Origin of the sequence: Porphyromonas sp. COT-290 OH860 (assembly GCF_000768935.1) — a bacterium.
Classification (GTDB): domain Bacteria; phylum Bacteroidota; class Bacteroidia; order Bacteroidales; family Porphyromonadaceae; genus Porphyromonas.
The window spans coordinates 1-57,671 of record NZ_JRAR01000007.1 but is presented as its reverse complement, the minus strand read 5'-3'; the positions used below and the strand labels follow the sequence as shown (position 1 = coordinate 57,671).

39 protein-coding genes, 3 tRNA genes and 2 rRNA genes (1 of these 44 running past the window's edge) are annotated in these 57,671 nt (G+C 50.3%); 31 read left to right on the top strand and 13 right to left on the bottom strand.

The window, feature by feature from the left end:
* On the bottom strand, positions 1–657 hold the 5' end (the start) of the coding sequence (locus tag HQ41_RS01245; protein WP_044186810.1) for an arylsulfatase. The gene continues 756 nt to the left of window position 1, outside the view; 657 of the gene's 1,413 nt are visible here — the first part of the coding sequence; it begins with the start codon at positions 655–657; its stop codon lies beyond the left edge, outside the window.
* Positions 658–1,539: 882 nt separating this feature from the next.
* On the opposite strand from HQ41_RS01245, the gene gyrA reads away from it, so the two are divergent.
* The 12 genes from gyrA (at position 1,540) to tilS (ending at position 15,632) form a co-directional block, all read left to right on the top strand.
* Positions 1,540–4,119: a DNA gyrase subunit A gene (gyrA, locus tag HQ41_RS01240; RefSeq protein ID WP_044186805.1), complete on the top strand. Its 2,580-nt coding sequence runs from the start codon at positions 1,540–1,542 to the stop codon at positions 4,117–4,119.
* Between the two features lie 42 nt (positions 4,120–4,161).
* Positions 4,162–5,343 carry a lipopolysaccharide assembly protein LapB gene (locus HQ41_RS01235; protein ID WP_052405205.1) on the top strand — a complete coding sequence of 394 codons (1,182 nt, stop codon included), beginning with the start codon at positions 4,162–4,164 and terminating at the stop codon, positions 5,341–5,343.
* Positions 5,344–5,451: 108 nt separating this feature from the next.
* On the top strand, positions 5,452–6,156 hold the full coding sequence (locus HQ41_RS01230; protein ID WP_044186802.1) for a ComF family protein: 705 nt from the start codon (positions 5,452–5,454) through the stop codon (positions 6,154–6,156).
* A gap of 135 nt (positions 6,157–6,291) precedes the next feature.
* Positions 6,292–6,456, top strand: coding sequence for a DUF362 domain-containing protein (locus HQ41_RS09440; protein ID WP_081964709.1), 165 nt, complete (start codon positions 6,292–6,294; stop codon positions 6,454–6,456).
* A gap of 215 nt (positions 6,457–6,671) precedes the next feature.
* The gene (locus HQ41_RS01225; RefSeq protein WP_044186800.1) at positions 6,672–7,445 is read left to right on the top strand and encodes a lipoate--protein ligase family protein; all 774 of its coding nucleotides are present in this window, start codon (positions 6,672–6,674) and stop codon (positions 7,443–7,445) included.
* Between the two features lie 4 nt (positions 7,446–7,449).
* The gene (locus HQ41_RS01220; RefSeq protein WP_044186798.1) at positions 7,450–8,370 is read left to right on the top strand and encodes a TIGR01212 family radical SAM protein; all 921 of its coding nucleotides are present in this window, start codon (positions 7,450–7,452) and stop codon (positions 8,368–8,370) included.
* Positions 8,367–9,026: a hypothetical protein gene (locus HQ41_RS01215; RefSeq protein WP_044186795.1), complete on the top strand. Its 660-nt coding sequence runs from the start codon at positions 8,367–8,369 to the stop codon at positions 9,024–9,026. Before HQ41_RS01220 ends, HQ41_RS01215 begins: the two co-directional genes overlap by 4 nt.
* An 80-nt stretch (positions 9,027–9,106) precedes the next feature.
* On the top strand, positions 9,107–9,679 hold the full coding sequence (locus tag HQ41_RS01210; RefSeq protein ID WP_044186793.1) for a cob(I)yrinic acid a,c-diamide adenosyltransferase: 573 nt from the start codon (positions 9,107–9,109) through the stop codon (positions 9,677–9,679).
* Positions 9,680–10,310: 631 nt separating this feature from the next.
* Positions 10,311–12,071, top strand: a complete 1,761-nt coding sequence (gene aspS / locus HQ41_RS01205; protein WP_044186790.1) for an aspartate--tRNA ligase — start codon at positions 10,311–10,313, stop codon at positions 12,069–12,071.
* 320 nt (positions 12,072–12,391) lie between these two features.
* Entirely contained in the window at positions 12,392–13,492 is a 1,101-nt protein-coding gene (locus tag HQ41_RS01200) for a Nif3-like dinuclear metal center hexameric protein (RefSeq protein WP_044186788.1), read from the top strand.
* 8 nt (positions 13,493–13,500) lie between these two features.
* Positions 13,501–14,259 carry a zinc ribbon domain-containing protein gene (locus tag HQ41_RS01195; RefSeq protein ID WP_044186785.1) on the top strand — a complete coding sequence of 253 codons (759 nt, stop codon included), beginning with the start codon at positions 13,501–13,503 and terminating at the stop codon, positions 14,257–14,259.
* Between the two features lie 17 nt (positions 14,260–14,276).
* Positions 14,277–15,632 (top strand): tRNA lysidine(34) synthetase TilS, encoded by a 1,356-nt coding sequence (gene tilS, locus HQ41_RS01190; RefSeq protein ID WP_044186783.1) that lies wholly within the window; start codon positions 14,277–14,279, stop codon positions 15,630–15,632.
* Here tilS and HQ41_RS01185 read toward each other — a convergent pair.
* From HQ41_RS01185 to HQ41_RS01175, 3 genes are read right to left on the bottom strand one after another with little or no spacing between them, the layout of a single operon-like run.
* On the bottom strand, positions 15,629–16,354 hold the full coding sequence (locus HQ41_RS01185) for a tRNA1(Val) (adenine(37)-N6)-methyltransferase (RefSeq protein ID WP_052405204.1): 726 nt from the start codon (positions 16,352–16,354) through the stop codon (positions 15,629–15,631). The genes tilS and HQ41_RS01185 overlap by 4 nt on opposite strands.
* A gap of 9 nt (positions 16,355–16,363) precedes the next feature.
* Positions 16,364–17,797 (bottom strand): hypothetical protein, encoded by a 1,434-nt coding sequence (locus tag HQ41_RS01180; protein WP_081964708.1) that lies wholly within the window; start codon positions 17,795–17,797, stop codon positions 16,364–16,366.
* On the bottom strand, positions 17,794–18,957 hold the full coding sequence (locus HQ41_RS01175; RefSeq protein ID WP_044186781.1) for an AI-2E family transporter: 1,164 nt from the start codon (positions 18,955–18,957) through the stop codon (positions 17,794–17,796). Before HQ41_RS01175 ends, HQ41_RS01180 begins: the two co-directional genes overlap by 4 nt.
* Before the next feature lie 769 nt (positions 18,958–19,726).
* Between HQ41_RS01175 and HQ41_RS01165 the strand changes: the two genes are divergently transcribed.
* The 13 genes from HQ41_RS01165 (at position 19,727) to nagB (ending at position 30,519) form a co-directional block, all read left to right on the top strand.
* A complete protein-coding gene (locus tag HQ41_RS01165) occupies positions 19,727–20,857 on the top strand; it encodes a DUF2027 domain-containing protein (RefSeq protein ID WP_044186775.1) in 1,131 nt (376 codons plus the stop codon).
* A 10-nt stretch (positions 20,858–20,867) separates the two neighbouring features.
* Positions 20,868–21,323, top strand: coding sequence for a CYTH domain-containing protein (locus HQ41_RS01160; protein ID WP_044186773.1), 456 nt, complete (start codon positions 20,868–20,870; stop codon positions 21,321–21,323).
* 149 nt (positions 21,324–21,472) lie between these two features.
* Complete coding sequence (locus HQ41_RS01155) at positions 21,473–22,846, top strand: alpha/beta fold hydrolase (protein ID WP_044186770.1); 1,374 nt, start codon at positions 21,473–21,475, stop codon at positions 22,844–22,846.
* A 183-nt stretch (positions 22,847–23,029) separates the two neighbouring features.
* Positions 23,030–23,719 carry a tetratricopeptide repeat protein gene (locus HQ41_RS01150; protein ID WP_044186767.1) on the top strand — a complete coding sequence of 230 codons (690 nt, stop codon included), beginning with the start codon at positions 23,030–23,032 and terminating at the stop codon, positions 23,717–23,719.
* 104 nt (positions 23,720–23,823) lie between these two features.
* On the top strand, positions 23,824–24,333 hold the full coding sequence (ribH, locus tag HQ41_RS01145; RefSeq protein WP_044186764.1) for a 6,7-dimethyl-8-ribityllumazine synthase: 510 nt from the start codon (positions 23,824–23,826) through the stop codon (positions 24,331–24,333).
* Between the two features lie 34 nt (positions 24,334–24,367).
* Positions 24,368–24,450: transfer RNA gene (locus HQ41_RS01140), tRNA-Tyr, on the top strand.
* A 22-nt stretch (positions 24,451–24,472) separates the two neighbouring features.
* A tRNA-Gly gene (locus tag HQ41_RS01135) sits at positions 24,473–24,545 on the top strand.
* A 135-nt stretch (positions 24,546–24,680) separates the two neighbouring features.
* On the top strand, positions 24,681–25,031 hold the full coding sequence (panD, locus tag HQ41_RS01130; protein ID WP_044186762.1) for an aspartate 1-decarboxylase: 351 nt from the start codon (positions 24,681–24,683) through the stop codon (positions 25,029–25,031).
* Positions 25,032–25,095: 64 nt separating this feature from the next.
* Positions 25,096–26,451, top strand: a complete 1,356-nt coding sequence (gene ffh, locus HQ41_RS01125) for a signal recognition particle protein (protein ID WP_044186834.1) — start codon at positions 25,096–25,098, stop codon at positions 26,449–26,451.
* Positions 26,452–26,615: 164 nt separating this feature from the next.
* Positions 26,616–27,521: a diaminopimelate dehydrogenase gene (locus tag HQ41_RS01120; RefSeq protein ID WP_044186758.1), complete on the top strand. Its 906-nt coding sequence runs from the start codon at positions 26,616–26,618 to the stop codon at positions 27,519–27,521.
* 27 nt (positions 27,522–27,548) lie between these two features.
* On the top strand, positions 27,549–28,439 hold the full coding sequence (gene lgt / locus HQ41_RS01115) for a prolipoprotein diacylglyceryl transferase (RefSeq protein ID WP_044186755.1): 891 nt from the start codon (positions 27,549–27,551) through the stop codon (positions 28,437–28,439).
* Positions 28,440–28,464: 25 nt separating this feature from the next.
* Positions 28,465–29,685: an FprA family A-type flavoprotein gene (locus HQ41_RS01110; RefSeq protein ID WP_044186753.1), complete on the top strand. Its 1,221-nt coding sequence runs from the start codon at positions 28,465–28,467 to the stop codon at positions 29,683–29,685.
* Positions 29,686–29,724: 39 nt separating this feature from the next.
* On the top strand, positions 29,725–30,519 hold the full coding sequence (nagB, locus tag HQ41_RS01105) for a glucosamine-6-phosphate deaminase (RefSeq protein WP_044186750.1): 795 nt from the start codon (positions 29,725–29,727) through the stop codon (positions 30,517–30,519).
* A 394-nt stretch (positions 30,520–30,913) separates the two neighbouring features.
* On the opposite strand, the gene HQ41_RS09210 is transcribed toward nagB, so the two are convergent.
* The 3 genes from HQ41_RS09210 to clpB form a co-directional block, all read right to left on the bottom strand.
* Positions 30,914–34,513, bottom strand: a complete 3,600-nt coding sequence (locus HQ41_RS09210) for a C10 family peptidase (RefSeq protein ID WP_052405203.1) — start codon at positions 34,511–34,513, stop codon at positions 30,914–30,916.
* Positions 34,514–35,056: 543 nt separating this feature from the next.
* A complete protein-coding gene (locus HQ41_RS01095; RefSeq protein ID WP_044186747.1) occupies positions 35,057–36,082 on the bottom strand; it encodes an NAD(P)-dependent oxidoreductase in 1,026 nt (341 codons plus the stop codon).
* A gap of 170 nt (positions 36,083–36,252) precedes the next feature.
* A complete protein-coding gene (gene clpB, locus HQ41_RS01090) occupies positions 36,253–38,850 on the bottom strand; it encodes an ATP-dependent chaperone ClpB (protein ID WP_044186745.1) in 2,598 nt (865 codons plus the stop codon).
* A gap of 292 nt (positions 38,851–39,142) precedes the next feature.
* On the opposite strand from clpB, the gene HQ41_RS01085 reads away from it, so the two are divergent.
* Positions 39,143–39,216, top strand: a tRNA-Asn gene (locus HQ41_RS01085).
* Positions 39,217–40,162: 946 nt separating this feature from the next.
* Here HQ41_RS01085 and HQ41_RS01080 read toward each other — a convergent pair.
* From HQ41_RS01080 to HQ41_RS01055, 6 genes are all read right to left on the bottom strand, one after another.
* Positions 40,163–41,017, bottom strand: a complete 855-nt coding sequence (locus HQ41_RS01080; RefSeq protein ID WP_044186742.1) for a S1 RNA-binding domain-containing protein — start codon at positions 41,015–41,017, stop codon at positions 40,163–40,165.
* Positions 41,018–41,019: 2 nt separating this feature from the next.
* On the bottom strand, positions 41,020–42,429 hold the full coding sequence (locus HQ41_RS01075; protein ID WP_044186738.1) for a PDZ domain-containing protein: 1,410 nt from the start codon (positions 42,427–42,429) through the stop codon (positions 41,020–41,022).
* 186 nt (positions 42,430–42,615) lie between these two features.
* Positions 42,616–46,173 (bottom strand): pyruvate:ferredoxin (flavodoxin) oxidoreductase, encoded by a 3,558-nt coding sequence (nifJ, locus tag HQ41_RS01070; protein WP_044186735.1) that lies wholly within the window; start codon positions 46,171–46,173, stop codon positions 42,616–42,618.
* 493 nt (positions 46,174–46,666) lie between these two features.
* Positions 46,667–47,005 (bottom strand): hypothetical protein, encoded by a 339-nt coding sequence (locus HQ41_RS09755; protein ID WP_044186734.1) that lies wholly within the window; start codon positions 47,003–47,005, stop codon positions 46,667–46,669.
* Between the two features lie 326 nt (positions 47,006–47,331).
* Complete coding sequence (locus HQ41_RS09205; protein ID WP_052405202.1) at positions 47,332–49,605, bottom strand: exo-alpha-sialidase; 2,274 nt, start codon at positions 49,603–49,605, stop codon at positions 47,332–47,334.
* A gap of 38 nt (positions 49,606–49,643) precedes the next feature.
* The gene (locus HQ41_RS01055; protein WP_081964706.1) at positions 49,644–50,378 is read right to left on the bottom strand and encodes a porin family protein; all 735 of its coding nucleotides are present in this window, start codon (positions 50,376–50,378) and stop codon (positions 49,644–49,646) included.
* Between the two features lie 747 nt (positions 50,379–51,125).
* On the opposite strand from HQ41_RS01055, the gene HQ41_RS01050 reads away from it, so the two are divergent.
* The 5 genes from HQ41_RS01050 to rrf all read left to right on the top strand — a co-directional run bounded on the left by HQ41_RS01050 (position 51,126) and on the right by rrf (position 57,640).
* Positions 51,126–52,034: an ABC transporter ATP-binding protein gene (locus tag HQ41_RS01050; RefSeq protein WP_044186731.1), complete on the top strand. Its 909-nt coding sequence runs from the start codon at positions 51,126–51,128 to the stop codon at positions 52,032–52,034.
* Positions 51,997–53,346 (top strand): ABC transporter permease, encoded by a 1,350-nt coding sequence (locus HQ41_RS01045; RefSeq protein WP_235316872.1) that lies wholly within the window; start codon positions 51,997–51,999, stop codon positions 53,344–53,346. The genes HQ41_RS01050 and HQ41_RS01045 overlap by 38 nt, the downstream gene beginning before the upstream one ends.
* A gap of 10 nt (positions 53,347–53,356) precedes the next feature.
* The gene (locus tag HQ41_RS01040) at positions 53,357–53,836 is read left to right on the top strand and encodes a low molecular weight protein-tyrosine-phosphatase (RefSeq protein WP_044186726.1); all 480 of its coding nucleotides are present in this window, start codon (positions 53,357–53,359) and stop codon (positions 53,834–53,836) included.
* A gap of 734 nt (positions 53,837–54,570) precedes the next feature.
* Positions 54,571–57,456, top strand: a 23S ribosomal RNA gene (locus HQ41_RS01035).
* Between the two features lie 74 nt (positions 57,457–57,530).
* Positions 57,531–57,640: ribosomal RNA gene (rrf, locus tag HQ41_RS01030) — 5S ribosomal RNA — on the top strand.
* Positions 57,641–57,671: the final 31 nt, after the last annotated feature.

Genomic DNA, 57,671 nt, shown 5'->3' with positions numbered 1-57,671 from the left:
TGCGTGTGGGAGCGTGTAGGTCATCATCGCCATGAAGGGTTTACCTCTATGCACAGACTGGCGAATGAAGTATTTGGCATCTTGCTGAATGAGATCTGGGGCGTAGGTAGACTGGCGCTTACCAGAGTTCTCGGGGAGGGTAACTCGAGAGCGATCCGCCCAGAGATGCTCGGGGTAGTAGTGGTGTGAGATGCGCTGGCAGTTGTAGCCGTAGAAGCGATCGAACCCTCTGTCTTGTGGTTCGGCTCCCGAGGCAGGTGCTCCCAAGCCCCACTTGCCGAATAAGCCCGTAGCATATCCCGCAGAGCGAAAGAGTGTGGCTAGTGTGGGGACATCAGCCATAGGCATCTGCCCCTCGGGTTTGATCTCCTTATTGCCTCTTATTTTGGTATGCCCAGTGTGCAACCCTGTCATCAATGAGGCACGAGAGGGTGCACTCACGGTACACCCAGCATAGAAGTCTGTGAAGCGCATACCACGGTCTGCCAAAGCATCTATGTGTGGTGTCTCGATGATTTTCTGCCCATAGCAGCCGATATCTCCGTAGCCTAAGTCGTCGGCTAGAATGAAGATGACATTTGGGCGCTCGCCTCCCTCGGCGAGCAATGGACTAATTGACCCAATGAGGCAGAGGGGCAGAGCTATTGTTCTAGTCATAGGCTTGTATTGCTGTCATGATTGATTGTTTGTGAGCCCTAAAATTGCCCAAATTCTGTCAACCGACCAAACGCCTCTTTTGCGTTTGAAGAAATTAACATTTTTGTATGATGCTTGGCGAGGTTTGCGACAGGCCTTTTCTTTCTTGCCTAGAAAATGCCAAACCTCGTATTTGCCCTCTAGGAGGCTCTCTGCCGCATCCGATGCTGCTCCCGCACTGCATACCCAGTCAACCCCAGATATGCGTCTAAAATGCGCTCTTTATAATTTCTTGATAGTCATTTGTTTGTGGTCTTTCTTGGGGGCGATTAATAAGCCTGATGCTCATTTTTCGTCTTTTCTTCCCACCAATCTTTGTAGATTGACGGACACGTCGCAGAGGATTGGTCCACCGATGTCCAAAAATCTTCCCACCAATCCTCTGAGTCCATTCTGCTAGTTCTTATGAATTGCTTATTTATTCCTCAATAATTGAACCTAATGTCTTAACATACCTTAACGAAAGAGTAGAGGAATGAGCGTGTAAAATTAGATCTGTCTGTCCTCATGCATGGCTAGAGCTAGGCGAGGGCTGAGAGTTGATGAGTCGTTTTGTTTGCACACACAACCACAGATTTTGATGCTCGGTGTGCATGAGTGAACCCTCGCATGATAGCAGATCGGCTGGCAAAGAGCTTCGATGTAGTAGGGGCGAAATCTAGCTTTGTGATGATTGGCCGAATGTAGGGTTCTAGAGTCTATTGACTTTTGTCTAATCTTTACATATACATAATGCCCAACCTCTACGTTATATAGAGAAAATAAGGGCGATATTCGGCAAAAAAATCGTACCTTAGCTTCCCAAATATATAGAATAACGAAAATCATTGATCCAGTATAAAAATGGTTGATGCAGAAGATAGAATAATAGATATCAAGATCGAGGAGGCCATGAAGACGGCCTACATCGACTACTCTATGTCGGTGATCGTCTCTCGTGCTCTCCCCGATGTGCGTGATGGTTTCAAGCCCGTGCATCGTCGTGTCTTGTATGCGATGAACGAAATCGGCAACACGCACGATAAGCCTACTCGTAAGTGTGCCAATGCCGTTGGGGAAGTGCTCGGTAAGTACCACCCACACGGCGACTCATCTGTCTATGGGACGCTTGTGCGTATGGCTCAGCCTTGGAGTCTTCGCTATCCGCTGATAGAGGGGCAGGGGAACTTTGGTTCGGTCGATGGTGACTCGCCTGCGGCGATGCGTTATACCGAGAGCCGTCTGAGCCGCTTGGCTGCAGAGATGCTCCGCGATATAGAGAAGGAGACGGTAGACTTCCAGAACAACTTCGACGATACGCGTCAGGAGCCAACGGTGCTACCTACCCGTTTCCCAAATCTTCTGGTCAATGGCTCTGCAGGTATCGCTGTGGGGATGGCCACGAATATGCCCCCACACAACCTCTCGGAGTGTATCGACGGCTGTGTGGCCTATATCGATAGCGCAGAGACGATCGATGTGGAGGGCTTGATGAAGTACGTCAAGGCTCCAGACTTCCCCACTGGGGGCTTTATCTACGGCTATGCTGGCGTGAAGGAGGCTTTCGAGACGGGGCGTGGACGTGTCGTGATCCGCAGTCGTGCCGAGATTGAGCAGCACAATAACCATGAGCGTATCATCATCTCCGAGATTCCCTATCAGGTGAATAAGGCTGAGCTGGTGCGTGGTATCGCAGACCTTATCGGGGAGAAGCGCATCGAGGGTATATCCAATATCTCGGACGAGTCCAACCGTAAGGGTATGCGCATCGTCATCGACATCAAGCGTGATGCCAATGCCTCGGTAGTCCTCAATAAACTATACAAAATGACGGCGCTACAGAGTTCCTTTAGCGTCAATAATATAGCCCTCGTCAAGGGGCGTCCGCAGCTACTCAACCTCAGAGATCTGATTGCACACTTCGTGGATCATCGCTTAGATGTCGTGACACGCAGATCTGTCTATGAGCTGCGTAAGGCTCGTGAGCGTGCACATCTGCTCGAGGGCTTGATCATCGCAGTAGACAATATAGACGAGGTAGTGAGCATCATTCGCTCTTCTAGCGAGCCGCAGGAGGCTATCTCTCGTCTGATGGAGCGCTTCAATCTAAGCCTCATTCAGGCTCGTGCTATCGTAGACATGCGTCTAAGAGCCCTCACGGGGCTCGAGCGAGATAAGCTCAAGGCAGAGTATTCCGAGATTATGGCCACGATTGAGTACCTAGAGGGGCTGCTCGCCGATCGTGCGCTGCGTATGGGCGTAGTGCGTGACGAGCTGATCGAGATCAAGGAGAAGTTTGGCGATGAGCGTCGTAGCGAGATTGTCTATGCCGCCGAGGAGTTCAATCCAGAGGATTTCTATGCCGACGACGAAATGGTCATCACCATTTCTCATCTAGGATATATCAAACGTACGCCGCTATCTGAGTTCCGCACGCAGAGCCGTGGAGGGGTAGGTAGCAAGGGTAGTGATACTCGAGATGAAGACTTCATCGAGTACATCTATTCGGCTTCGATGCATGCCACGATGCTCCTCTTCACTCAGATGGGGCGCTGCTACTGGCTCAAGGTGTACGAGATCCCAGAGGGGGCCAAGAATGCTAAGGGACGTGCCATACAGAACCTGCTCAATATCGAGCCGGGCGATCGTGTAACGGCTTTCATTCGCATCAAGAATCTGACCAAGGATGTTGAGTTTACCAAGTCGCACTACCTCTTCTTTGCCACCAAGCGTGGTGTCGTCAAGAAGACACTGCTAGAGGCATACTCTCGTCCCCGCACTACGGGTATCATTGCCATCAACCTGCTCGAGGGTGATGAGTTAGTAGGCGTGGCTTTGACCAATGGACGTAGCGAGATTGTGTTGGCTAACCGCAATGGCCGTGCCGTGCGCTTCAACGAGAGCGCTGTACGCCATACAGGGCGTACAGCCACTGGTGTGCGTGGCATGATCCTCGATGACGACGGCAAGGACGAGGTGATCGGTATGCTAGCTGTCAAGGACGCAACCAAGGAGTCGATCCTAGTGGTTAGTGAGCATGGCTTCGGTAAGCGCAGCAATGTCGAGGACTACCGCATTACCAACCGTGGTACCAAGGGAGTCAAGACTCTTAATATTACTGATAGGACGGGTGTGCTGGTGGCGATTCGCAGTGTAACGGACGAGCACGACCTAATGATCATCAACCGCAGCGGTGTGACGATCCGTGTACATGCCCGAGATCTGTCTATCATCGGACGCAACACGCAGGGCGTGCGCATCATCAATCTAGATAAGCGTGGCGACGAGATTGCTTCCGTGTGCCGAGTAATGGCCGAGGACGAGCTCTCCGATGCCGATGCGATAGAAGTAGACCCAATGGCTCAGCCATCTGCCGATATGGTTGAGGGAGGAGAGATGCAGCAGGGCGATGCCGATGCAACGGAGCCAACAGACGAAGTGTAATAATAGAAGCAATAGATTATCAACTTCAAACAATACAAACCGATGAAGAAACTGATTTATGTAGCAGCACTAGGCCTCGTGGCCACAGGTGCTTTTGCTCAGAAGGCTAATGTGAAAGCAGCCGAGAAAGTAGCAGACAGCAACGTGACCGAAGCTCGCAGCTTGGCCAAGGCTGCTCGTGAGCACGAGGAAACTAAGGCAGACCCCTATGCATGGTATGTATCTGGTCTGATCGAGCAGAAGGAGTTTCGAGGCGAGCTCGTCAAGGCTCAGCTACAGCAGCCACACAACGAAGCTGTGATGTATGGTGCTCTGATGGGCGAGGTGCCTTACCTGCTCGAGACTTATCGTCTAGAGAGTATCCCCAACGAGAAGGGCAAGGTTAAGCTCAAGTATGCCAAGAAGGCTAAGGATATGCTCCGTGAGGACCACCCACTGCTCGTAAATGCTGGCTACTTCTACATTCAGAATAAGGAGTATGACAAGAGTGCAGAGGCTTTCGACCACTATATCAAGGTAAGAAAGCACCCTCTATTCGCCGACGATAAGGCTATCGCTACCGTTGATACTGCGATGCTAGATGCCTCTTATCTACTTGTGGCTGCCTGCTACGAGGGTAAGCTCTACGACAAGGCTGTAGCTTATGGTCAGCAATTCAAGGATCAGGACTATAAGGGCGACGATATTCATCAGCTCATCTCAGCCTCTCTGCTGGCTAAGGCTGACACGGTCGCTGCTATGAAGGTACTTGAAGAAGGTGCTGCCAAGTTCCCCAAACAGCCCTACTACTTCGGCAATATCATCAATATCTATGCGATCCAAGGCAACAACGATGGAGCTATCGACTACCTAAACAAGGCTATCAGCCAAGATCCTACCAATACTAACTACCTCATCGCTATGGGTGGTCTGTATGAACGCAAGGAAGACTGGACTGCTGCAGCCGACTGGTACAAGAAGGCGCTTGAAATCAAGGGTGATGACTTCGATGCTAACCACAACCTCGGTCGTTCATACTACAATCAGGCTGTTACTCTGCTCAACGCTGCAGAGCTAGACAAGCTCACCGAGGATAAGGCTAAGGCTCTATTCGAGAAGGCTTATCCATACCTAGAGAATGCCTACAAGCAGAAGCCTGACGAGGTGTACTACGTACTTGCCAACGTTTGTGACCGTCTAGGCAAGAAGCAGCGCTACGACGAGATCATGGCTGCGCACAAGTAATACTTATATGGGCTTTGCCTCTAGTATAACGTAATATATTAGCCCTAGGCGTGTGGAGAGTAACTCCGCAGTCTAGGGCTAATCTTTTGGAGCTGTGAAATCACTATTATGTCTATACCTATACGCACCATCGGGCGATATGCTCTCTCTCGACTGCTAGACTTCGTCTATCCGCCTCTGTGTGCCGTTTGTCGCGCTCGCCTGCACACCGAGGAGCTGGCGATCTGTACGCTCTGTGCCCTTGAGCTTAGGCACTACGAACCCTCCACCATGGTAGCACACGAGCGCCTATATAGCTCTGCCGTTTTTCGAGATCTGTACGCTCTTTATGCCTACGAGAGAGGGACGCAGGTTCAGAAGCTGATTCATAGCCTCAAGTATCGAGGGCATGCCGATGTAGCCCAGCTGATTGGCAGTACTGCTCTTGAGCTATATCCCCAATGGATGGGAGCCTATGATTTAGTCATTGCTGTCCCCGTAGAGCAGAACCGCCTTATGGAGCGTGGCTACAATCAGGCGCTCTCCGTGGCTCGTGTCATCGCCAAGGGTTTGGGTGTTGAGGCAAGCGATACGCATATTCGACGGCATCGAGGCAGTCATTCGCAAACTCAGCTGACCCGTCAGGAGCGAATGGATAATACCGCAGACGCATTCTACCTACCCAATGAGGAGAAAAAATACCTAATAGGTAAGCGAGTGCTACTTGTCGATGATGTGCTGACCACTGGATCCACTATTTTGGGTATATGCGTTCATTTAGAGTGTGTTGGAGTCGCTTCTGTTGATGTTTTCGTAGCCTCTGTTGCCGTTTAGGGATACCTAAAAAGTATTAGAAGCCCAGTTGGGTAGAAAATAAAATACCTATAAGTAGGTATATATTTCGGAAACTTTACTACCTTTGCTCTCAGAATAAGAATTTGATTTATCACTTAAACGGTTTTTACGACAATGGCACATGTTATTACTGATAGCTGCGTAGCTTGCGGCACTTGCATCGACGAATGTCCAGTATCAGCTATCTCAGAAGGCGCTATCTATGTGATTGATGCAGACACTTGCATCGACTGTGGTGCTTGCGCTAGCGTTTGTCCTACAGAAGCAATCCACGCATAAGTAAGCCCTACCAAGAGTGCCACAGCTCCACAGGTGAGTTTCGGGTACTTTAGGGCAAAGGTCAAAGCGACTATTCTTAGTATAGGAGCATTTTTTGAAGTTTGAGAGATGTCGGGGTTTGGCTCTAGAGTTCTAGAGTCAAACCTCGGCTTTTTTAGTTTTGGGCAAACAGATTATCGTATAGCAGTGTTCTTGATACAAACGTTATCATCATAATGACAGAGCATAAGCAGGCCTATTACTATATCAGTCCGTTGAGCGATCCTTTCTACAACATTGCCCTAGAGGATTATCTCTACACTCAGATGCGAGATGTAGGGTGCATCTATTTTTTTTGGGTCAATAGCCCCTCCGTGTTTATGGGGCGCTACCAGTGTGCCGAGGCGGAGAGCGATGTGCAGTATCTCATCGAGCAAGGCATACCAGTGCTGCGTCGAGCCTCTGGTGGTGGCACGGTCTATCACGACGCTGGCAATCTTAACTACACTTGTATCCAGAATGATCTGGCAGGGAGAGGATTTGATCTGCGTGCTTTCCCTAGACCGATCGTCGAGGCGATGCAGAGGCAGGGTGTGGAGCTTGAGATCAGCCCTAGAGGAGATTTGAGGCTTGAGGGGTATAAGGTGGGCGGCTCGGCCGAAGCGACCAGATCGGGGCGTATGCTCTACCATATGTCGCTACTATTCGATGCCGATCTCGACCAGCTAGAGCGGGTCCTACAGGTTGGTCACGATGTGCAGGTTCGCTCACGAGTGCCGTCTGTGCGCTCACGGGTAAGGAACCTCAAGACAGTATTGCCCAGTGTGGCGACGATTGATAGCTTTCGAGATCTGATTCTCTCGGCTATTGCTCAGAGATATGAGGCGCTACTCCCGCTGGAGCTTCCGCTAGAAGCCGAGGCCTATGTCGCAGCAATACAAGTCGAACGCTACGCCAATCCAGAGTGGATACACTCGAGTGTAGGGCGTATGACCAAAAGGGGAGGGTAGTGAGATGAACGAATGGATTGATTTTGGCTCATACCTCAGAGAGCGCTTTGGCGGGCGGTGTGTGCAGAAGATCACACTGAGTGCAGGCTTTACTTGCCCTACACGTGATGGGACCCATGGCCGAGGTGGGTGTACCTATTGCAATGTCAAGAGCTTTAGCCCTGCTTTTGCCATTAGGCAGAAAAGTGTGAGTGAGCAGCTGCGTGAAGGGATTGCCTTCTTCGCACACAAGTACCCCGATATGGAGTACATCGCCTACTTCCAGTCCTACACCAATACGTACGGAGAGGTAGAGGAGTGCATTCGTAAGTACGAAGAGGCCCTTACCTATCCCGGCGTCGTCGGGCTGATTATCGGTACCCGTCCAGACTGTATGCCCGACGAATTGTTGAGCTATCTGTCGGATCTGGCCAAGAGGCACTTCGTCATCGTCGAGTATGGTGTGGAGAGCACGCTTGATAGAACCCTCGATAGAGTGCAGCGTGGCCATAGCTGGGCTACGAGTGTGGCGACTATTGAGCGCACGCACCGAGCTGGTATTATCGTTGGGGCACATCTAATTTTAGGCTTACCCGGAGAGAGCCGAGAGGAGCAGCTCGCTCATGCCGATCGGCTCTCCGCTCTCCCCATCACGACGCTCAAGATACATCAGTTGCAGATCATCAAAGGTACGATCATGGCAGCCGAATATCTCGAAGATCCCTCCGACTATCATCTCTATACAGAGGAGGAGTATATCGAGCTATGCCTAGACTTCCTAGAGCGTCTAAGACCGGACATCGTTATCGAACGCTTCGTGTCGCAGTCCCCTATGGAGCTATTGCTTGCGCCCCGCTGGGGGTGGAAGAATTATCAGTTTACCGAGAAAATACGCAGTGGCCTACGTGCGCGTCAGGCTCTAGCCAATTCCAGTACTAAGCAATGAAACAGAAGCTGCGTAATTCTCTCAAATATAGTACCTATCGACGGCTATCTCGGGCCAAACGCTTCGTGCTCAATAGGCGTGGCGATGGAGTACACTCTCCGTATGCTTTTCGACTAATTAGTAAGGTTATCCGCAACCCTTACCCCTACACGTGCTTCGAACCTCTGGCTCGGGCAGGTAGAGAGCGAGCTGAGGCCCTACGTAGTGAATATGGCGATAGGTGTATCTATCGCCGTCGTGTCTTGGAGTTGGTCTTTCGTTTGGTCATGGATCATCGCCCAGATCGAGTTTTTGTTTTGGCTCCCCATGAGAGCCTTTTGCCTCTCTACGTACAGGCTATCTCTCCTGCTCTACAAATGACCCACATCTCTAGGCTAGATAATCCAGCGGCTGCACATATCGCTACGGCTGACTTCATTATCGTAGAGGATATGATGGAGGAGGAGTTTGTGCTACTAGAGCAGATGCTCCTAGCTGCTTGCGAAGTGGGCGAGCTCAAGCAGGTGCTGATTAATCGAAGTAACCCTATGCTTCGTCGATATAGCCAGCACCTTAGGTCAGTTCTAAGGCCAGATGTGGCGTTTGACTTGCTCCATTTGGAGCTATGGGTCTGGAGAGAGGCTATTACTCCCGGGCGATACAAGGTCTATTATTAGCCCAGTTTCATGGTCTAATAGCGTGTTTATCCGATTTTTAAGACTTATTTTTGCTGTGTAATCACTAATAAACTCTATCGATGAATACAGAAAAATATAAACTCTACACCAAGGGTGGGGATAAAGGTATGACCTCCTTGGTCGGGGGGCAGCGTGTCCCTAAGTATGACTTACGCATCGAGAGCTATGGCACTATTGATGAGCTGAACTCATTCATTGGCCATCTGCTATCTTTTGATTTAGAAGAAGCCGATCGTAAGACTCTCACATGGATGCAACATAAGCTCTTCTCTGTCGGCTCTTATCTGGCTACCGACCCTAATGATGGCTCATTCCACATGGAGAGTCGTGTCACGGATGAGGCAATCGAGCGAGTAGAGCGAGAGATCGACCGTTTGGACGATTTGGTGCCTCCCATTAAGGCTTTTATCTTGCCCGCAGGTGGGGCTATTCCAGCGGCTGCACATATCTGCCGTACGGTGTGTCGTCGAGCCGAGCGTTGCATCTACAAGTTAGATGCCGACCAAGGAAAAGTTGAGGCTCAGGTGCTTCGCTACGTCAATCGTCTGAGTGACTACTTCTTTGCTCTAGCGCGTAAGGAAAGCTATCGCCTCAACGGGGAGGAGATCACTTGGCTCTACGAGCACGATTAGCCTATCGAGGGCTGCTCTTCGGCCAAGAATAGGAAGGCAAGAGCCGTAATATCTCTGCCCTTAGTGGGCGTAAATACATCGAGGGGCTGTGTCAAAATTTATTTTTGGCGCAGCCCCTCTTGTATGAGGTCAAGTGAATAAAGACCATGATACACGCCTCCATATTAGGAAGCCTCACGATACATGACTACTGGAGCCCCGTACTTTAAGATTGCTGGGGGCTCCAAAGAATTGGTGAGCCAAACATATCCCTATCAGGCCTTAATCACGGTAAATGTCGGACGCTCCATAATGTCCCTTCCTCCTCCTAAGGTTACAATACTTTCTCAACCTTGAATGTTTCGTTCTTTGGGAGCATTATACCCTGGGCATTGTCTCTCGTTTAGCTAGGGGTTGAAAGTTCAGAGCCTAGCCCTGAAAACTTATTGATCTGTGTGCAATTCTTTAGAGCAAGCTTAGCTCTATATGGATCAAGGTTATCTCTACATAGAGCAAGACTATCTCTACATAGAGCCAAGCTTGCTCTAGACTGATCCTTCGCTGCTTTTTTGATCTAACTAATGAGCATTGATGGAAATTCTGTACTTTTGTAACCTATAACTGATTACAAAGACTACAGGCTACATATAATATGTATAGGACGAGAACTTGTGGCGAACTTCGCCTCAATCACGTAGGAGAGATCGTTACACTTGCAGGTTGGGTACAGAGAGCTCGCCGTATGGGTGGCATGACATTTGTTGATCTGCGCGACCGCTATGGCATCACTCAGTTGGCTTTCAACGAAGAGCATACTGGGAGTGAGCTTGCTGCTCAGGCTCAGGAACTGGGGCGTGAGTATGTGATCCAAGTGGTGGGTGTGGTGTCTGAGCGCTCAAGCAAGAATGCCAATCTGCCTACTGGAGATATCGAGATTGAAGTTAAGGAACTGAAGATCCTTAATGCCTCCGAGACCCCTCCTTTCACGATTGAGGACGCTACCGACGGTGGCGATGATCTGCGTATGAAGTATCGCTATCTCGACCTGCGTAGAAATGCAGTGCGTGCCAATCTTGAGCTAAGACACCGCTGTGCTCTAGAGGTTCGTCGCTATCTAGACGGTGAAGGCTTCCTAGAGGTAGAAACTCCTGTGCTCATCAAGTCTACTCCAGAGGGGGCAAGAGATTTCGTAGTGCCTAGCCGTATGAACCCCAACCAGTTCTACGCTCTCCCTCAGAGCCCGCAGACCTTCAAGCAGTTGCTGATGGTCAGTGGCTTCGACCGCTACTTCCAGATCGTTAAGTGTTTCCGTGACGAAGACCTCAGAGCTGACCGACAGCCAGAGTTCACTCAGATAGACTGCGAGATGAGTTTCGTAGAGCAGGAAGATGTACTTACGGTCTTCGAGGGCATGACCGCTCACCTCTTCAAGGAGCTTAGAGGTGTAGATATTCCACTCCCACTGCCACGCATGAGCTTCGCCGATGCAATGCGTTTGTATGGCTCGGATAAGCCTGACACACGTTTCGAGATGAAGTTTGTGGAGTTGATGGACGTGATGCAGGGCAAGGGCTTCCCAGTCTTCGACTCGGCCGAATATGTTGGTGGGATTTGTGCTAAGGGAGCTGCTAGCTACACACGCAAGCAGATTGATGCGCTAGTGGACTTCGTTAAGCGTCCGCAGATTGGAGCCACAGGCCTAGTTTATGCCCGTGTAGAGGCCGATGGATCTGTCAAAAGTAGCGTAGATAAGTTCTATACTCAAGACGACTTGCAGGCGCTCAAGTCCAAGATGCAGGCAGAGGTAGGCGACCTGATGCTCATCATGTGTGGCGAAACTAATAAGACACGTAAGCAACTCTGTGAACTGCGCCTAGAGGTTGGCTCTCAGCTTGGCCTAAGAGATAAGAATCAATTTAGCTGTCTGTGGGTAGTAGACTTCCCACTGGTGGAGTGGGACGAAGAGACGCAGCGCTACTATGCTATGCACCACCCCTTTACCTCTCCTAAGCCAGAGGACATTGAGCTACTGAAGACCAACCCTGCACTTGTACGTGCCAATGCCTATGACATGGTCATCAACGGCGTCGAGGTAGGCGGAGGGTCTATCCGTATACACGACAGCCATCTGCAAGCAGAGATGTTCCAAGTATTAGGCTTCACGCCAGAGAAGGCGCAGGATCAGTTTGGCTTCTTGATGAACGCCTTCAAGTATGGTGCTCCTCCTCATGGAGGTATTGCCTATGGTCTAGACCGATTGGTGTCGCTCTTTGCTGGGCTGGATAGTATCCGTGATTGCATTGCCTTCCCAAAGAACAACGCTGGGCGTGATGTGATGATAGATGCGCCATCTGTCATTGACCAAGAGCAGCTCGACGAGCTGTACCTAGATATTCGTCCGTTCAATAAGTAGGACGATTCTAGACCCCACTATACGTGGGCTTATTATAGCGATGCCAATGTTAGCCTTGAGCAGTGTTTGAGGTGGCTGGGGCGTCGGGGACTATTCAAAAAGTAAGCGTTTACGCAGAAATAAAAGGATAGGGGCTGTGTCGAAATCTGATTTTGGCACAGCCCCTTTAGGTGTCTTGCAGAGCACTCGTGTGGCAGCCTAGAGTAGAGTTGGATAAGGAGTGTGTGTAGGCTGCATACAAGGTAGAGATCGTCAAGTGATGTTGCTCGCAACGGATACTTGTGGTCGTTTACCTATTTGATAAATTAATGAATGACTGTATGAAGATCAAAGATATTATACTAGCCCTAGAGGCGGAGCTACCACTATGGCTACAGGAGAGCTACGACAATTGTGGCTTGCAGGTTGGTGATCCCGACCTCGAGGCTACGGGAGCTCTGCTCTGTGTAGACCTAACCGAGCAGGTTGTCGAGGAGGCTATTGAGCGAGGTTGCAACCTCATTGTTGCTCATCACCCGCTTCTATTCAAAGGCCTCAAGACCATCGGTACGGGTAGCTACATCGAGCGGGTGGTTATGCGAGCCATTAAGGCGGATGTTGCGATCTACGCAGCCCACACCAATGCAGACAATGCCCCTGTCGGACTGAATGCTCTATTGGCTCGGGATTTGGGCTTGAAGAATCTCCGCCCTTTGCAGCCTCTCTCTGGTAAGATGAGCGAGCTCATTACGTTTGTTCCCCAAGATTATCTGGAGCCAGTGCAAGAGGTACTCTGGGCGGCAGGTGCTGGTCGTATAGGTGCCTACGACAAGTGCAGTTTCTCTAGCTCTGGGCAGGGAACTTTCCGTGCGCTAGAGGGGGCTAACCCATTCGTGGGAGAGCAGGGGGAGCTACATCATGAGTCGGAGGTTCGCCTCTCCGTCGTGCTTGCCTCGGCGGATAGCTCGGCTGTGATCAAGGCTCTACACGAGGCTCATCCATACGAAGTCCCAGCTTACAGCCTTGTGCCTCTGGCCAACGACTACCCAATGGCTGGTAGTGGTATTGTGGGCGATTTGGCAGAGCAGGAGCTTTTATCCGACTTTCTAGATCGGGTTAAAGCGTATTTTGCTACGGAGAAACTTAGCTATAGCGCCTGCGATGCTTCAGCCCATGAGGTGAGCCGTGTAGCAATCTGTTCGGGTGCTGGTGCTTTCCTTTGGAGGGCAGCCCGCAGAGCTTCTGCAGATGTACTCATAACTGGCGAAGCGAAGTACAACGATTACTTCGATGTGGAGTGCCGCCCAGTGCTAGCGACTGTCGGGCACTACGAGAGTGAGTGCATTGCCACTAGGGTTTTCGGAGAAATCATCTCACGCAAATTCCCTAACTTTATGTTGTTTACAAGTCAATTAAATAGTAATCCAATAAAATCTATCTAACATAAATTATGAAGCAAGAACTAACAAATCCGCAGGAGAAGACTGTCGAAGAGAAGTTGATCGACCTGCGCAATCTGCAGAATGCCTATTCGGAGATTGATCGCATCAAGACATTACGTGGCGAACTACCTCTTGAGGTGCAAGATCTCGAGGACGAGCTAGCAGGTATGCAGACCCGACAAGGTAATCTGGAGGAAGAAATCAAGCGTTATAGCCAACTAACAAGCGCTGAGAAATCCAAGATCACGCATGCCGAAGGCCTGATTGAGAAGTATAAGACTCAGCTAGAGAGTGTGAAGAACAACCGTGAGTACGACAACCTCTCCAAGGAAATTGAATTCCAAGGCCTCGAGATTGAGCTATCTCGCAAGCGCATTGCCGAGCACTCAACCGAGATCCAGACACGCAAGGAGCGCATAGCTAGCCTCAAGACGAGCATTGACGAGCGTGGGATTGACCTGAAGGCTAAGCAAGAAGAGCTAGATCGCATCAAGGCCGAAACCAAGGCTGAGGAGGAAACGCTACGCAAGCATGCTCTCAAGATCGAGGAAGGAATCGAGGAGCGTCTGCTCAAGGCTTTTCACCGTATACGAGAGGGCGCTCGCAATGGTCTGGCTGTCGTAAGTGTAGATCGTGACGCTTGTGGCGGTTGCTTCAACAAGATCCCCCCTCAGCGTCAGCTCGATATTAAGCTCCACAAGAAAGTCCTCGTGTGTGAGTACTGCGGGCGCATCATGGTAGACCCAGAGCTAGGCCAAGAGGACTAGGACGAAATGCCTAAACTATGTTGCCACTAGAAGAAACTGTAGCCCGAACCATCGCTCGCTACCGACTAGCTAGTCTTGGGCAACCCATATATATAGCCCTAAGTGGAGGTACAGACTCTGTAGCTCTGCTTAGGGCTATGTCTGCTCTAGGCTATGAGCTCAGAGCGCTACACTGCAATTTCTCGCTGCGTGGGGAGGAGAGCGATGCCGATGAGCAGTTCGTCCGCTCGCTTTGCCATACGCACGCCATACCGCTAGAGGTAGAGCGCTACCAGACCGAGGCATACGCACAGAAGCACGGTATCTCCATTGAGATGGCTGCTCGGGAGTTGCGCTATGCGTGGTTTGCGCGTATCCTCTCGGCGCAGCCAGAGGCTCATGTGGCCGTAGCGCACAATGCCGACGATCAGATCGAGACGATGCTCCTGAACCTCTCGATGGGGACGGGTATTAGAGGGCTTAGTGGTATGCCGTATAGGCGCACAGATCGGATCGTCCGCCCATTGATGGATTGCTCACGCAGGGATATCGAGGCATATATGCACGCACTTGGCCAGCCGAGCCGTGAGGATAGCTCCAACAGCGACGAGGTCTATCGTCGCAACTACATCCGTCATAAGCTAATTCCTGCTTTCGAGCAGCTCAATCCTTCTTTCCGACAGTCCTCTGGGCGTACCATAGAGCATCTGCGCGGAGTAGAGGCAATTTATCTAGATGCCATAGAGCTGCTCAAGCGTGCTGTGATGCCTACTGCAGGGCAAATCGACATCGCTCGGTTAATGAGTACTCCACACCCACAGACAGTGCTCTATGAGTTGCTCAGACCCTACGGCTTCGGTAGTGAGCAGTGCCATGCCATTGCACAGAGTTTGCCCGACCTGCCCTCTGGGCGTCGGTTTTTCTCTGCTAGCCATTGCCTTATTCGCTCAAGAGGAGTGTTGGAGCTGGGCGAGATAGAGCAGGAGCGACTAGAGATCACGGTGCTTGATATCTTGGGGAGTAGATACATTGACTTGCCTATTGGCCGCCTCTCATGGGAGGTCGGTAGTGTCAAGATGCTGAGCTCCCTGCGCTGTGGCAAGCACGAGGCTATCTTCTCGCTCGACAAACTTGGCGATATGCCACAGCTTAATATCCGCACACGCCGAGAGGGTGATAGCTTGGCTCCCTACGGCATGCAGGGACGCAAGAAGCTAAGGCGTATCTTCATCGATGGGCATTTCTCGCACGAGGAGCGTCGGCGTGCCCTGCTGCTCTGCCTCGGCGATCAACCAATCTGGCTGATTGGCCACATTGCAGATCGTACATATGCCATAGACACACGGCAGGGGCAGTACATCAAATTTCGGCTGTTGCCTCTAGACCAGATCTAGTCTAGGAGATAGTCTTTCGTTAGATTTCTAAATTCGAGTGTTTCCTTGGAGGCTTCGTCCCTGAGGGTGAGCGTGTCGTACCTGCACCTCTGGTATGAGCCGTGCAGATCTAGCCGACGCCATAGGCTAAGTAATCTGATAGGCTTACCCTTGCTCGCATAGACCCGAACTAGCGTATCGGGGCGAAGGAGATACTCTGCGCCGTAGAGGCGCAGATCGTGCTCTCTGTACCAAGGTGTGATGAGGGCAAGTACGCCAGATGGAGCGAGTAGGCCCGACGCATGTTGCATCAGACTGCGCAGGTTGAGCCCACTGCTCAACTCGTGGCGTGCCATCTGTCGCTTATGCTCTGAGCTACGAATGCCGTCTTCCTCGAAGTAGGGCGGATTGCTGACGATGAGGTCGTATGGGCCAGAAGTCCAATCGAGGAAGTCGGCTTGCTCTACTTGTAGGCGTGAGGCGAAGGGCGAAGCTGCGATATTGTCCCGAGCATCAAGCACGGCATTGGGCTCTAGATCGAGGGCGATGCCTCTAGCCTTGGGGTAGGCCTGCGCTAGCATTAGAGCGATGATACCTGTCCCCGTCCCCACATCTAGGAAGCTCTGCGGGTTGAACCCTAGGGAGCCAAGCCAGCTCCCCAAAACAATAGCATCGGTGCCGACCTTCATTGCGGCACGCTGCTGTCTGATGCTGAACTGTTTGAGATGGAAATCGCGCGACATACCTCCCTACTACCAGTATTCTTCTTGCTCGGCTTGCAGACGCTCTACCTGCTCACGATGGCGGATACGCCAGTGCGTCGGGTAAAGATTGTTGGTGCGGTTGCCAAGATGCTTGGCGAAGCCTAGTGGTATGCCCCCATAGCAAATGAGCTTAATGCCGGTGGACAGGCTAGAGGGGAGGGTGATAGCCTCTCGAGAGAGGTAGGGAATGATCTGATCGTCTGGGAGCTCCACACGCTCGAAGGCATCGCCAGCCAGCAGGTTGCTTAGGGCTAGAGGTGCTAGCGGGAGCACAGACTTACCTTTGACCTCAGCCACAGGAATGCCGTAGCTCATAGGAGATACCTTGCCCCCTCTGAGTAGCTCTAGCATCGGAGCGAGCGCCTCGGGGTAGGCGACTATGCGCCCTTGATCTGTCTCCCATAGCAGTTTGGTTTTCGTCCCATCTACCCAGCCCTTTGCCTCTTGTGGCACGTCTTTGCTGGTTCGCCCCTGCTTGTCTTTGCCTTTTTTACTTTTCGACCTATCGCCTCTGATAGCGCACTCGCCCCCCTTGCGCAAGACTGCCATAAATAGCCCCTCTCCCTTGGCCCGATGTGGTAGCATACGGTAGCACGGGTAGTCAGATAGGGTAGAGCGCCACACACCATGGCCTATCTCGCCTAAATCTATTGGTTCGGCCTCTAGTTCATCAACTAGATAGGCCACTATGTCTTCGTTCTCTTGTCTATTCATCGTGCAGGTGCTGTACACGAGTAGACCGCCGTCCTCTAGAGCTGGCCAGATATCTGCCAGTATGGTGCGCTGACGCTCGGCGCACACTTTGGGGCTGGAGGGCTGCCACTGGTTGCGTGCCCCTAGGTCTTTGCGAAACATGCCCTCTCCCGAGCATGGCGCATCGACGAGTATTAGGTCGAAGGCGCCTCGGAGCTTGCCGAGCCGCTCGGGTAGAGTGGACGTCGTGATGTACATCGGGTTGCCCCACTTCTGGAGGTTCTCCACCAAGATATGCGCACGCTGAGGGACGACCTCGTTGGCGACCAAGAGGCTCCCCTCGGGCAGCAGATCTAGCAGTAGGGTGCTTTTACCCCCCGGGGCTGCACAGAGGTCTAGGGCAACGAGAGGGGCGGAGGAGTCCAAGAGTTGGCCTATCTGATAGAGTAGCATCGATGAGGCTTCTTGTACATAGTACACTCCGCCGTGGAAGGCAGCGTCGCCCGTGAAGGTTGGTCGCTCTGGTATATAGTAGCCCCACGAGCACCAAGGTACCTGCTCGAGGTCGCTGGGGACTATCTTGGCTGGTATGTATTTGTGCCGATTGAGGCGAATAGAGGTTGGGGCAGGCTGCTCTAGGCAAGCGCATAGAGATTGAGCCTCTTCTGTCCCCAGTAGCTGGCTCATCTGCTGGCAGAAGGCCTCTGGTAGTACGGTCGCGTGGCTCACTTCTTACGTTTTTTGCGTGGCTTTCGTCGGATGTTAGCTTCCTCTAGGAGCTTCTTATCGACCTCTTCTATGTATTGCTCATCTCTGAGTACATAGCGCATATAGAGCGAGTAGATAGACATCGTCATCGGTAGGGCAATGAGCATACCAAAGAAGCCGAGTAGATAGCCCCATACTGCTAGAGAGAGCAAGATGATAGAGGGGCGCATACCCATGCTCTCGCCCATGATGCGAGGGATAATCAGCGTGTCTTGTAGCACTTGCACGATCAGTAGTACACCGTATGCCAGCAGTAGGCAGAAGAAGACCCCTTGCCCCGTCTGGGCCGCCATAAGGAGTGCCATTAGACCGAGGGGGATAACTCCCAAGGCTTGCATATAGGGGATTAGGTTGAGTAGCCCAATGAAAATCGCCATGGCTGTGGCCATCGGTAGCCCAATGATGTTGAAGCCAATGGCTAGGAGCACCGTCACGCTTAGGGCTATGAGGCCTTGGCCACGGAAGTAGCTATTCATGTAGAAATCTACCTCCTTGAGGGCTGCTTTGGCTGGAGATTGGAGGCTATGTGGTATGAGCGAGATGAGGCCATGAGCTAGATCCTCGAAGTCGATCATGATGAAGATGAAGTAGAGTAGCCCCATGAAGAAGACCAAGCCCCATGAGAAAACGGATAGCGTGCCGTTGACAATGCCATTAATCTGTCCCCAAATCGTTTTGCTAGTCTCGACGATGCTCTCGGGGCTTAGGTGTGAGCTGAGCTCTTGGAAGTTGAGAGATTCCTTGAGTGTAGACATCAGCCAGTCGGGTATGAGCATATCTAGGATACTCTGCCCTTGGCTGTATGCCGATAGGGCCTCCAAAGTTTTGCTTACCTCGCTCTCTAGAGCCGGTATGAGGTAGATGACAGCCAGCGTGATTACCAGAGCTATAAGGGCAAAAACGAGCAGAACTGCCAGCCCTCTGATGCGAATACGTAGCTTGTACTGGAAGAAGCGTACGAGTGGCATCATCACATAGGCGAATATCCCTGCTAGCAAGAACGGGAGTAGCACCTCCCAAATGGCGGAGATAGCCCATATAAAGATGATGCCTACTAGCGTGGTAAAAATGATACGTACCGTTCGGTCTAGGTCGAATGGCTTTCGTAAAAAATGATCCATATTTGAGTACTAAAATGCTTAAAAGTTGCCCTCCAAAGTTCGTCATTTGCTAGCAACTAGCCAAAGTTCGTCGTGCAACTGCAGAATTTATATTTTAGACCAATTTTCAGAATGTTGGTGGGGAAACCTCTGTTTGCGCCGAGCGAAAATACATAGGCCTCGCATTTGCCCTCTAGGAGGCTCTACACGGCACTCTGCTTCGTTAGGGCACCTGCCCTCCAGCAGATTGAAAATGCCCCCTTAAAAGCGGTTTTTGTAATTGTTTGATAATCATTGGTATATTCGGTTTTGTTGGTCTGTTTTATGTGATCTAGCCGTACTTCTAGGCATTTCCTCCCATCAATCTTATCGGATTGGTGGACATATCTTGGCCAATGAGCCCACCGATTGGTTAGAGTCTTCCCATCAATTTTCTTAGGTTGCTTCGCTGCTCTCGGCAAGTTTCAGCCCCGTTCGCCAAAATACTCAATAAATCCTTTGCATTTTTTAACCAAAGAGGAGGAGAAATGGCTGAGGGGCGCTTCTTTTAGCTCAGTGCAGCATGATGTGTCCTGTTGCTGGATAGAACTGGGTCAGTTGGCTAGCTTGTAGTATTGATGCTGCCCTGCTGCTATCATCGCTAGTAGGCACAAGGTGTGTATGGGGCTAGATGGATCAGCCACGATGCATAGGGAACCTGATGAACCAGTGGCAGAGCCGTCGTGTGGGTGTAGATGCGCCGCCGAAAAGTTGTAACTTTGGCTATCAACAAAATAAACAATACAAGATTATGTCAGCAAAAAAAATAGAAGTTGGTGCTCAGGTTCGCTTCCTCAATGCTGTGGGTGGTGGACGTGTCGCCCGAGTAGTTGGCGATACCGCTTGGGTAGAGGATCCCGACGGGTTTGAGATCCCTACACTCCTACGCGAGTGCGTCGTCGTGGAGCAGGGAGATACATTCATGCCAGCCTATAAACCACCTACCTTCGAGAAGAAGCCCGTAGAGGTGGAGGGTAGGCCTCAGGCTAGAAGCGTCGCTGCTGCTCAGCCCAAAGCTCCCGAGCTACAGGTCGAGCGCCCTATCAAGGCAGCGCACACCTTCCTTCCTGCCACGGGCGAGGTGAGTGCCTATCTAGCCTATCTGCCCATCGACGAGAAGCGTCTAGGGCAGACCAACTACGAGGCCTACCTCATCAACGACTGCAACTATAGTCTATATTATGTATATAGTAGCCAGCAGCATCGGGGCTGGAAGCTCAGGGCGCACGGCATCATCGAGCCAAATACCAAACTTTTCGTCGAGGAGTTTGCCGCCACAGACATCAACGATCTGGAGCGCATCAACATTCAGCTCGTGGCCATTGCCGAGAACCCCGGGATCTACAAGGGGACTTATGGTGTGGAGTTTAGGCTGGACGGGCGCAAGTTCTTTAAGCTCCATACCTTCGAGGAGAATGATTTCTTCGACGAGGGGGCTTGGGTAGAGCCGCTCGTGTGTGCAGGTGTCGTGCGTGGCGTAGAGGCCAAACCAAATATCGAGGCACTCGCCGAGGCGATGACGCAGCGTACCAGCAAGAGCGAGCCTGCACGCAAGCAGTCGGTGTCTCAGCCTGCCCCTAAGCTGGACGAACCTCTTGTCGTAGATCTGCATATCGATGAGCTACTCGACGATACCACTGGCATGGGCAATGCCGAAATCCTGCGCTATCAGCTAGACAAATTCAACGAAGTGATGCAGCAGCACCTCAAGCACCCGGGGCGTAAGATCGTCTTCATTCATGGCAAAGGCGAGGGCGTACTGCGCAATAAGATAGAGGGTGAGCTCAGGTATCGCTACAAGCACTGTCGCTATCAGGACGCTTCCTTCAAGGAGTATAGCTATGGGGCTACGCAGGTTACCATAGGCAATCAGCCCAAATAGGTTATATACGATGGAGATCGAGCACAAATACCTCGTTGTAGGCGAGAGCTTCAGAGCCCAAGCCACCAAGGTCTATCACATCGAGCAGGGGTATCTCTCTACTCGGCCTACGGTGCGTGTGCGCATCAGAGATGATGAAGCCTTCTTGACTATTAAGGGAGCTTCGGATTCGTCTGGTTTGATGCGTGATGAATGGGAGTACGAGATTCCCGTGGCCGAGGCACGTGAGTTGATGAAGCTATGCTCTGGCCGCACCCTCGTCAAGGATCGCTACCTCGTACCCTACGCAGGGCATACGTGGGAGGTAGATGTATTTCTCGGTCGCCACGAGGGGCTGACTCTAGCGGAGCTGGAGGTGGAGCGCGCCGATGAGACCTACGAGCTCCCGCCTTGGGCCGGGCTGGAGGTAACGGGCGATCGTCGCTACTACAACGCCACTATGGCGCTTAGCCAGTCTAATCTCTGACGAGCGTAGAGGAGCGAATAAAATAAGGCAGGGGGCGCATGCGCTTGGGCATAGCCTCCCTATAGGTGGGCATACGATATAGCTCCGAACTCTTTAGTTTTGTGACACTAGACTAGATACGACTGGTATACTCCTATAATAACGATATAATGAAGAAGTACATATTTGCCTTGGCTCTCATTGGGCTGTTTAGCCTTGCCGCCGTAGCTCAGAGTCCTATGATAGGCTCATGGCGAGGCGCCCTACAGACGCCTATGGGCAAGCTACAGCTTGTGCTACACCTCAAACACAATCAGGACAGATGGACTGCTACTCTCGATAGTCCTACCCAAGGGGCATACGGTATCCCAGTTGATGCTCTCAGTGTTCGTGGAGATAGCCTCTCTCTTGGTGTCAGCCCTTTGGGGTTGAAGTACGAGGCTGTACGCTCGGGAGATGAGCTTCTCGGGCAGTTCGCCCAAGGTGGATTCTCTACCCAGCTACAGTTCGCTCGAGAGGTCAAAGCACCAGCTCCCGTCGTAGCCAGTCTGCCCTATATCGAGCGAGAGCTGACCATTGGAGGCCACCCTCAGGGGATTAGTCTTGTTGGCACGCTTACCTTACCTAAGCAGAGAGTGGGTAGGCTCCCCATTGTGGTCTTGATTACGGGTAGTGGCCCACAGAATAGAGATGAGGAGCTCTTCGGGCATAAGCCCTTTGCCGTGCTTGCCGATGCTCTAGCACGAGCAGGCTATGCTGTCTTTCGCTACGACGATCGTGGGGTAGGCAAGAGCACGGGTAAGTATGTAGAGGCACTGCTCGACGACCTAATCCTAGATGCTGAGAGCGTCTACAAAGGGATTGCCGAGGTTGAGGAGGTAGACCCTGGGCGTATCGTCCTACTTGGCCATAGCGAGGGTGGCTATCTAGCAGCTTCGGTGGCTAGCCGAAACCCCATGGTTTCCGGCGTCGTTAGCCTTGCCGCTCCCACAGAACCATTTGGGGAACTTCTGCTCAAACAGATGGATCGAGCCTCGGAGCTCATGGGGCTAACCGCAGAGCAGCAAGCGCAGAATAGAGCGGTCAATGAGCAGGTCTACGCCCTAGCCGCGGACGATAAGCTCTCCATGCAGGATTTGTCTGTGCGTGTCGAAGAGCTTGTGCGTCAGCAGGCAGGCAGATCGGGCTTGCTCCAGCCTAGCCAAATTGATGCGTTTGTCAAGCAGACCGTGGGTCAGGTAGCCACGCCTTGGTTCCGTCAGTTCGTCAAGACCGATCCTGCTGCCACATGGCAGGCGGTTCGATGCCCGATCATCGGGATATATGGCTCTCTAGATATGCAGGTCTTCCCTAGTAATGCCAGTAGGCTAGAGGAGCTTGTCCCCAGTGCTCGGGTGCGCGTGTTTGAGGGGTTGAATCATTTGATGCAGAGAGCTAAGACTGGGTCGCCTATGGAGTACGGACAAATCAAAACAACCATAGAGCCAGAGGTCATAGCTTGGCTCATCGATCGGCTGCAAGAGATCTCTCCGATACAGATGTAGTGGGCGAGAGAGCTCCAAACCTCTGGTATTAGGCTCAGGCTCGTCAGGCTTAGGTATGCCAAGGGGTACTATTCCTCCCCTTATTTGGCCTAAAAGGCTTTTGGTTTATAATGACTTATTCTTAACTTTGCAGGGGTAATAATTAGGATTATAAACAAATTAAATAATACAAGCTAGTTAAGTATGTCTAAAAAACATCTTCAAAATTCTGAACTAGAGACACAGGTAGAGGAAGCTATGGTGCAGGGAGAGCAGTTCCTAGAGAAAAATCTGAAGAAGATCCTCATCGCCCTCGGTGCCCTTATCCTGATTGGTGTTGGTGCTTTCGTGTACGTCAATAAGGTGAGTAAGCCTGCCGCAGAGAAGGCTTCTGCTGCGATGTATGTAGCTGAGGACCGATTCCTCATGGGACAGGACAGCACAGCCCTCAAGGGTGAAGGCATAGCCAATATGGGCTTCGAGGCTATCCAGAAGGAATACTCGGGCTCTGCTGCAGCCAACCTCTCGTATGCCTATGCAGGTATCTGCCTTTACGACGCAGGTAAGTATCAGGAAGCACTCGATGCACTTAAGCAGTTTGCGGCTAAGGACGCTTATGTAGCTCCATCTATCCAGCGCCTCATCGGTGATTGTTATGCTCAGCTTGGTCAGATCAAGGACGCTGCCAGCGCCTACGAGAAGGCTGCTTCTATGGCAGATAACGATGCTATCGCCCCTAGCTGTCTCATCAAGGCAGGCCATGCCTACGAGAAGTTGGGAGATCCTAAGAAAGCTCTAGAGCTATACCAAAGCATCAAGACTAAGTACTATACTGCACCAGAGGCTCAGACTGTAGAGGCCGACATTATCCGCGCTACAGCTGCTGTCAAGTAAGTCAGTCTTGTCGATGATATCACTTGTCGCATGGTGGTGCTCACTGGGTGGGTTGCATCATGCGACATTTTCATTACACCATATATAAATACGTATAGTAGGATATGTCTACAATCGAATACATTCAGTCTAGAGAGCATCAAGCCCCAGTGATCCTAGATGGTAAGGGACTCAACATCGCCATCGCGGTGGCTGAGTGGAATAGCAATATCACAGAAGCCCTGCTCGAGGGTGCAATCAAGGTGCTCAAGCAGTCGGAGGTGAAGAGGATTAAGGTGATGCGTGTGCCGGGGACTTTTGAGCTAACCAATGCCGCAGCACGCCTAAGAGCAGAGATGAATGTAGATGCCGTGATTGTCATTGGCTGCGTCGTGCGTGGGGATACGCCTCACTTCGACTACATTTGCCAAGGCGTTAGCTACGGTATCAGCTATCTCAATGCGACGCAACCGTATCATTCTGGCGAGATCAAACCAATTATTTTTTGCGTGCTGACGACAGAGAATATGGCTCAGGCAGAGGAACGTGCAGGAGGCAAGCTAGGTAATAAGGGAGAGGAAGCGGCCGAGGCTGCGATAAAAATGTGCCGCCCGATTTGCACAGTTGAAAAATAGTGTCTATCTTTGCAGTGCAAAACAAAACAAGGAAGGGCAGTTACCAGAGTGGCCAAATGGGGCTGACTGTAACTCAGCTGGCTTACGCCTTCGGTGGTTCGAATCCATCACTGCCCACCCTTTTGTTTCCTTAGGGAATGCGGAAGTAGCTCAGTTGATAGAGCATTAGCCTTCCAAGCTAAGGGTCGCGGGTTTGAGCCCCGTCTTCCGCTCTATCAAAGACTCCAGTAGGCAATAGCTTACTGGATTTTTGTTTTTATGGCTAGATAGTATCTCTCCTATGCCAATCCATAGTTTTGAGAATTAGAGTATCTTTGCCCCCGTTATAAGGTATAACAACAGAAATAATGTTAGTAGAACTTGTTAAGTCCAAGATACATCGGGTAACCGTCACAGAGGCCAACCTTAGCTACATTGGTAGCATCACCATAGACGAGGCACTGATGGAGGCTGCCAATATCCTCCCCGGAGAGAAAGTGCAGATTGTCAATAATAACAATGGGGCTCGCCTAGAAACCTATACCATAGCTGGCGAGCGTGGCTCTGGGGTCGTTTGCCTCAATGGTGCAGCTGCTCGTCTCGTACAGCCGGGTGACATCGTCATCATCATGGCGTACGCTTGGATGACCTATGAGGAAGCGCAAGGCTTCAAGCCCGCAGTCGTGTTCCCAGACACGGCTACCAATCAGATTGTATAATATAAGTAGTATGATGCCTGCTCTCGGAATGGCTGGGAGGATCGGGCGTAAGAGATAGATGCTCATGTTCGAAAATTTAAGCGAAAGACTCGAGAGATCGTTTAAGATCCTCAAAGGTGAAGGTAAAATCACCGAGATAAATGTAGCCGAAACGCTCAAGGATGTACGTCGAGCCTTGCTAGAGGCCGACGTAAACTATAACGTAGCAAAGCAATTTACCGAGCAAATCAAGATCAAGGCTCTAGGGCAGAATGTGCTTACCTCAGTTCGCCCCGGCGAGTTGATGGTCAAGATCGTCCATGACGAGCTGGCCGAGCTCATGGGTGGTAAGGCTATGGATATTAATCTCTCAGGCCAGCCAGCCATTATCTTGATGTCCGGCCTTCAGGGCTCTGGTAAGACTACGATGAGTGGTAAGTTAGCCAACCTGCTCAAGACTAAGCAGAGTCGCAAACCCCTGCTTGTCGCTGCCGACGTCTATCGTCCTGCTGCTATCGAGCAGCTCAGAGTACTGGCCGAGCAGATCGGTGTGCCAGTTTTCTTCGATCTAGAGAGCAAAGATCCCGTAGGTATTGCTCGTCGTGGAGTAGCTGAGGCTATGGCTCAGGGATGCGACACCGTGATCGTCGATACTGCTGGTCGTCTGGCTATCGATGAGGAGATGATGCGTGAGATCGAGGCCATTAAGGCAGCCGTCAAGCCCTCAGAAACGCTCTTCGTCGTAGACTCAATGACGGGTCAGGACGCCGTGAATACCGCCAAGGAGTTTAATCAGCGCCTAGACTTCGATGGCGTTGTCTTGACGAAGCTCGATGGAGATACGCGTGGTGGTGCAGCCCTCTCTATTCGATCTGTCGTAGATAAGCCAATTAAGTTTGTCGGTACGGGAGAGAAAATGGACGCTCTAGATGTTTTCCACCCCGACCGTATGGCCGACCGTATCCTCGGTATGGGTGATATCATCTCCCTCGTGGAGCGTGCTCAGCAGCAGTATGATGAGCGTGAGGCACGTAGGCTTGAGGAGCGCATCGCTAAGGATCAGTTTGACTTCAATGACTTTTTGGCACAGGTACAGCAGATCAAGAAGATGGGTAGCCTCAAAGACCTTGCTTCGATGATTCCCGGGCTGAGCAAGATCATGAAGGACAATAAGGATGTAGAGCTCGACGACAATGCCTTCAAGAGCGTAGAGGCAATCATCTACTCCATGACCCCAGAGGAACGTAAGCGTCCGTCCATTATTGACGGTCGACGTCGTAAGCGTATCGCCGATGGTAGTGGAACGAGCGTGCAGGAGGTAAACAAGCTGATCAATCAGTTTACCCAAATGCGTAAGATGATGAAGCAGTTGCAAGGCTTTGGGGGTAAGATGCCCAAGCTCCCTAAGATGCCCAAGTTCCCCGGTAAGTTTGGGTTCTAGTCCATCGGTATAGAGCGATATATCAAAGGCAGGAGATGGTAGGTGTGGCTATCCATCTCCTGCCTTTCGCTTGCCTTTGAGCGTGGCCGCAGGTTTGGTTATAAATGATTACCTTTGTCTTGCTAAATTATATAACAGAAAGAAATAGGATTAGAAACGAAAAAATGTCGAGGACAAGGACTATTAGAGCGGCTATCGTAGGCTATGGCAATATCGGCCGCTATGCAGTAGAAGCACTTCGAGCCGCAGACGATTTTGAGATTGCTGGTGTTGTGCGTCGAGACCCCACACAGATCCCCCATGAACTCTCGCCTTATCCAGTGGTTGGGCATATCTCGGAGCTTGGGCAAGTGGACGTGGCGATCATTTGCTCGCCAACTCGTTTGGTGGAGCCTACTGCGCTAGAGATTTTGGGCCTTGGCATCAATACCGTTGATAGCTACGATATCCACACGGGGATCGTGGCGCTACGCCGAAGCCTTGGAGATAAGGCGCTGCAACATAATGCCGTGGCGATCATTGCCTCTGGTTGGGATCCCGGTAGCGACTCCATTGTTCGCACGCTTATGGAGGCGATTGTCCCCAAGGGGGTAACGTACACCAACTTTGGCCCGGGTATGAGTATGGGGCATACAGTAGCGGTTAAAGCTATTGCGGGCGTTCGCAAAGCCCTATCTATGACAATCCCAACGGGAACTGGTATTCACAGACGTATGGTTTATGTCGAGCTAGAGGACGGGTATGAGGCAGATCAAGTCAAAGCGGCCATTAAGGCGGACGAATACTTTGTCCACGACGAAACGCATGTACAGGTCGTAGACTCGGTTGATGCGCTCATTGATATGGGCCATGGGGTTAATATGGTACGTAAGGGCGTGTCGGGGCAAACGCACAATCAGCTCCTCGAGTTCAATATGCGCATCAACAATCCAGCTCTTACGGCGCAGATCCTCGTTGCCGTGGCTCGAGCTTCTATGCGTCAGAGCAGTGGTTGCTATACGATGCAGGAGATTCCACTCATTGATTTGCTTCCCGGTGAGCGTGAGCAGTGGATCGCCAAACTTTGTTAATCTATCTAATTTACATCCCCACACAGTATGCTTAGTGTCATTAATTGGAATGTAGACCCTGCTATCTTCGAGATTTTCGGTAGAGAAGTCCGCTGGTATGGTTTGCTCTTTGCTCTAGGGCTTTTGATTTTGGGCCCCGCTATCGAGGAGAAGATCTGGAAGCGTGAGAAACTCAATCCGGAGTGGATGAGCTCGCTCTATATATACGTTGTACTAGGTACCGTGATTGGTGCTAGGCTCGGGCATGTGCTTTTCTACGACCCCATGTACTATTTGGCCAATCCGCTCAAGATTTTCGCCGTTTGGGAGGGAGGTCTTGCTAGCCATGGCGGTACGCTGGGCATCATCATCGCTGTGTGGATTTATTCCCGTCGGGTGGTTAAGAAGCCTATTGTCTGGACTCTAGATCGCTTGGCGGTACCAGTAGGTTTAGCGGCTGCGCTTATTCGACTAGGCAATCTGATGAATAGTGAAATCTTTGGTCGCCCCACGGATTTGCCTTGGGCATTTAGCTTTGTGCGATCGGGAGAGTACTACAATATTTTCGCCAAACAGAAAGCAGGGGAAGCGCTCACAGACGTAGAGCAGGGGCTACTCACCGGTTCTATCGGCTGGCATCCTACCCAGCTCTACGAAGCACTGGCTTATCTGCTTGTCTTCGCCTTCTGTATGTGGCTATACTGGAAGCGCAATGCTGCCCAACGCTACTCTGGGCTGATCCTTGGCTACTTCTTGACGGGCATATTCGGTGCTCGCCTCGTTGTGGAGAGCATTAAGAATGTGCAAGAGAGCTGGGAGCTAGATATGATACAAACCATCGGGTTGAACATGGGCCAGCTCCTAAGTATCCCATTCGTTCTTGTAGGGCTCTGGCTCATTGTTCGAGCTTACAAGCACCCCCTCCAGCCAACTAATTAAGTATAATAATCAAACACCTAATAATATGTATCAAGTACCTCAGGTTACAGACTCTATTTATTACGTTGGGGTTAACGACCGTACCAAGCAGCTTTTTGAGAATATGTGGTCGCTACCCTATGGTGTGTCCTACAATTCATTTCTTGTTGTAGATGAGGTGACCACGCTTATCGACACAGTCGATGTGTGCTACTCCGACGTCTTCTTCCATAAGCTCGAAACCGTTCTTGGGGAGCGTCAGCTCGATTATCTCATTGTGAACCATATGGAGCCCGACCATGGAGGGTCTATTGGCTTGCTTCGTAAGCGCTATCCTAATGTGAAGATCATTGGGAATAAGAAGACTTTTGATATGCTCAAAGGTTATCATGGCATCACAGATGGGCTAGTGGAGGTAAAGAGCGGAGATGCGATCCGTGTAGGCAAGCACGAGTTCTCCTTCCTGATGGCTCCTATGGTACATTGGCCCGAGGTGATGTTTACCTACGAGCAAACCCAAAAGGTGCTTTTTTCTGCTGATGCATTTGGCACTTTTGGTGCTCTCAATGGTCATATCTTCGACTACCAAGCTGATCTAGATCTCTACTTCAGAGAGATGCATCGCTACTACTCTTGCATTGTTGGGAAGTATGGTTCCTTCGTTCAGAAGGCGCTTAAAGCCATGAGCGAGCAGAACCTCACAATCGACTACGTTTGCCCCACGCATGGTGTGATTTGGACGCCTAAGCATTTCCCACAAGCTCTAGAAATCTATGATCGCCTTAGCCGCTACGAGGGTAAGGACGGAGTGGTCGTTCTCTATGGATCTATGTACGGCAATACGGAGCAGATGGCCGATATTATTGCTCAGTCACTAGCCGAGGCTGGCATCAGTCAGGTTGTTTGTCACAACGTTAGCAAGAGCGATCAGTCCGAGATCTTGCGTGATATTTTCACTTACAAGGCACTTATCGTTGGTAGCCCGACCTACTGTGGGGGGCTATTTTCACCGATTGAGAATATCCTCAACCTACTTCGTGTTCGTGATCTCAAGAATCGCTTGTATGCTGTCTTTGGCTCCTATACTTGGGCGCCCGCAGCGGTCAAGAAGCTACTGCCTTTCGCCGAAGAAATGGGCTGGACGCAGATTGGTACTCCAGTCGAGCTCAAGATGGCGGATTTGCCTGCGGTCGTAGATGCCGCTTGGAGTCTGGGACAAGAAGTTGCCGCTGCACTTGCAGCAGATACCTCGCAGGCTGACGCATAGAACCTTAATTGGACATCATCAAACTAATCAAAATATATAATGAGACTAATCATTCAGCCAGATGCTCAGGCCATAGCCTCTTGGGCTGCCGAGTATGTGATCGCTCGTATCAATGCTTTCGTTCCTACGTTCGACCATCCTCACTTTGTGCTTGGGTTACCTACTGGATCTACGCCTCTGGGTATGTATCGTGCCTTGATTGAGGCACACAAGGCTGGGCGTGTATCTTTCGCCGAGGTCGTAACGTTTAATATGGACGAATATATAGGTTTGCCTCAGGATCACCCCCAGAGCTACCACTCGTTCATGTGGAACAATTTCTTCAACCACATCGATATAAATCCCGAACATGTACATATTCTTGATGGTAATGCCGCAGATGCAGTAGCCGAGTGTGCTGCGTATGAGGGTGCGATCGTCAAGGCAGGTGGGATTGACCTCTTCCTCGGAGGGATTGGTCCCGATGGCCATATTGCTTTCAATGAACCGGGCTCTTCACTGACTTCTCGTACACGTGTTAAGACGCTGACGACAGACACGATCATTGCCAACTCGCGCTTCTTCGAGGGCGATGTCAATAAGGTTCCTAAGACTGCCATGACTGTTGGTGTAGGCACAGTGATGGACGCTCGTGAGGTGCTGATCCTCGTTAATGGACATGCTAAGGCACGTGCTTTGCAGCAAGCCGTAGAGGGTTCGGTTAATCAGATGTGGACAATCACCGCTCTACAGCTACACTCCCATGGCATCATTGTGTGTGATGAGGCCGCTTGCCTAGAGCTTAAGGTTGGCACCTACAATTATTTCAAGGATATTGAGCGTGGCAATCTCTAAATGCGAGTGCCGTATACTCAGATAGGATAGTCCTCTATTGAGAGGGTAACTAGATTGAAAGGGCTGTGTCAAAATTTATTTTTGGCGCAGCCTTTTTTTAAGATGTTTCAGAATGCACAAAATGCAAGGCACTAAGACTGAGGCTGACGGGAGCGTACTATAAAGTATGTGATCGAAGCCGACGACGAAGTCCGTGCGGAGCAAATGTCGAAAGCAACACCGCCTTTTGTGCATTCTGAAACACCGCCTTTATTTACTGCCCTATGCTCTAGGGTATTTACATTCTATAACGGTTTCCCTCTTGTTTAGGGCACCTTACGGTTTGATGTGAGGAAATTGGCAGACGGCGAATTTGCCACAGCCCCTAAGCTATTATAGACTGCTCGCTCGGAGTTTATCGAATGACGAGCTTGCTATCCGTCTTGCCGATCTGTACGATATAGACGCCTGCCTCTAGATCTGCCAACGACCAACGCCATTCGTCTGTTTCGGGCATTCTAACCTCTCGGACGATACGCCCTGCCAAAGACATGAGCCGAATAGTCGTCCCGGGAGCAATACCCGAGATGGTGACGAAGTCATGCGCTGGGTTTGGATAGAGTACTCCCTGAGAGAGTTGCCGCTCAGTAAGAGAGGTGTTTTGCTTGAGGCTCACTTTCACCCTACTATCGTCCTCTACCTCGAATTTGTATGGTGCAGCAAGTGGCTGACCATTCACCTTGACGGAATCGACTATATAGCCCTTATCGGGAGAAATGACTAGTGTAAGCATTGTGCCAGACTCAACGGCATCTAGATCCACTGCTTCTGGTATGCTGATCTTGCCGTGCTCTAGCTTTGGGAGCCATACACGATAGGTATTCTTGGTAAAGACAGCCACGACTTTGGTGTCTGCCACTACGATGAAGTACTTGCTATGGGTAATATCTTTTTCGTTTGCCATTAGGCTCTTGAGCCTATAGTGCTTGTGAGGATTGGCGACGATACTGAACGGGGTGCCAGCTGCTACTTGATTTAGATCCTCGGCTCCCCTTAGAGTGATCTCTCCTTCGCCCTGCACTTCGCTCGTTACTCGGTAGATATTTGGCTCGAAGGTTGCCTTGACGAATGTCTTATCGAGGATTGTAATCTCCGTATTGTTTTCTATCTCTTTCTCATTGACCGTGATGGAAACGAGTCTATGCCCCGGGGAAGGGCTAGCCTGTACGATTAGTTTCGTACCGTAGGGTACATCATCTAGGTCGTCATAGCCTATAAGGTCTAGTCTACCTTCGCCTTTGGTATAATCGAATACGCGAAAGTTTTTCTTCTCAAACACGGCAACGACCTTGGTGTCGGATGTTACGGTGAACCGACGCCGTGTCTTGATTACTTTGTCATTTGCCATAAGACTTTTGAGTCTGTGTCCCCGATCCACATGTGTATCTACACTCAGGGTCATGCACTCTTGCACCGAGTCGAGGTCAATGTTTGGTATGTCGATCTTGCCACCCTCGTTGCTCTCTAGGGTTACTTGATAAGTTTTTGGGGTGGAGGGTGGAGCTGGATTGAGGATCGTTAGTTCATATCTGGGGGTAAATGCCGACCAAATATCAAAATCTTCCCCATTGAAGTTGGCTGAGATATGTATGTGATAGGTGCGATTGGCTGGTATTCTGTCGAAGACAGATGCTGCGATCGCGGCTCTCGTCTCCTCAACTGTCTTGATGCCCCTGTCAAAATCAAGGGTATCACTTTGCCCCAAATGGTATTTTGCTCCCGTTGTTGGGTCTACGAGTGAGTAGTCTATTACACCCTTGTAGGGCATCAAATTCTCGTTAACTATGGGACAGGCGATGGAGAGCACATTGTCTGCTAATTTGCTGACATCTAGTATCCGATCGTTGAGGAGCGATGATCCTAAGCGAATCTCGAGGGGGGCGGGGGGTTCTCTACGCTGTTTGTCTAGATGCCGGTCTATAGTGTACGGATAAACAAGGTGTGGTCTGCTATCGCAATCGATTACTTGTATGCGGTATTGCCCAAAAGGATTCTCTATAGGGTAAACCTTGCCGGGGATAACCTCTTTCGTACCATCGGCATACTTGATAAATCTAGATGGGACAATGAAAGAGAATGTTACATCGTAGATACCTTCCTCTAGGTCGATTGGGGATGGATCTAAATACGAAATAAGGTGATTGAAGGTAGCATGACCAAAGAACTGATATGTCTCCGTTGAGATATCCCTATTTATCCCATCGGTATTTGTTAGATTGAAGTTAATGTAGCCCAAGCCTGTAGAGAAGTCTGTTGTGTTGGATATGGCAAGTTGAGTACTGCCAAATATATTTGTCCATATTTCCATTGTTTCCAATGGCGCTTGGGTCATAACTAACTTAGCCTCTCGAGGAGATGTATCTAATAGGATTTTGCCCTCTCGCACCTCCAATGATAGAGGCGAGCCATTGCCAACCTCTATCCAATTGTTGGCGCTGGTATTCTTTTGCCGACCGAGCGAGTCGGGGATAAACTCTCTACAAATGGCTACGATTTGGTACGATCCATCCGAGAGCGTAGGCGCAAGCGTGATTGAGTCTTGCAAAGGAGGGTAGCAAAGTCTTCGGCCGATTTCGTCCAAGGTGCAGTGAGAGGCGTATTGTTTCACCTCGTTGCCCTCCTCGTCCCTCAGAGAGTAAGCAATCTCTCCCCGGTAGGATCTCGTCAAACCATTGCCCAGCCTTTTTAGGTTAATGCCAATCTTCCTAGATGATAGGTCTGTAGTTCTGCTGTCAAACTCTAAGCCGCCTCCATGAATGAATGAGAATTGTGCGGGACTCTCTGCAAATGCTTCGACTCCATCTTTGTCGGGACGCAATAGGATAATATCTTGCTTTTGGGTATACCACATTTGTCCCATCCCTGCTTCATAAGGATGCGAAAACATGAAACTTAGGGCAAAATAGCCATTGCTCGAGCCTCTCCAACCCCAGTTGGCATGGAGATAGCCGTTTTCATCATAGCCATCTATGACCCAAGTATGTCCAGGTCCGCCTCTGGACTCTGAGATGATAATCGGGTAGTCGCGGTCTAGTTCGTTCTGTATCGCAGATAGAAAATCTGCATGAGGTGTATGACTATGGTTAAGGAACGAAACATGGTAGGAGAAGTGCTTGTGAAGTGCTTGGGCTGCGTTCTCACTGGAGGCTCCACTTCCTCCATATTTCTCCGCATTATAGTTCGTATTGACTGCGATACCCACATCGTGCATGAGTTTGGCGACAGCATTCCCTTGTTTTTCTGTCCAAAATCCCTCCTTGTACGACCTGTCATATTCCCATCGCTCTTGGTACTTATATTCGTCTATCATCTCGTCCCATTCATAGACAGATTGGCTAAAGTCCTCGCTCAACTGTCTAACCGACCACAACTCTGTGGGGTAGGTATTGGAGCCTTTACCGCGAATGGGCCATTTGTGGTAGTACATTACTTGGGCCATAGCAGTGGCGACACACCCCGTTACGGTGGGTTCTTGCTCGTGGGTGCGTGGGGTTTGATCGTTGAATGGCTCGTCTTGCCCCCAAATACAAGTCAAAAGAGGCCCCTTGATAACCTTGGGGTGTGGTTGGGGATTTGAGGAGGGAATACCAAAAGTCTGAGGAGTACTGGACAGAGCCTTAACCTGAGCCTTGTGGGCATCAAGTAGAGCAGCCAGCTGAATGGGGAGCTCATTGGCTTTGAGCTGACCCGACTCTGAGTAGCCGAGTATGGGTGTCGTCCTATCATCGCCCGAGATGATGACGAAGCCCGAGTGGTCGGTATCGTTGAAGATGTAGTACGCTGGCGGAGTGCCTTGGGTTTGCTCCGCTTGTGCGAGCCTTAGTTCGCTCGCTTTATTGACCTTGACATAGCGTTCGGCTAGGCGCATCGCCTGCTCTCGCCCTATGGGACCTGCTATGCTACTGCAAAAGAGTAGTAGATGGCACAGGAGTAGTAGAGATCGTCTGAGTGTCATATCCGATGGCTGTTAAGTGTAGATATTGTATTTGTTTGTAAAGTTAAGCATATAAATTTGTTTGTATTCAAATATAAGGTCTATCTTGATGCTTGCAGGAGGTGAGAAAGTCAAAGGGGTGCTTTTGAGCGATATAGATTGGTGTTTAGACAGGTTCTGATCTATGACAACTTCCCTGCTATGACTACTCTTGTAGGGTGTAGCGTAGCCTTGTGTACACGGGCCAGAAATTGATGGGAAGATCGAAAACTTTCTTCCCATCAATCCAAATAAATCTTCCCATCAATTTGGAAAAGTTGTAGGGAAGATTTTTTTTGACTTCTACGAAAGGAAAAGCGGCTGCGACAAAATGAATTTTGCCACACCGCCTTTTTGCAACTAAGTGTCAAGAGGTCTATTAGTTCGTCTGCCCTCGGCTGGAGCCGATGATCGAAGCTAGCGACGATATCTCTGCCGAGCCAATGTCGTAAGTAATCTCCGACGTTTACGTATCTCGGCATACGCCCCTACGGATTTGCCTCTCAATCCAAAGGCACCTTCGTGCTAGAAGAAGTACTTCATGCGCTCTTGGTCTTGCTCCTGCCATGCACGATAGGGTTCGGAGCGGTTGAGCAGATTGCGCTTGATGCGGTTGTGTAGTAGCCCTGCAGCCCAGCGCTTGTAAGACGGTATGGAGGCTACGACATCGGCATAGTAGCTCTCTAGTGTATCTTGGCGGAAGTTTAGGATCTTCTCTAGCTTGTCCGAGTCGGCATAGAACCCACAATGATAATTGCGCTCAGCGAAGGCTTTGTCGGGGAAGTCGAGTGCCCCCAAGCCATGTAGCTCGAAGTTCTTCGCTAGTAGCTCTCGATATGTGGTGCGACAGGCTTCTCCGCCGCCGAGGTTGAAGATGCGTCCCTTGAGTTCATCTCGATGCTCTAGGGCAAGCACGAGGGCTCGAGCCGTATCTCTAGGCGTCGTGATCTCGATAGGCGTATCAAGCGGCATATAAAACATTAGCTTGGAGATCTTGTGGTTGCCAGCACCCATAATCGCTGAGAGGCGGAAGATGCTCCACTCTAGACGGCTTGCCCTGACGACTTCTTCCAGCTTCACTTTAGACGCACCATAGTTATCGCCGTACGAAGGCTTAAGCTCGTCGCTTACTCGTATGTTGGGTTTCTCTAGGCGATCGCCATAGACTGCGACAGAGGAGGTCGCCACGATGAAGGCTTCGGGGGAGTTTTTCTCGAGCGAAGCCACTAGATTAGCCGTACCGATGACATTGACGTTGTAGGTCAGCTCCTCATTCTCGTACGCCTTGGGCGGGATAATCGAGGCTGTATGGATACAGTAGTCCACTCCTCTGGTTGCTTGTTGTAGATCTCGTGGCCGAGTCAGGTCGCCATAGAACACTTCGATGCGCCCACGATACTTGTCGAAGAGTGCCATACTGCGAGCATTCTTGAGCTCGAATACACGTATACGGTAGTGAGAGGGTTGCCCGGCTAGAGCCTTGAGTACCTCTCTGCCCACTGTGCCAGCAGCTCCAGTGAGCAGTATTGTTGGTTTCGTCCGATTGATCATAGATTATTCTTAATATCCAGTTGAATGTCTTCTAAATAAACAACTCCTAGATGAGTACTTATGTTGAGCTATCTGGGCCTATGCCTCTACCCCAAAAGCTAGAGAGGCTAGCCGATAGCCCCACTCGGAGCATATCGACTAGCCTCTCTGGCAAATCTTACTTGGGTAGCCTAGCTATTGGTCTTGAAGGTGTAGCCAGCCTCGTCGGCGTCCATCACGATGCGTCCGCCGGGCTCCACGTCACCTCGGAGAATGCTTCGGCTAAGCTCGCTCAGGAGCCTGCGCTGGATTACTCGCTTCACGGGGCGAGCGCCAAACTCTGGGTCGTAGCCCTCGTGGGCTAGGCGGTCCACTAGGGCTGGCGTGTAGCTTAGCTCGATGCCATTGCCCGCAAGTGTCTTGATCGTAGAGGCGAGCTGTAGCTCTACAATCTGGCGTATCTCTGCCTCTCTGAGCGGTGTGAAGACAATCGTTTCGTCAATGCGGTTGAGGAACTCTGGGCGCAGAATGCGTTTGAGCATCTCTAGCACTTCGCTCGCTGTGCGGTCTAGTAGCTCCTCCTCATTGTCTGGTCGAAGCTCTGACATACGCTCACGAATGAGATCGCTACCCATATTGCTCGTCATGATGATGATTGTATTCTTGAAATTGACCGTCCGACCCTTGTTGTCGGTTAGGCGTCCGTCGTCAAGCACTTGTAGTAGTACGTTGAAGACATCGGGGTGCGCCTTCTCGATTTCGTCAAATAGTACCACTGAGTAGGGCTTGCGTCTAACAGCTTCGGTCAGCTGACCTCCCTCGTCGTAGCCCACATATCCCGGAGGCGCACCAACGAGCCTAGAGGCTGAGTGCTTCTCCTGATACTCACTCATATCAATACGTGTGAGCATCTGCTCATCATCGAAGAGCACCTCTGCTAGAGCCTTAGCCAACTCAGTCTTACCTACCCCGGTTGTCCCAAGGAAGATGAAAGAACCAATCGGGCGCTTGGGGTCTTGCAAGCCAGCACGACTGCGGCGTACGGCCTCGGATACCGCATGTATGGCTGCCTCCTGCCCTACGACACGCTTGTGTAGCTCGGCTTCTAGGTTGAGTAGCTTCTCACGCTCGCCTTGTAGCATTTTGCCTACGGGGATACCTGTCCAGCGAGATACGATCTCGGCAATATCCTCGGCATCGACTTCTTCACGAATCATAGCCCCCGAGCCTTGCGCCTCGACAAGTTGCTTCTGATAGGTCTTGATCTCGGCTTCCTTATCTCGTAGCTTGCCGTAGCGTATCTCGGCTACCTTGCCGTAGTCGCCCGTCTGCTCGGCACGCTCGGCCTCGTATTTGAGTTGCTCGATGTCGATTTTCGCTTGCTGGATTTGGTTGATGAGGTCTTGCTCTTGCTTCCATTTGCCAAGACGACCCGCCTCCTGCTCCTTGAGCTCAGCGATCTCTCGCCCTAGGCTCTCGAGTTTGGGTTCGTCATGCTCTCGGCGAATGGCCTCACGCTCTATCTCGAGCTGCTTGATGCGTCTGCCTATCTCGTCCAGATCCTCGGGTAGAGAGTCCATCTGCATTCTCAAGCGTGCTGCCGCCTCGTCCATCAGGTCGATAGCCTTGTCGGGGAGGAAGCGGTCGGTGATGTAGCGATCCGAGAGGCGTACTGCTGCAATGATAGCATCGTCCTTGATGCGTACCTTGTGGTGGTTCTCGTACTTCTCTTTGAGCCCTCGAAGGATCGAGATCGAGCTGAGCTCGTCTGGCTCCTCGACCATGACCATTTGGAATCTGCGCTCGAGTGCCTTATCCTTCTCAAAGTACTTCTGATATTCGTCGAGTGTCGTTGCGCCGATTGATCGCAGCTCACCACGAGCGAGAGCGGGCTTGAGGATATTGGCAGCGTCCATGGCGCCCTCGCTCTTGCCAGCTCCTACGAGTGTATGGATTTCGTCGATGAAGAGGATAATCTCGCCCTCGCTACGGCTCACTTCGTTCACCACGCTTTTGAGGCGCTCTTCAAACTCTCCTTTATACTTGGCCCCTGCAATCAAGGCTCCCATATCGAGCGAGTAGACTTGCTTGCTCTTGAGGTTCTCTGGCACATCGCCTCGCACGATGCGGTAGGCCAAGCCCTCGGCAATGGCTGTCTTACCTACTCCCGGCTCACCGATGAGGATAGGGTTGTTTTTGGTGCGACGAGAGAGTATCTGTAAGACACGGCGTATCTCATCGTCACGCCCTATTACTGGGTCGAGCTTGCCATCTCTGGCTCTCTGGCATAGGTTGATCGCATACTTCTCGAGCGACTGATACTGCTCCTCTGCACTCTGACTCGTTACCTTGCTCCCACCTCTGAGCTCCGAGATAGCCTGCTTGAGCTCAGCCTCCTTGGCGCCGAAGTCTGCTTTGAGCATCTTAGCCACGGGGCTATCGACCGAGAGAAGTGCGAGCAAGATGTGCTCTAGGGCTACATATTCGTCTTGCATGTTGTGGGCGATGTCCTCAGCCTTGAGCAGAACTTCATTAGCCTTGTTGCTCAGATAGGGTTCTCCTCCCGATACCTTAGGGAGCTGAGCTAGTAGGGCGGTATTCGCCTCTGTCAGCCTCTGCACAGGGATCGAGAGCTTAGCTAGTAGGAACGGTAGTGGGCTACCCTCTAAGCTAAGCAAACTAGAGAGTAGGTGTGCTGGCTCTATGGCCTGCTGACCTGCTCTGCGCACCTGCTCCACAGCCTGCTGTAGAGCTTCTTGCGATTTGATTGTAAACTTGTTGATATTCATCGTTTCGTTCTTTTGTTTTTACTTGCATCTAGGCAAACAGCGTTCCTGGGTGTAAATTTATGACAAATTGGCTTAATTCTGGCTCGTAGTATCCTATATTTCAGACGTTTTTTCTGCTGCAAGTTCTATAAATAAACGCTTCTTATTGCTCGTTGTCCCTAATTATTTTGTGTTAATGCTTGATTGATGACCCAAGAACTTTACTCTCAAAACGAGAAAAATCACAGCAAAACTTGCACAATTGGATAATTGGATATATCTTTGCATCGCAAAACAAACAAATAATGTTTCTGCTTTCTTAGCTCAGTCGGTTAGAGCATCTGACTGTTAATCAGAGGGTCCTTGGTTCGAGCCCAAGAGAAAGCGCTTCTCTTTTTGTTTTTCATAGTAGATTGTGTGGTTGGCATAGGGCGTGAGTCTTGTGCCAATCTTTTTATTGCCCCTTGATAAACTTTATTCGCAAGCTCCAGAGTTACCTATCCAATGCCCAATATCATAGTTCCGAATGAAAGCACTTGAGATAATTCTCCTCTATGTATTCTATCCGTTTCAAGCACAACTGAGGCGAAAATTAGGGTGCGAAACTCATACTTTTCTGTAAAAAAAACTGAATAAATAACGCTTGGTCTATATGCTTAGGAGGGGACGTCTGGTTGGATTGGCCAATGGGATAGCTGGATTGAAGGACTGATTTTGGGGGATTGATGGACTAACCTGCCGAGGTGTGTCCACCAATTCCGAAAGATTGATGGGAAGAAATACAGAGTAAGAAGCCCAAAGGCTATAAGATATCCTAGATTACCGTCTTATGCGTTTGGTTTTTAGGTGATTGTGTAGATCCGTTTTAAGGTGGGTGTTTTCGAGCGCCCGAGTGTGAGTGCCCAAATGAGCTTGCGGCTAGTGGAGAGCCTGCTAGGGGCCAAATATGAGGTCTAGCCTCTATGACCGGTCTGACGACAATCGTGCCTCAAATAGTTAGAGATTTGATAAGAAGTGTAAATCGTTTCGTGGATATTTTGGCACCTGCTGTTGGAGTAGGAGGGGAGCTCCACGGCCAACATCATAGCGGAGCGTGTGCTGTTGTAGGCAAATTACTGTATCGCTCGTATTGTATCCTCAAAAGATCCTATTATTAATTTGAATATAAGTGATTTAGTTGATCTTGTGGGTTTCGGTTATGATCACCTCTTTTTTCTCTGAAATACCTAAAAGGGCTGTGGCAAAAATTAATTTTGCCACAGCCCTTTTAGGGGCAATATGGATTGGGGCATAGTCTGTCGAGGTGCACAGAGAGCTAGCTCTGGTGATTAGACTAGATGAGCTCTATACTGTGAGGGGTAAGCCTTAGCTTACGCTTCTTGTAGAGAGCGCCACAGACCATCTTGAAGCTCTTTTTGCTTAACCCCGTTAGACGAAGCACCTCCTCGGCTGGACTTTTGTCCCCGATAGGCAGCTTCCCTCCAGCGGCATGTAGTAGGCGCATCAGTTTGGTCATATCTCCATCAACACGATCGTAGCCTACGGGGCGTAGTGATAGGTCAATGCGTCCGTCCTCTCGAATTCGTGTCACATAGGCTGTGATGTTGTCGCCTCGCCTAAGCTCTTCGTCGTACTCTCCCTCATAGATGATACCCCAATGTATATGGTCTACGATACAGCGCAAGCCTGCATCGTTGCGCTCGTATGCTAGTGCCTGAACACGATCGCCGGGCGCATAGCTGGGCAGCACGTTGCCGATGTGCTTGTTGAGTTTGGCCGAGCCGACGATCTTGCCGCTGATGCGATCTATATAGAGATGGACGACATAGGACTTGCCCTCTTCCATCTGCCCTTTCTGCTCGGCGAAGGGTACGAATAGGTCTTTGTGGATCCCCCAGTCTACAAAAGCTCCAGCTGAGGATAGGCCGGCGCACTCTAGGTAGGCCGTTTCGCCAGCCTGAGCATAGGGCTTGAGGGTCGTAGCAATCAGGCGTCCCTCGTTGTCATGGTAGACGAAGACCTCGACCTTTTGCCCCACCTCGAGCCCTTGAGGCAGATAGCGTAGTGGGAGCAAGATGCCCGATTCATTGTCCCACTCGAGGTAGGCACCGATAGACACAAGGCGTAGAACCTCTAGCTCGTTAATCCGCCCTATGTGATAGCGGCTCTGGTGTAGTTTGACTTCCATATTTAGTTCGGTATGATGGTCGATTCGTCACGTTTCTCTGGACGAATGGGTACCCGATAGACCTCGCCTCGACGCTCTACCTCGAAGACCAGTACGTCTAGACGCTCTGGGTTGATGTATGGGCGGAAGGAGAAGAGGTAGGAGAAGGCTGCATCGCTGCGATCCCTGAGGAGCATCGTGGCGATAGCATCGTAGTGTCTAGGTGCCCAGTAGCGGCTCTGTAAGTTAGCCATGGGGACATGCATAGCGGGGAGGTCTTTGTCTCGATATTTTTCGCTACGCTCGGCGAACGTATAGTAGGCCGTGAGCAGATCGTCGAGAGAGGGGTGGTCTAGCTCGATGCCATTGATGCTCTTGATGATATCCCCGGGTAGGATACCTGCACTCATCGCAGGCGACCCGTACTCGACGTCTATGACACGCTTAAGCGTAGCCTTGTCGTAGACCAAACCCGTATAGTGGTACCTTAGAGTTTGGAAAGTCCAAGATGGGGCTAGGGTGTTGGGGGCTAGGGGGAAGCCTTGTAGCATGGTGGGTATAGAGTAGGCTGCGTACTCGGGGATCGACATATCCGCTCCAAGGGACTCGTTGGCCTCACAACTCCATACGGTCTTTTGGGTTTGTGGGTTTTGAGCCACGATACCTAGGGAGAGCTTGTAGGTCGCCAAAGGAGATTGGGAGGGGAGTACAGGCAGTGGCTTCAGATCCCGATGCTGTGGGTCGTAGCGCCAGCCAAATGGCATCTCGTCGCTGGGCTTCGCAGTAGGCTCTACTGGGCTAAGCTGGTAGTAGGTAGAGATCAGTAGATCGGGGCTGTCGTGGCTCTCCTCTAGTCCCGTAGCCACAAGCGCCTTGCGAATAAGTATGTTGAGTGCTTGGTCTATCCCTTGTGTGGCAGGCGAAGACGGAGCGAAAGCGAAGGTTCGCACCTGATCAAGTCTAAATGTAGATGCTTGTTGGTAGGTGAAAGGGTAGGCAATGCGTTGGCTACTGGCGTCCTCTAGGCTGTATAGGGCGAATAGCTCTGCTAGCTCACGCTCTGTGACGCTGTGAGCAAGTTTGCAATCTCGGCCTAGCAGGTAGGTTTTCTTTTGCCGGCCAAAGTTGGAGATCTGTAGGATATGCTGAGCTTGTCTGGTATGTAGAAGCTGATGAATTTGCTTCCCCGTCAGATTGAGCGTAGGCACACCATCGATACTCTCGATGATATCCCCCACACGAAGCCCACTTCGATCTGCGGGGCCAAAGGGAGCAATAGACGTGACAACGGGCTGCGAGGCTCCCCAAGCAGGGAGATGGCTGATCTGGAACTGAAAGCCAACACGACAAACCTCATTGCCAGCCAAAAGCATAGCACCACCCTGCAGGGCAATACCCAGCAGCAGTAGACTTTTTGTAATGATCTTCTTCATCAATAATTCTAGAGTTGGATTGGAGATATGAGTGTACACCAAAGTAGTCATCTCGGGTACAAAGCTAAGGTATTTTCGTTAAACCTATAGAGCGTTACCCTAGGGACATAATGCCAAGCGGGTACGACAGAGCTTGACGCTCCGACGCACCCGCTTGGTTGTCAATAATTGTTGTCTAAACTAACCTTATTCGGCAGAGATAGTTTCTTCTTCCCAAATGCGGTTAGCCAAACGCTTGTAGCCTGCATAGCGCCACTGTGAGTTGCGCTTAGCCTCCTCAAAGAGCTCGGTAGCCTCTGCTGGATATTGCTTCTTGAGAGAAGCATAACGAACCTCACCCTCTAGGAATGGAATGAAGTTGTCCCAGTTCGGCTCCTTGCTATCTAGAATGAATGGGTTCTTGCCCTCCGCTTCTAGATCTGGATTGAAGCGCCATAGGTGCCAGTAACCGCAGTTCACAGCATTTACCTCTTCCTTCTGAGCCTTACCCATGCCAGACTTTAGACCATGAGAGATACAAGGAGAGTAAGCGATGATCACAGATGGTCCATTGTATGCCTCAGCCTCACGGATAGCCTTGAGTGTCTGAGCAGGGTTCGCCCCCATGGCGATCTGAGCTACATACACGTAACCATAGGTAGTGGCGATCATGCCAAGGTCTTTCTTGCGAACACGCTTCCCAGAAGCTGCGAACTTGGCGATAGCACCTACTGGAGTGCTCTTGGAACTCTGACCTCCAGTATTGGAGTAAACCTCGGTATCTAGTACTAGGATATTGACATTGGCTCCAGAGGCGATCACATGGTCTAGACCACCGAACCCTATATCGTATGCCCAACCGTCACCACCGATGATCCATTGGCTACGCTTGATAAAGTACGAACGCATATCGTACATCTTCTGGCATACGCCTGTGATGCGACGTGCGATAATAGGTTTGATCGCATCGGCTAGAGCCTTGGCTCGAGGAGCGTCCTCACGGTTGTCAATCCACTCACGTAGTAGCCCCTTGAGCTCTGCGTGATCGATGTCGGGGTTAGCGATACACTCCTCTGCAAGACGCACAAGGCGCTCACGCATCTTGGTATAGCCAAGGTGCATACCTAGACCGAACTCTGCGTTGTCCTCGAAGAGTGAGTTAGCCCATGCAGGCCCTTCGCCTCGCTCATTGACAGTATATGGTGTAGACGGAGCTGAGCCAGAGTAGATAGATGAGCAACCAGTAGCATTAGCAACCATCTGGCGATCACCGAATAGCTGGGTAATCAGCTTGACGTATGGCGTTTCTCCACAGCCAGAGCAAGCACCCGAGAACTCAAATAGAGGTGTCGCAAACTGAGAGTTTTTCACGTTTGAGGTAATGTCTACCAAGTGAGCCTTGCTAGATACCTCGGAAACCATCTTATCCCAGTTGTCCTGCTCGGGGAATTGTCCTTCAATCTCCTGCATCACTAGCGCCTTGCCGTTTTTGTTGCCGGGACAGACGTCTACACAGTTGCTACAGCCTAGGCAGTCGAGTACATTCACTTGGATACGGAAGGTCATATCGGCAAATTGCTTACCGATAGCCTTGATCGCATTGACGCCCGTTTTAGCCTGCTCGTCGGCTGTCATCACGAATGGACGAATCGTAGCGTGAGGGCAAACGTAGGCACACTGGTTACACTGGATACAGTTCTCTGCGATCCACTCAGGTACGTGAGAGGCTACACCACGCTTCTCGCTAGCGGCCGTGCCATTCTCCCAAGTTCCGTCTTCACGACCTCTGAACTGAGATACTGGGATACTATCACCATCTTGAGCATTTATTGGGCGAACAATCTTTTGGATAAACTCGCTGTCGTGTGGGTATACCTCTGTTGGGTCGTTGGGTAGATTAGCCCATTCAGGCTTCACGGGCACTTCAATTACGTCAGAGCCACGATCTACTGCAGCGAAGTTCTTATTAACAACGTCTTCGCCCTTCTTGCCATAGCTCTTGACGATCGCCTTCTTCATCTGTTCTACTGCCAAGTCGTAGGGGATAACGCCCGAGATCTTGAAGAATGCAGACTGGAGGATTGTGTTGGTGCGATTGCCAAGACCGATCTCAGCAGCGATACCCGTTGCGTTGATCATATAGAAGCGAATGTTGTTCTTCGCTAGATGACGCTTAACCTTGTTGGGAAGGTGCTTCTCCACGCTGTCTACGTCCCACACAGAGTTGAGTAGGAACGTACCATTCTTCTTCAGACCACGAGTTACATCATATAGACGCAGATAGGCAGGTACGTGACAAGCTACGAAGTCAGGAGTAACCACGAGGTAGGTAGAGCGGATCTGGTTGTCGCCGAAGCGCAGGTGTGAGCAGGTGAAGCCGCCCGACTTTTTGGAGTCGTAGGCGAAGTAAGCCTGACAGTACTTATTGGTGTTGTCTCCAATGATTTTCACGGAGTTCTTGTTTGCTCCGACAGTACCATCGGCACCAAGTCCGTAGAACTTAGCTTCGAATGTCTTATTGTCCTCGAAGATCAAGTCTTCCTTCTCGGGCAGAGATGTGAAGGTTACATCATCTACGATACCGATCGTGAAGTGATCCTTGGGTAGGCGCATAGATAGGTTCTCGAATACCGAGAGGATATGTGCAGGCGTAGTGTCCTTGGACGATAGACCATAGCGACCACCTACGATGAGAGGAGCATTGTCTACACCATAGTAGCATGAGCGCACGTCTAGGTATAGTGGTTCGCCATCGGCTCCGGGTTCCTTAGTGCGGTCAAGTACAGCTACACGCTTCACGGTCTTAGGCATAGCTGCCAAGAAATGCTTGGCACTGAATGGACGATATAGGTGCACGGAGAGTAGACCAACCTTCTCGCCCTTGGCACGTAGATGATCTACTACTTCACGGATCGTTTCGGTCACAGATCCCATAGCGATGATTACATGCTCGGCATCTTCTGCACCATAGAAGTCGAAGAGGTGATACTTGCGGCCTGTTACCGTGGCGAGTTTGTCCATATACTCCTGCACGATCTCGGGCACTGCATCATAGAACGGATTGGCAGCTTCACGGTGCTGGAAGTAAACATCAGGGTTCTCTGCCATACCACGTGACACGGGCTTCTCTGGGTTGAGGCCTCGCTCACGGAACTCACGCAGAGCGTCCCAGTCGATGAACTGAGCTAGATCTTCGTTGTCTAGAGCCTCAATCTTCTGGATCTCGTGTGAGGTGCGGAAGCCGTCGAAGAAGTGGATGAAAGGAACGCGAGCCTTGAGTGTGGCCAAGTGGGCTACGCCTGCTAGGTCCATAACCTCTTGCACAGAACCAGTACAGAGCTGAGCAAAACCTGTGGGGCGAGCGGCCATAACGTCTTGGTGGTCGCCGAAGATAGAGAGCGCATGCGTAGCGATAGCACGAGCTGATACATGGAACACCGTTGGGAGTAGCTCCCCTGCGATCTTGTACATATTGGGGAGCATCAGCAGTAGACCCTGAGATGCAGTGTAGGTCGTAGTAAGTACCCCAGTCTGTAGTGAACCATGTACAGCACCTGCTGCACCAGCCTCGCTCTGCATTTCTTCTACCAGTACGGTCTCTCCAAAGATGTTTTTGCGTCCTTGGGCGGCCCATTCGTCTACGTATTCGGCCATCGTAGAGGATGGCGTGATTGGGTAGATACAGGCTACCTCGCTAAACATATACGAGATGTGCGCAGCAGCCTGATTACCATCACAGGTCAGAAACTTTTTTTCTTTCGCCATTTGTAGTAATCCGTTATTAACATTGTAAGACTTCTCAATGCTCCTCGACCGCCAGCTCAAAGAGCAGACAGAGGTGAGCGCTATAGTTAGGTTAGGGTTGTTTAGTAGGTTTTGTGCGAAACGAGCTTCGGATTATAACAACCAAAAGCAGACAAACTCCCCTATCTTTTGCGATAGCGACTAAGGGAGCCTATCTTTTTCGTTCACATATATACCTAATATTTGGTAGCAAAGGTAATTTTTCTTGACAAAACTACCAAAGTGTATTGATTAAGCCCTTTGATTTCATATTGTATCGTACTACAATATAGAGCCGTTGCTCCAGCTATTTGTGCTTGAGGGAGAACAGAAATAGACTATGCCTAGACTATGATACCTCCAGTGCATCGTATATAAATACGTATATACGAGTGGAGGCCACATCGAGATTTCGTTCGATGCTGCCTCCACTCCTAGGGGTCTATCGGTTGCTACTTGTGAGCAGCTCGTTAGATTACTTCTTGTCGCAAGCTTTTTTCTTATCGCAAGTCTTACCTTCCTTCTTATCACAAGACTTCTTGGCATCGCATGCCTTGGCGTCCTTCTTGTCACAAGCCTTCTTCTTGTCGCAAGTCATCTTAGCATCACAAGCCTTCTTATCGCAAGACTTGTCTGCCTTGCAGCAAGCCTTCATTTCGCATGCCTTGGCATCTTTCTTGTCGCAAGCTTTCTTAGTATCGCAAGCCTTAGCTTCCTTTTTGCAGCAGTCCTTTTTCTCTGGGGTCTGTGCGATAGCTGTTGTGCTGAAAAGCATTGCTACTGCCAAACCAAGAGCACCAAAAATCTTTTTCATTTTCTTCAATCTTTAGTTTTAGTTAGTATTATAAATGTGATATTCTCTGCTAAGGCTAGCTCGAGAGCCAAGCCTCTATGCAAAGCGAGTGGGCAATCTGATAAGCGAGAGTACCAAAGGCTCATAAATACCTCCACGAATGCACACCTATTCTCATAGCCTCTGAACCGCAAATATATTGTAATTTATCTTTCTTGACCCAAAAGTGAGTAAAAAAGTTCTTTTTATACTATTTTTTATCCCAAAACAGACCTTAAATAGATCGATTTTTGACTTTTTCGTCCATTCGTCCTTGGTCAAGAAACTAGATTAATCTACCTATCAGTCTACTGTCGTTTGCCAGCACGTAGCCAGTCTAGAGAGATGCGTGTGAAGTAGATGTCGTAGGCAGGTCTATCGTCCTCCTCAGAGATAATCCCTATCGTACCGTCGGGCAAGATAGCAATCTCGCTATACGCCGCCTCGCCTAGGCAAAGCGTGCGTGCATAGGGCCAAGTCTTACCCTCATCTTCGCTCATATAGATACGTAGATTGGTGCGATTGTCCGCCTCTAGGAGCGTATGTAGGAGGATATTCTTTCCTCCTTTGCCATCTTCTTTGCTGTATCGTGTTAGTGATGCGTTGCAGGCATTGCCACTCAGATCTTCCCATACACGAGGTCCCGACCAAGTCATACCATGATCTTCCGAGGTTACATAGGTGCGAGGTGTAGCCTTGTAGGCTCTATTACGGCTAGAGATCATCAGATCTCCGTTGGCGAGCTCCACGACTTTGGCTTCATCTCCGTTGTAGCGAGCCACAGGAGAGGCCTGCCATGTAGCTCCATTGTCGTCGGAGTAAACCATTACATTGTCCATCTGTCCGCCCCATTTAGCATCAATACGCATTGCAGCAACGAATGCAATGCGTCCCTTGCTCGTGATAATGCCATTGCCAGAGCCAAAGAATCCGCCATTGGGGTAGCGATCTGTCTGCACCATAGCGGTAATATCCTTGACAGGCGTCCAAGTTTTACCTCCATCGACACTCTGGCTATAGTACATCTCTAGAGGCTTCTTGGCTGCGCTTGGGTAGAACCATAGTCCGGAGCCTGCTACCATCACCATATGTATGGTCTTGCCGTCCGTGGCAATAGCGGCATCTCCATAGCCATGCTCGGGAGTCCCTTGTGCTACTGTAATGGGTTCACTCCACGTCTTGCCGTAGTCTTTGCTTATTTTGACCTCTACATCTATATCTTCTGGTAGATCGTAGTCGCTATTCTTACGCTTGTCTATCGCAGCGACAAGTGAGCCGTTATCTAGGCGTACCAAAGCCGGAATGCGGTAGTGCGCGGAGCGGTTTTCTCCCGGTGTCCAGACGAGCGTGCGCCCTAGTACGATCGTCTGCTCTCCAAGACTGCCTTGGTCTGGCGTGAAGTTCTTGCTCTTGGCAAACTTCAGGTTCTTAATCTCCGCCTTGATGATGTTCCCCTCCGTGGCATCCTCTGCCACGTCAGCCACTACCCAGAGCTTACTTAGATTAGAGAGCGTGGGGTTACCCTTGGCGGCACGCAGTGTAACCAACTCCTCAGTGGCAATTCCCTCGGCTACCAGCCTACCGGGGTTGCGATGATCGTACCGGTCGCCATTGGCAGTTTCATAAATCTTCAGGGCTTTGATATCCGATAGTTGTGTCGTCCCTGTAAGGCTGATGCTGATCTCTTGCAGCACATCTGGAGTGCGAAGTCCTACGGTCGCTAGACCTAATGCCTGTGTATCGCCACGACCTACAAGGCTACCATTGGTGCGGCGAGCTGTGAAAGACTTGATATTGGCATGCTCAATGCTTGTATCAAAGCCCATAAGGGTTGCCGTATGCTTGCCCGTAACATCTCTGATTGTGGTGTCGCCAATTTTATATCCATCGAAGTCGAAAGCGGCGACGAGTCCTTTAGTCCGAGGCTTGATGCGCTCTGTAGCTCTATCGGCGAGTAGCTCTTGGGGCGACAAAGCACGCTTGTAGAAGCGCAAATTGTCGAGCATGCCGCCGAAGTGGGCAAAAGCCTTACCCTCTTCCTGACCAGCACCGATGAAGAGTGGCAGCTCATTGGCCGTGTGCCAAGGCTCACTAGCCGAGATGTCGGCATTGTGAGTTTCATGCCCATCTACATAGAAGCGGATTTTGTTTGCTGAGCGATCGACCACCCAAGCCACATGATACCAGTGGCGCATCTCGCTCTTTTCGGCCGATGGCGCCCAGCCGTCGAAAGCATTCTTCGCACTGCCTTGGCGATCAGACAAGGTCGCTCCAACGAAATTCTTCGCCGTATTGCGTAGTACCATGAGGTCATATCCAGATCTGTCTATACTATCTCGTTTGGTATTGAGGCGGCGACCAACGACACGTTGAGTAGGCCCCCAGAAATAAGTCCGGTTGGAGTTGAACCAGAGGCTAATGGTATAGCTCTCGTTTGGAGCCACATCAAAGTCCGAATGGGCAGGTACACTGAGGTATTGCTTCGTGCCATCTAGCTCGATGATAGAGCGATGCTTTACATCACTTGCCGTAGCTGCCAAAGCAGAGCTTAGAGCAAGTGAAACAAGAAAGGTCTTCTTCATTGATTTATAATTATCCTGATTGTTGGTTTAGCCGCAAACTACTGGAAGTAGAATGTGAGGGCGATCATTCGATTCTGCCCCGAGCGGATCGCCTGCGTATAGTATAGGCGTTTATCCTCGGCCAGCTCGGGTCGGTTAGTTTGGATCACATTGGTCAAGCCATAGCTAAAGCTAAGCTCGGGCGATAGTTTGAAGTATCTGAGATAGAAGTCACAGCCTAGTGATAGGGATAATCCATAGTCAAGTGCCCTCAAACGTACTACATCTTCTCGCTTGCCTCCAAGGCTTAGGGCTGTGTAGACACCAGCCCCAACGTATGGGCGGACGTTGTTGAGTCTTAGGGCGGCATATTTGAGCATGAGAGGTAGGCTGATGTAAGTGGCTCTCTGGCCAAATTCAGCTACTTTTTTTACACCATCGCTATAGGCTATGGGTTTGTCGCCGAAGTGGAGGCTTGGGTTGAGCCGAAGCTCTAGTCCCGGGATTAGGACACGACCTGCCATAACGCCAACGCTGAAGCCGGGGCGGTAGTGAGGGACGTCTGCAAAGAGAGCTTGTCCCTCTGGTGTCACGAAGCCAGAGTTACTAATCCTAAGGTCTTGGGTATGTAGCCCCACGTTGAACCCTAGGTAATAAGTTTTTAGATCGCTGTATGGTTGATGTTTAACCCGCTCTCGCTGTGCCGTGCTCTTATGAATAGGAGCGAACCACAAGCACAGCAATACGATTAGCCATCGCCACTGCCCTCGACATATCAAACGCCTTTCTTCCATAGAAGACAAATTTACTCAAATCCTCCCGCTAGCCAAAAGAATGCCCAAAGCGACACTCACTACGTTCGTTTGTCCTAGGCTCGGAAACTTATGCCCCACTCGGGCTTTCTTAGCCTGTCGCTTGCAATCGAAGACATTGAAAAGCTACTTTTCGTCTTTTGAGTTAAAGTATGTAAATGTGTTTGGACTCGTTTGGGCGAACCGACGGAGGTTTTTGGGAGAATGGTTTCGCCCAAAATGAGAAATTGAAGGGAACGTTTTTTCTAATTAGTCCTACAATTCTCGGCAATGTGTCCACCAATCTCCCAAGATTGATGGGAAGAAAATCAGAAATGTCTGCTTTAATCAAACTCAATCTCTCCAGATCCTGTTTTATGTATCTGTAAATAAGTGTGTTGTTTTCGTTTTATTTTAGGCGGGTGTTTTCATTGGCCTAGGACTAAGTGCTCAAATAGTATTGGGCGCCGTGTGGAGCCTGTTAGGGGCTAAATACGGCGTGTGCCATTTTTGCTCTGTCCTATTCTCTTTTTCTCATCAACATTCTGAAATTTGAGCTAAAATATAAATCTCGCTTCTTAGCCAAGCACCGTCATGCGAGCAGGAATAATGGGAGAGAATGAACACGCAGGAGCGGAATCAGATAGAGAAAATTGTGTATCTTGCATTGTTTTTGGTATTCAGTACTCTCCCCCAAGCTGTGTGCCATAACGCCTATAAACAACAGCAAATTCAATACTTATCATACGTATGGCATTTATAGATGTACAGCATGTAAGCAAGCATTATGCCGCACACACAGCCCTAGACGACGTTAGTCTGTCCGTGCAGGCTGGGCGTGTTTTCGGCTTGCTGGGACCGAATGGTGCGGGTAAGACTTCTCTTATTCGCATCATCAATCGCATCACAGCTCCAGATAGTGGGACAATCCTTTTCGATGGGCATCCGCTCAAAGCTGATGATGTGGCACGCATCGGCTATCTACCCGAGGAGCGTGGCCTATACCGTAAGATGAAAGTGGGTGATCAGGCTATTTATCTCTCTCGCCTCAAAGGGCTCAGTAAGGCGGAGGCGAAGAAGCGCCTAGAGCAATGGTTTGAGAAGTTCGACATTATGCCTTGGTGGAATAAGAAGGTCGAGGAGCTCTCCAAGGGCATGCAACAGAAAGTGCAATTCATCTGCACTGTCCTACACGAACCCGACCTATTGATCTTCGACGAACCTTTTAGTGGCTTCGACCCTGTTAATGCTGAGCTACTCAAAAGCGAGATCCTACAACTTAGGGATCAAGGGCGTACGATCATCTTCTCTACCCACAATATGCAGAGTGTAGAGGAGGTCTGCGACGACATTGCCCTGATCAATCGCTCTCGTCTAGTGCTCAGTGGCACAGTAGAGGAGATACGTGCCCGATATGCTAGCCCATACGTGGAGCTGCGTGTAGATAGAGCTCTATCTCAGGAGGAGCTGGAGTACATCGACCCCATCAGCTCAAGGCTGCATCAAGGACAAATGGTGCTCAAGCTCATGCGTCGTGAGGGAGAGAGCAATAGAGCGCTCATCAACCGACTGCCCGAGTATATCAATATCCTAGAGTTTCATCAAGAGATCCCATCTATGCATGAGATCTTCCTTAATACAGTGCAGAACCATGATTAACTATGGTAAAATAGGGCTGGTTATCCAGCGAGAGTACATCACCCGTGTTGCCAAAAAGAGCTTTATCCTTATTACTCTGCTTGCGCCCGTAGTATTTGTGCTGATTGCTACAATCCCCATATTGCTCAGTCAGATGGATACGGGAGAGCAGCAGGTCGTTGCTGTGATCGACCGCACGGGGCAATATGCACCACTGCTAGAAGATACGGAGCAGTATCGCTTCGTCGTGGCAGACAAGAGTGCCAACGAATATCGCTCCGCAGGTGGCGAGCAGGAGATCACAGCTGTGCTGGAGATCACTGAGGATCTAGGTGTATCTCCCAAGGCAATCAACCTATTTTCTTTCAAGACTCTGCCCACGGGGCTAGAGCGGCATATCAATAGCTTACTCTCGACTTACGTGACGGATCAGAAAATAGCCTCGCACAATATCCCTGAGCTTAAAGAAATTATCCGTACAAGCAAGGTCGAGATCGTCGCCAATACCTACAAGTGGAGCGAAGATGGAGCCGAGAGTGTGAGCTCGGGGGCAGCTTCTAGTGTCATTGGGCTGTTGCTTAGCTTCGTCAGTTATATGTTCATCATGCTCTATGGAGGTATGATTATTCAGAGTGTCATAGAGGAGAAAAAGAGCCGTATCGTAGAGGTGATGGTGTCTTCTGTTCGCCCCTTCGAGTTGATGATGGGTAAGATCGTCGGTATAGGCCTAGTGGGGCTAACGCAAATCTTCATTTGGGTAGTTGCCCTTATTGGTATTGGCCTAGCTGCTCAATTCTTCCTAATAGGCGATTTGTACAGCCCCGAGGCCTTGGCCGCAGCACAGAGTAGTGGTAGCCTATCGGCAAGTGAGCTACAAGCGGCCTCGGATATCTTCGGTGTCATGCAGGGGATTAACTTCTTCCAGATGATTGTGTTCTTCGTGCTGTTCTTCATTGGGGGGTACCTGCTCTATGCTTCTGTATTGGCAGCGCTGGGGTCTTCCGTTTCGAGCGACGAGGATGCAGGCCAGCTGATGCTCCCCGTAACGATGATTATGGTCTTCTCTCTCTATGTGGGTATGGCTGCGGCCGAGAACCCCGAGGGCAATCTGGCATTCTGGACCTCGCTCATTCCGTTTACTTCGCCCATAGTAATGATGTCACGCCTCGCCTACGACGTCCCTCTCTGGGAGCAGATCCTTAGCCTTGTATTGCTCTTTGGGCTCTCTATACTACTTACCTACTTTGGTGCCAAAATTTACCGTGTCGGTATCCTGATGTATGGCAAGAAACCATCGCTCAGGGAGTTGTGGAGATGGATGAATTATAAGTAGAGGAGTTACGATGAGCCAAGAAAAGATTAAAGTACTGTTTGTGTGTTTAGGGAATATCTGCCGTTCGCCATCGGCTGAGGGTGTGTTCCTGCATTACATTGAGCATGAGGGCTTGGCTGAGCGATTCGAGATTGACTCGGCTGGCACTTCGGCCCATCACGAGGGCGAGCGAGCTGATAGCAGAATGCGTGCCCACGCAGCACGCAGGGGGTATGACCTCCTCTCGCTCAGCCGCCCCCTGAGGTATGAAGACTTCTTCCACTATGACTATATTATAGGTATGGACGAAGCTAATAGGCGCACACTCCTCGAGCGAGCACCGACCGAAGAGGCTGCAGGCAAGATCAGCATCCTAACGGATTGGGCGCCCAATCCCCTTCGGGATCATGTTCCCGACCCGTACTACGGCGGTAGCGAAGGCTTCGAGCTAGTTCTCGACCTAATCGAATACTGCTGTCCGTATCTCGTGGGTAAGATGATCAAGGGATAGGGTAGGATAGAGTACAGAAAAGTGGGGGCTGTAGCCAAATTACTTTGGGTTAGGCTCCCATTCTTTTTCTCTTGCCCTAGGTGGGAGTACGCTATTTCCTCTATACCGTATTACATATGGGGGGCTGTTAATCTTGCAGAGGGGTGTTTCTTCTGTTTCCCCTGCTTGTTTTGCTGATTTGTCTTTGTTTTTTGTGCTATTTGCTGTGTATGCGCAGGCATTCCTTGCCGTGTTCTTTTGTAACTTCTTTTTAGTTTTCAAGTAAATTTGGTAATTGAGATAAAAATTTTTTGTTGTTTTGTAAGTGCTTAGTATTTAATAAATAGATGTGTAGTCTGATACCCCTAACTGTCAGTTGTCCAAAAATATTTTGCTGTTAGATTTGGTTGATAAATAAAAAGTGTTCTATCTTTGCAACCGCAAACGAGACAAACGGCGNACCCCTAACTGTCAGTTGTCCAAAAATATTTTGCTGTTAGATTTGGTTGATAAATAAAAAGTGTTCTATCTTTGCAACCGCAAACGAGACAAACGGCGTCACTCGAGCGAGAGTGTCGGTCTTGGAAGAAGGACTAAAACGATGAACGACCGCAGGGTTGTTTGTTGCACTACAGACGAAGCCTAGAGCTTAGTCGGGCGATCATTGACATGATTAATAAGAAAACGAAAACAACTGTAGAGCAAAATAATTAGCAAGTATACAAACCGTGTACATATTTAGTTGTGTACATACGGCGCAAAATAGATAAGGGCAGACGGTGGATGCCTAGGCTCTCGGAGGCGAAGAAGGACGTGATAAGCTGCGATAAGCTGTGGGGATCGGCACATACGATTAGATCCGCAGATTTCCGAATGGGGCAACCCAGTACATTGAAGATGTACTACACCGCAGAGCGGTGAGCGAACGTGGGGAACTGAAACATCTAAGTACCCATAGGAGAAGAAAACAAAAGTGATTCCCTTAGTAGTGGCGAGCGAACGGGGATTAGCCCAAACCAATAATGTTTCGGCATTACTGGGGTTGTAGGACCACGCTGTATGATATATTCGATTAGAAGAACTACTTGGAAAGGTAGGCCGTAGAGCATGAAAGCTGCGTATTCGACAATTGAATTTATTGTTAGTGGTATCCTGAGTAGCGCGGGACACGAGTAATCCTGTGTGAATCTGGCGGGCCCATCCGCTAAGGCTAAATACTCCCGAGAGACCGATAGTGAACCAGTACCGTGAGGGAAAGGTGAAAAGAACCTCGAACAGAGGAGTGCAATAGACCCTGAACCCGTCTGCCTACAAGCGGTAGGAGCATCAATGTATGGTGTGACTGCGTGCCTTTTGCATAATGAACCTACGAGTTACTTTCACTGGCGAGGTTAAGTGATATTAGTCACGTATCCGAAGCGAAAGCGAGTCTTAAATGGCGCATAGTCAGTGGGAGTAGACGCGAAACCAAGTGATCTACCCTTGGTCAGGTTGAAGGTTGGGTAAAACCAACTGGAGGACCGAACCGGTAAGCGTTGAAAAGCTTTCGGATGAACTGAGGGTAGGGGTGAAAGGCTAATCAAACTTGGAGATAGCTCGTACTCCCCGAAATGCATTTAGGTGCAGCCTTTGTTGTTTCTTATACGAGGTAGAGCGACTGATTGGATGCGAGGCTTTCACCGGCTATCAAGTCCAGACAAACTCCGAATGCGTATAAGTTAAGACAAGGAGTGAGGGCATGGGTGCTAAGGTCCATGTCCGAGAGGAGAAGAATCCAGACCATCGGCTAAGGTCCCGAAATAATAGCTAAGTTGAATAAACGAAGTCAAGGTGCTAAGACAGCTAGGATGTTGGCTTGGAAGCAGCCATTCATTTAAAGAGTGCGTAACAGCTCACTAGTCGAGTGCTTTGGCGTGGATAATAATCGGGCATAAGCTATTTACCGAAGCTGTGGGATATTAATAATATCGGTAGGGGAGCATTCTAGCGGCGCAGAAGATCTGAGGACAACTCAGGTTGGAGCTTCTAGAAAAGCAAATGTAGGTATAAGTAACGATAAAGGAGGTGAGAAACCTCCTCGCCGAAAGACCAAGGTTTCCTGATCAACGCTAATCGGATCAGGGTTAGTCGGGCCCTAAGGGATAGCCGAACGGCGTACCCGATGGATGAACCGGTTAATATTCCGGTACTAATTATATGAGCGATGTGGTGACGGAGAAGTGACAGTCCTGCCAGCTGACGGAATAGCTGGTTGAAGGGTGTAGATGTTGATTGGGGTAGGCAAATCCGCCCTGAGAGTCGAACCTGATAGTACTCGGAGTGCATGCACGAAGAGATATGGACGTAATCAGGCTCCCTAGAAAACCCGCTAAGCATATTGTATAATTACCCGTACTCTAAACCGACACAGGTGGTTGGGTTGAGTATACTAAGGCGCTCGAGTGATTCGCGGTTAAGGAACTAGGCAAAATAGTCCTGTAACTTCGGGAAAAAGGACGCTCTCAGCAATGGGAGCCGCAGAGAATAGGCCCAGGCGACTGTTTAACAAAAACACATGGCTGTGCGAAATAGCAATATGCAGTATACAGCCTGACACCTGCCCGGTGCTGGAAGGTTAAGAGGAGATGTCATCGCAAGAGAAGCATTGAATTGAAGCCCCAGTAAACGGCGGCCGTAACTATAACGGTCCTAAGGTAGCGAAATTCCTTGTCGGGTAAGTTCCGACCTGCACGAATGGTGTAACGATCTGGGCACTGTCTCAACCGCGAGCTCGGTGAAATTGTAGTATCGGTGAAGATGCCGATTACCCGCAACGGGACGAAAAGACCCCGTGAACCTTTACTATAGCTTTGCATTGAATTTGGATAACAGATGTGTAGGATAGGCCGGAGACTAAGAAGCGGGTACGCTAGTATTCGTGGAGTCGCTGTTGAAATACGGCCCTTTTGTTATTTGGGTTCTAACTCGGAGAACTGAGGACACTGCATGGTGGGTAGTTTGACTGGGGTGGTCGCCTCCAAAAGCGTAACGGAGGCTTCTAAAGGTACCCTCAGGCCGATTGGTAACCGGTCGTAGAGTGTAATGGCACAAGGGTGCTTGACTGGGAGACAAACAAGTCGCACAGGTAGGAAACTAGAGCATAGTGATCCGGTGGTTCCGTATGGAAGGGCCATCGCTCAAAGGATAAAAGGTACTCCGGGGATAACAGGCTGATCGCTCCCAAGAGCTCATATCGACGGAGCGGTTTGGCACCTCGATGTCGGCTCGTCACATCCTGGGGCTGGAGAAGGTCCCAAGGGTTGGGCTGTTCGCCCATTAAAGTGGCACGCGAGCTGGGTTCAGAACGTCGTGAGACAGTTCGGTCTCTATCTGTTGTGGGCGTAGGAGATTTGCGAGGACCTGTCACTAGTACGAGAGGACCGTGATGGACTAACCACTGGTTTATCGGTTGTTCCGCCAGGGGCACTGCCGAGTAGCTACGTTGGGTCGAGATAAGTGCTGAAAGCATCTAAGTACGAAGCTCACCTCAAGATTAGATCTCCTTATAAGGGTGGTTATAGACGATGACCTTGATAGGCTACAGGTGTAAAGATGGTGACATCAAAGCCGAGTAGTACTAATAGCCCGAAATTTTTGCGCTTCAGGTTTGCATACGTGCTAAGCTTTTTAGTTAGTTTAGTTTTCTTATTAGTCGATGGTCGCTAGAAATTGACATTTTGGTGGTTATAACGTTGGGGTTCCACCTCTTCCCATTCCGAACAGAGAAGTTAAGCCCAATTGTGCCGATGGTACTGCGTCTAGTGGGAGAGTAGGTAGCCGCCAGTTTTTTGTAGAGGGGGAGTTAGTCGCAAGGCTG

Coding starts and splice junctions, on each gene's coding strand:
- gyrA (WP_044186805.1), top strand. CDS start 1,540: ATGGTTGATGCAGAAGATAGAATAATAGATATCAAGATCGAGGAGGCC.
- HQ41_RS01235 (WP_052405205.1), top strand. CDS start 4,162: ATGAAGAAACTGATTTATGTAGCAGCACTAGGCCTCGTGGCCACAGGT.
- HQ41_RS01230 (WP_044186802.1), top strand. CDS start 5,452: ATGTCTATACCTATACGCACCATCGGGCGATATGCTCTCTCTCGACTG.
- HQ41_RS09440 (WP_081964709.1), top strand. CDS start 6,292: ATGGCACATGTTATTACTGATAGCTGCGTAGCTTGCGGCACTTGCATC.
- HQ41_RS01225 (WP_044186800.1), top strand. CDS start 6,672: ATGACAGAGCATAAGCAGGCCTATTACTATATCAGTCCGTTGAGCGAT.
- HQ41_RS01220 (WP_044186798.1), top strand. CDS start 7,450: ATGAACGAATGGATTGATTTTGGCTCATACCTCAGAGAGCGCTTTGGC.
- HQ41_RS01215 (WP_044186795.1), top strand. CDS start 8,367: ATGAAACAGAAGCTGCGTAATTCTCTCAAATATAGTACCTATCGACGG.
- HQ41_RS01210 (WP_044186793.1), top strand. CDS start 9,107: ATGAATACAGAAAAATATAAACTCTACACCAAGGGTGGGGATAAAGGT.
- aspS (WP_044186790.1), top strand. CDS start 10,311: ATGTATAGGACGAGAACTTGTGGCGAACTTCGCCTCAATCACGTAGGA.
- HQ41_RS01200 (WP_044186788.1), top strand. CDS start 12,392: ATGAAGATCAAAGATATTATACTAGCCCTAGAGGCGGAGCTACCACTA.
- HQ41_RS01195 (WP_044186785.1), top strand. CDS start 13,501: ATGAAGCAAGAACTAACAAATCCGCAGGAGAAGACTGTCGAAGAGAAG.
- tilS (WP_044186783.1), top strand. CDS start 14,277: ATGTTGCCACTAGAAGAAACTGTAGCCCGAACCATCGCTCGCTACCGA.
- HQ41_RS01185 (WP_052405204.1), bottom strand. CDS start 16,354: ATGTCGCGCGATTTCCATCTCAAACAGTTCAGCATCAGACAGCAGCGT.
- HQ41_RS01175 (WP_044186781.1), bottom strand. CDS start 18,957: ATGGATCATTTTTTACGAAAGCCATTCGACCTAGACCGAACGGTACGT.
- HQ41_RS01165 (WP_044186775.1), top strand. CDS start 19,727: ATGTCAGCAAAAAAAATAGAAGTTGGTGCTCAGGTTCGCTTCCTCAAT.
- HQ41_RS01160 (WP_044186773.1), top strand. CDS start 20,868: ATGGAGATCGAGCACAAATACCTCGTTGTAGGCGAGAGCTTCAGAGCC.
- HQ41_RS01155 (WP_044186770.1), top strand. CDS start 21,473: ATGAAGAAGTACATATTTGCCTTGGCTCTCATTGGGCTGTTTAGCCTT.
- HQ41_RS01150 (WP_044186767.1), top strand. CDS start 23,030: ATGTCTAAAAAACATCTTCAAAATTCTGAACTAGAGACACAGGTAGAG.
- ribH (WP_044186764.1), top strand. CDS start 23,824: ATGTCTACAATCGAATACATTCAGTCTAGAGAGCATCAAGCCCCAGTG.
- panD (WP_044186762.1), top strand. CDS start 24,681: ATGTTAGTAGAACTTGTTAAGTCCAAGATACATCGGGTAACCGTCACA.
- ffh (WP_044186834.1), top strand. CDS start 25,096: ATGTTCGAAAATTTAAGCGAAAGACTCGAGAGATCGTTTAAGATCCTC.
- HQ41_RS01120 (WP_044186758.1), top strand. CDS start 26,616: ATGTCGAGGACAAGGACTATTAGAGCGGCTATCGTAGGCTATGGCAAT.
- lgt (WP_044186755.1), top strand. CDS start 27,549: ATGCTTAGTGTCATTAATTGGAATGTAGACCCTGCTATCTTCGAGATT.
- HQ41_RS01110 (WP_044186753.1), top strand. CDS start 28,465: ATGTATCAAGTACCTCAGGTTACAGACTCTATTTATTACGTTGGGGTT.
- nagB (WP_044186750.1), top strand. CDS start 29,725: ATGAGACTAATCATTCAGCCAGATGCTCAGGCCATAGCCTCTTGGGCT.
- HQ41_RS09210 (WP_052405203.1), bottom strand. CDS start 34,513: ATGACACTCAGACGATCTCTACTACTCCTGTGCCATCTACTACTCTTT.
- HQ41_RS01095 (WP_044186747.1), bottom strand. CDS start 36,082: ATGATCAATCGGACGAAACCAACAATACTGCTCACTGGAGCTGCTGGC.
- clpB (WP_044186745.1), bottom strand. CDS start 38,850: ATGAATATCAACAAGTTTACAATCAAATCGCAAGAAGCTCTACAGCAG.
- HQ41_RS01080 (WP_044186742.1), bottom strand. CDS start 41,017: ATGGAAGTCAAACTACACCAGAGCCGCTATCACATAGGGCGGATTAAC.
- HQ41_RS01075 (WP_044186738.1), bottom strand. CDS start 42,429: ATGAAGAAGATCATTACAAAAAGTCTACTGCTGCTGGGTATTGCCCTG.
- nifJ (WP_044186735.1), bottom strand. CDS start 46,173: ATGGCGAAAGAAAAAAAGTTTCTGACCTGTGATGGTAATCAGGCTGCT.
- HQ41_RS09755 (WP_044186734.1), bottom strand. CDS start 47,005: ATGAAAAAGATTTTTGGTGCTCTTGGTTTGGCAGTAGCAATGCTTTTC.
- HQ41_RS09205 (WP_052405202.1), bottom strand. CDS start 49,605: ATGAAGAAGACCTTTCTTGTTTCACTTGCTCTAAGCTCTGCTTTGGCA.
- HQ41_RS01055 (WP_081964706.1), bottom strand. CDS start 50,378: ATGGAAGAAAGGCGTTTGATATGTCGAGGGCAGTGGCGATGGCTAATC.
- HQ41_RS01050 (WP_044186731.1), top strand. CDS start 51,126: ATGGCATTTATAGATGTACAGCATGTAAGCAAGCATTATGCCGCACAC.
- HQ41_RS01045 (WP_235316872.1), top strand. CDS start 51,997: ATGAGATCTTCCTTAATACAGTGCAGAACCATGATTAACTATGGTAAA.
- HQ41_RS01040 (WP_044186726.1), top strand. CDS start 53,357: ATGAGCCAAGAAAAGATTAAAGTACTGTTTGTGTGTTTAGGGAATATC.